51 protein-coding genes, 1 tRNA gene, 1 pseudogene and 1 riboswitch (2 of these 54 cut by a window edge) are annotated in these 57274 nt (G+C 59.5%); of the genes and pseudogenes, 26 read left to right on the top strand and 27 right to left on the bottom strand.

The genetic code is table 11. The features are described 5' to 3' along the window. The 6 genes in view from GOW60_RS04830 to GOW60_RS04805 are tightly spaced (at most 40 nt apart) and all read right to left on the bottom strand, a layout consistent with a single transcriptional unit that may run on beyond the window. On the bottom strand, positions 1-231 hold the start of the coding sequence (locus GOW60_RS04830; protein ID WP_152457501.1) for a BMC domain-containing protein. Its footprint begins 393 nt before the window's first position; only the first 231 of its 624 coding nucleotides appear in the window; it begins with the start codon at positions 229-231; its stop codon lies beyond the left edge, outside the window. Then, positions 228-1607: an aldehyde dehydrogenase family protein gene (locus GOW60_RS04825; protein WP_171228438.1), complete on the bottom strand. Its 1380-nt coding sequence runs from the start codon at positions 1605-1607 to the stop codon at positions 228-230. The genes GOW60_RS04830 and GOW60_RS04825 overlap by 4 nt, the downstream gene beginning before the upstream one ends. Next, positions 1607-2791, bottom strand: a complete 1185-nt coding sequence (locus tag GOW60_RS04820; protein WP_171228437.1) for a hypothetical protein — start codon at positions 2789-2791, stop codon at positions 1607-1609. Before GOW60_RS04820 ends, GOW60_RS04825 begins: the two co-directional genes overlap by 1 nt. Positions 2792-2813: 22 nt before the next feature. Then, positions 2814-3122 (bottom strand): BMC domain-containing protein, encoded by a 309-nt coding sequence (locus GOW60_RS04815; RefSeq protein WP_117869464.1) that lies wholly within the window; start codon positions 3120-3122, stop codon positions 2814-2816. Positions 3123-3162: 40 nt separating this feature from the next. Beyond that, positions 3163-3429 (bottom strand): EutN/CcmL family microcompartment protein, encoded by a 267-nt coding sequence (locus tag GOW60_RS04810; RefSeq protein WP_171228436.1) that lies wholly within the window; start codon positions 3427-3429, stop codon positions 3163-3165. Then, entirely contained in the window at positions 3429-4721 is a 1293-nt protein-coding gene (locus GOW60_RS04805; protein WP_171119485.1) for a glutamine synthetase family protein, read from the bottom strand. Before GOW60_RS04805 ends, GOW60_RS04810 begins: the two co-directional genes overlap by 1 nt. Positions 4722-4812: 91 nt before the next feature. Between GOW60_RS04805 and GOW60_RS04800 the strand changes: the two genes are divergently transcribed. Then, a complete protein-coding gene (locus GOW60_RS04800; RefSeq protein ID WP_171228435.1) occupies positions 4813-5952 on the top strand; it encodes an FAD-dependent oxidoreductase in 1140 nt (379 codons plus the stop codon). Here GOW60_RS04800 and GOW60_RS04795 read toward each other — a convergent pair. The 5 genes from GOW60_RS04795 to GOW60_RS04775 all read right to left on the bottom strand — a co-directional run bounded on the left by GOW60_RS04795 (position 5949) and on the right by GOW60_RS04775 (position 10142). Continuing rightward, a complete protein-coding gene (locus tag GOW60_RS04795; protein ID WP_171228434.1) occupies positions 5949-6299 on the bottom strand; it encodes a DUF1127 domain-containing protein in 351 nt (116 codons plus the stop codon). The two genes, GOW60_RS04800 and GOW60_RS04795, sit on opposite strands and share 4 nt — an antisense overlap. Positions 6300-6386: 87 nt before the next feature. Then, entirely contained in the window at positions 6387-7082 is a 696-nt protein-coding gene (locus GOW60_RS04790; RefSeq protein ID WP_171228433.1) for a type 1 glutamine amidotransferase, read from the bottom strand. Continuing rightward, positions 7079-8503, bottom strand: a complete 1425-nt coding sequence (locus GOW60_RS04785; protein ID WP_152457492.1) for an FMN-binding glutamate synthase family protein — start codon at positions 8501-8503, stop codon at positions 7079-7081. The genes GOW60_RS04790 and GOW60_RS04785 overlap by 4 nt, the downstream gene beginning before the upstream one ends. Further along, a complete protein-coding gene (locus tag GOW60_RS04780) occupies positions 8488-9201 on the bottom strand; it encodes a glutamate synthase (RefSeq protein WP_171170454.1) in 714 nt (237 codons plus the stop codon). The genes GOW60_RS04785 and GOW60_RS04780 overlap by 16 nt, the downstream gene beginning before the upstream one ends. Further along, positions 9198-10142: a glutamine amidotransferase gene (locus GOW60_RS04775; protein WP_171228432.1), complete on the bottom strand. Its 945-nt coding sequence runs from the start codon at positions 10140-10142 to the stop codon at positions 9198-9200. The genes GOW60_RS04780 and GOW60_RS04775 overlap by 4 nt, the downstream gene beginning before the upstream one ends. 128 nt (positions 10143-10270) lie before the next feature. On the opposite strand from GOW60_RS04775, the gene GOW60_RS04770 reads away from it, so the two are divergent. From GOW60_RS04770 to GOW60_RS04760, 3 genes are all read left to right on the top strand, one after another. Next, on the top strand, positions 10271-10942 hold the full coding sequence (locus tag GOW60_RS04770) for a GntR family transcriptional regulator (protein WP_171228431.1): 672 nt from the start codon (positions 10271-10273) through the stop codon (positions 10940-10942). 254 nt (positions 10943-11196) lie between these two features. Further along, on the top strand, positions 11197-11589 hold the full coding sequence (locus tag GOW60_RS04765) for a hypothetical protein (protein ID WP_171228430.1): 393 nt from the start codon (positions 11197-11199) through the stop codon (positions 11587-11589). 39 nt (positions 11590-11628) lie between these two features. Next, positions 11629-15918, top strand: a complete 4290-nt coding sequence (locus GOW60_RS04760) for a thiopeptide-type bacteriocin biosynthesis protein (RefSeq protein ID WP_171228429.1) — start codon at positions 11629-11631, stop codon at positions 15916-15918. 168 nt (positions 15919-16086) lie between these two features. Here GOW60_RS04760 and GOW60_RS04755 read toward each other — a convergent pair whose 3' ends face one another. The 4 genes from GOW60_RS04755 to GOW60_RS04740 are packed head-to-tail and all read right to left on the bottom strand — an operon-like array spanning position 16087 to position 20708. After that, positions 16087-18309: a geranylgeranyl reductase family protein gene (locus GOW60_RS04755; protein WP_171228428.1), complete on the bottom strand. Its 2223-nt coding sequence runs from the start codon at positions 18307-18309 to the stop codon at positions 16087-16089. 1 nt (position 18310) lies between these two features. Continuing rightward, complete coding sequence (locus tag GOW60_RS04750) at positions 18311-19285, bottom strand: polyprenyl synthetase family protein (protein ID WP_171228427.1); 975 nt, start codon at positions 19283-19285, stop codon at positions 18311-18313. Beyond that, on the bottom strand, positions 19278-19733 hold the full coding sequence (locus tag GOW60_RS04745) for a hypothetical protein (RefSeq protein ID WP_152457484.1): 456 nt from the start codon (positions 19731-19733) through the stop codon (positions 19278-19280). The genes GOW60_RS04750 and GOW60_RS04745 overlap by 8 nt, the downstream gene beginning before the upstream one ends. Before the next feature lie 30 nt (positions 19734-19763). Beyond that, the gene (locus GOW60_RS04740; RefSeq protein ID WP_171119474.1) at positions 19764-20708 is read right to left on the bottom strand and encodes a S8 family serine peptidase; all 945 of its coding nucleotides are present in this window, start codon (positions 20706-20708) and stop codon (positions 19764-19766) included. Between GOW60_RS04740 and GOW60_RS04735 the strand changes: the two genes are divergently transcribed. Beyond that, positions 20700-21152, top strand: a complete 453-nt coding sequence (locus tag GOW60_RS04735; protein WP_171228426.1) for a hypothetical protein — start codon at positions 20700-20702, stop codon at positions 21150-21152. The genes GOW60_RS04740 and GOW60_RS04735 overlap by 9 nt on opposite strands. A 25-nt stretch (positions 21153-21177) precedes the next feature. Here the strand turns inward: GOW60_RS04735 and GOW60_RS04730 are convergent, their stop codons facing one another. Both GOW60_RS04730 and GOW60_RS04725 read right to left on the bottom strand, forming a co-directional pair. Further along, the gene (locus tag GOW60_RS04730) at positions 21178-25407 is read right to left on the bottom strand and encodes a PKD domain-containing protein (RefSeq protein WP_171228425.1); all 4230 of its coding nucleotides are present in this window, start codon (positions 25405-25407) and stop codon (positions 21178-21180) included. A gap of 48 nt (positions 25408-25455) precedes the next feature. Continuing rightward, positions 25456-26118 carry a hypothetical protein gene (locus tag GOW60_RS04725; protein WP_171228424.1) on the bottom strand — a complete coding sequence of 221 codons (663 nt, stop codon included), beginning with the start codon at positions 26116-26118 and terminating at the stop codon, positions 25456-25458. Between the two features lie 434 nt (positions 26119-26552). On the opposite strand from GOW60_RS04725, the gene parE reads away from it, so the two are divergent. From parE to GOW60_RS04710, 3 genes are all read left to right on the top strand, one after another. Continuing rightward, entirely contained in the window at positions 26553-28511 is a 1959-nt protein-coding gene (gene parE / locus GOW60_RS04720) for a DNA topoisomerase IV subunit B (protein ID WP_171228423.1), read from the top strand. 15 nt (positions 28512-28526) lie between these two features. Then, a complete protein-coding gene (locus GOW60_RS04715) occupies positions 28527-29441 on the top strand; it encodes an abortive infection family protein (RefSeq protein ID WP_171228422.1) in 915 nt (304 codons plus the stop codon). A gap of 315 nt (positions 29442-29756) precedes the next feature. Next, positions 29757-30725 carry a UDP-glucuronic acid decarboxylase family protein gene (locus GOW60_RS04710; protein WP_171170429.1) on the top strand — a complete coding sequence of 323 codons (969 nt, stop codon included), beginning with the start codon at positions 29757-29759 and terminating at the stop codon, positions 30723-30725. A gap of 83 nt (positions 30726-30808) precedes the next feature. On the opposite strand, the gene GOW60_RS04705 is transcribed toward GOW60_RS04710, so the two are convergent. After that, a complete protein-coding gene (locus GOW60_RS04705; protein WP_171228421.1) occupies positions 30809-31420 on the bottom strand; it encodes a hypothetical protein in 612 nt (203 codons plus the stop codon). A gap of 210 nt (positions 31421-31630) precedes the next feature. On the opposite strand from GOW60_RS04705, the gene GOW60_RS04700 reads away from it, so the two are divergent. Further along, positions 31631-31912: a hypothetical protein gene (locus GOW60_RS04700; protein WP_152457476.1), complete on the top strand. Its 282-nt coding sequence runs from the start codon at positions 31631-31633 to the stop codon at positions 31910-31912. A gap of 39 nt (positions 31913-31951) precedes the next feature. On the opposite strand, the gene GOW60_RS04695 is transcribed toward GOW60_RS04700, so the two are convergent. Beyond that, entirely contained in the window at positions 31952-32791 is an 840-nt protein-coding gene (locus GOW60_RS04695; protein WP_171228420.1) for a DMT family transporter, read from the bottom strand. Positions 32792-32889: 98 nt separating this feature from the next. Beyond that, on the bottom strand, positions 32890-33660 hold the full coding sequence (locus GOW60_RS04690; protein ID WP_171228419.1) for an alpha/beta hydrolase: 771 nt from the start codon (positions 33658-33660) through the stop codon (positions 32890-32892). Between the two features lie 103 nt (positions 33661-33763). Here GOW60_RS04690 and GOW60_RS04685 point away from each other — a divergent pair. Next, positions 33764-34519: pseudogene (locus tag GOW60_RS04685) on the top strand (hypothetical protein); the annotation flags it as partial. A 7-nt stretch (positions 34520-34526) separates the two neighbouring features. On the opposite strand, the gene GOW60_RS04680 reads toward GOW60_RS04685, so the two are convergent. After that, entirely contained in the window at positions 34527-35201 is a 675-nt protein-coding gene (locus GOW60_RS04680) for a TIGR04283 family arsenosugar biosynthesis glycosyltransferase (RefSeq protein ID WP_171228418.1), read from the bottom strand. Between the two features lie 73 nt (positions 35202-35274). On the opposite strand from GOW60_RS04680, the gene GOW60_RS04675 reads away from it, so the two are divergent. Beyond that, entirely contained in the window at positions 35275-36012 is a 738-nt protein-coding gene (locus GOW60_RS04675) for a folate-binding protein YgfZ (RefSeq protein WP_171228417.1), read from the top strand. 113 nt (positions 36013-36125) lie between these two features. Further along, positions 36126-37067 carry an ABC transporter transmembrane domain-containing protein gene (locus GOW60_RS04670; RefSeq protein WP_171228416.1) on the top strand — a complete coding sequence of 314 codons (942 nt, stop codon included), beginning with the start codon at positions 36126-36128 and terminating at the stop codon, positions 37065-37067. A gap of 54 nt (positions 37068-37121) precedes the next feature. Here GOW60_RS04670 and efp read toward each other — a convergent pair whose 3' ends face one another. Then, positions 37122-37685 carry an elongation factor P gene (gene efp, locus GOW60_RS04665; protein ID WP_152457470.1) on the bottom strand — a complete coding sequence of 188 codons (564 nt, stop codon included), beginning with the start codon at positions 37683-37685 and terminating at the stop codon, positions 37122-37124. A 218-nt stretch (positions 37686-37903) separates the two neighbouring features. Here efp and GOW60_RS04660 point away from each other — a divergent pair, with 218 nt between their 5' ends. Continuing rightward, complete coding sequence (locus GOW60_RS04660; RefSeq protein ID WP_037310273.1) at positions 37904-38224, top strand: DUF6280 family protein; 321 nt, start codon at positions 37904-37906, stop codon at positions 38222-38224. Positions 38225-38311: 87 nt separating this feature from the next. Here the strand turns inward: GOW60_RS04660 and GOW60_RS04655 are convergent, their stop codons facing one another. Further along, a complete protein-coding gene (locus GOW60_RS04655) occupies positions 38312-38881 on the bottom strand; it encodes a cobalamin biosynthesis protein CobQ (RefSeq protein WP_171228415.1) in 570 nt (189 codons plus the stop codon). Between the two features lie 62 nt (positions 38882-38943). Between GOW60_RS04655 and GOW60_RS04650 the strand changes: the two genes are divergently transcribed. Continuing rightward, positions 38944-40401: a cobyric acid synthase gene (locus GOW60_RS04650; protein WP_171228414.1), complete on the top strand. Its 1458-nt coding sequence runs from the start codon at positions 38944-38946 to the stop codon at positions 40399-40401. Between the two features lie 3 nt (positions 40402-40404). On the opposite strand, the gene GOW60_RS04645 is transcribed toward GOW60_RS04650, so the two are convergent. The 3 genes from GOW60_RS04645 to GOW60_RS04635 form a co-directional block, all read right to left on the bottom strand. Further along, a complete protein-coding gene (locus GOW60_RS04645; protein ID WP_171119459.1) occupies positions 40405-41178 on the bottom strand; it encodes a hypothetical protein in 774 nt (257 codons plus the stop codon). A gap of 73 nt (positions 41179-41251) precedes the next feature. Beyond that, a complete protein-coding gene (locus tag GOW60_RS04640; protein ID WP_171228413.1) occupies positions 41252-42670 on the bottom strand; it encodes a TolC family outer membrane protein in 1419 nt (472 codons plus the stop codon). A gap of 94 nt (positions 42671-42764) precedes the next feature. After that, positions 42765-43418, bottom strand: a complete 654-nt coding sequence (locus tag GOW60_RS04635) for a protein-L-isoaspartate O-methyltransferase (protein ID WP_171228412.1) — start codon at positions 43416-43418, stop codon at positions 42765-42767. 225 nt (positions 43419-43643) lie between these two features. On the opposite strand from GOW60_RS04635, the gene GOW60_RS04630 reads away from it, so the two are divergent. The 9 genes from GOW60_RS04630 (at position 43644) to cobJ (ending at position 54690) form a co-directional block, all read left to right on the top strand. Beyond that, positions 43644-43717: transfer RNA gene (locus GOW60_RS04630), tRNA-Cys, on the top strand. Between the two features lie 629 nt (positions 43718-44346). Continuing rightward, on the top strand, positions 44347-46203 hold the full coding sequence (locus tag GOW60_RS04625; RefSeq protein WP_171228874.1) for an SLC13 family permease: 1857 nt from the start codon (positions 44347-44349) through the stop codon (positions 46201-46203). 227 nt (positions 46204-46430) lie between these two features. Next, positions 46431-46638: riboswitch (cobalamin riboswitch) on the top strand. A 91-nt stretch (positions 46639-46729) separates the two neighbouring features. After that, positions 46730-47101: a DUF1636 domain-containing protein gene (locus tag GOW60_RS04620; RefSeq protein WP_152457464.1), complete on the top strand. Its 372-nt coding sequence runs from the start codon at positions 46730-46732 to the stop codon at positions 47099-47101. Between the two features lies 1 nt (position 47102). After that, entirely contained in the window at positions 47103-48158 is a 1056-nt protein-coding gene (gene cobW / locus GOW60_RS04615) for a cobalamin biosynthesis protein CobW (protein WP_171228411.1), read from the top strand. A gap of 5 nt (positions 48159-48163) precedes the next feature. Beyond that, a complete protein-coding gene (gene cobN / locus GOW60_RS04610) occupies positions 48164-51457 on the top strand; it encodes a cobaltochelatase subunit CobN (RefSeq protein WP_171228410.1) in 3294 nt (1097 codons plus the stop codon). After that, complete coding sequence (locus GOW60_RS04605; protein ID WP_171228409.1) at positions 51454-52575, top strand: cobalamin biosynthesis protein CobG; 1122 nt, start codon at positions 51454-51456, stop codon at positions 52573-52575. Before cobN ends, GOW60_RS04605 begins: the two co-directional genes overlap by 4 nt. Then, on the top strand, positions 52575-53204 hold the full coding sequence (locus GOW60_RS04600; protein WP_152457460.1) for a precorrin-8X methylmutase: 630 nt from the start codon (positions 52575-52577) through the stop codon (positions 53202-53204). Before GOW60_RS04605 ends, GOW60_RS04600 begins: the two co-directional genes overlap by 1 nt. Then, positions 53201-53929 carry a precorrin-2 C(20)-methyltransferase gene (locus tag GOW60_RS04595; RefSeq protein WP_171228408.1) on the top strand — a complete coding sequence of 243 codons (729 nt, stop codon included), beginning with the start codon at positions 53201-53203 and terminating at the stop codon, positions 53927-53929. The genes GOW60_RS04600 and GOW60_RS04595 overlap by 4 nt, the downstream gene beginning before the upstream one ends. Beyond that, positions 53926-54690, top strand: a complete 765-nt coding sequence (gene cobJ / locus GOW60_RS04590) for a precorrin-3B C(17)-methyltransferase (RefSeq protein ID WP_171228407.1) — start codon at positions 53926-53928, stop codon at positions 54688-54690. Before GOW60_RS04595 ends, cobJ begins: the two co-directional genes overlap by 4 nt. On the opposite strand, the gene GOW60_RS04585 is transcribed toward cobJ, so the two are convergent. Beyond that, a complete protein-coding gene (locus tag GOW60_RS04585) occupies positions 54681-55412 on the bottom strand; it encodes a cobalt-precorrin-6A reductase (RefSeq protein ID WP_171228406.1) in 732 nt (243 codons plus the stop codon). The genes cobJ and GOW60_RS04585 overlap by 10 nt on opposite strands. Between GOW60_RS04585 and cbiE the strand changes: the two genes are divergently transcribed. The 3 genes in view from cbiE to cobM are tightly spaced (each overlapping or abutting the next) and all read left to right on the top strand, a layout consistent with a single transcriptional unit that may run on beyond the window. Then, entirely contained in the window at positions 55411-56610 is a 1200-nt protein-coding gene (gene cbiE / locus GOW60_RS04580) for a precorrin-6y C5,15-methyltransferase (decarboxylating) subunit CbiE (protein WP_171228405.1), read from the top strand. The genes GOW60_RS04585 and cbiE overlap by 2 nt on opposite strands. Then, positions 56607-56987 (top strand): cobalamin biosynthesis protein, encoded by a 381-nt coding sequence (locus GOW60_RS04575; protein ID WP_171228873.1) that lies wholly within the window; start codon positions 56607-56609, stop codon positions 56985-56987. The genes cbiE and GOW60_RS04575 overlap by 4 nt, the downstream gene beginning before the upstream one ends. Further along, positions 56984-57274, top strand: partial view of a precorrin-4 C(11)-methyltransferase gene (gene cobM / locus GOW60_RS04570; protein ID WP_171228404.1) — the beginning only. The gene runs 504 nt beyond the window's last position; 291 of the gene's 795 nt are visible here — the first part of the coding sequence; it begins with the start codon at positions 56984-56986; its stop codon lies off the right edge, out of view. The genes GOW60_RS04575 and cobM overlap by 4 nt, the downstream gene beginning before the upstream one ends.

Raw genomic sequence — 57274 nt, 5'->3', positions numbered from 1 at the left:
GATGAAGAAGCCGAATTCGCGCTCGACCATCTGCGTCGTCGCTTCGACCGAAGACGCCTTGAGCGCCCGGTCGATCAGCGAGAACACGCCATTGCCCGGCGCGAACTCTCCGATCAGCACGGTGTCACCGGACAAAGGCACTGACCCTTGCACCGTCGCGCCGTTGTAGGCGGCGAATTTCGGTTGCAGGTTGTCGATCTGCATCAGCGCCCGGATCGTGATCTCGCTCATGCGCCATACTCCTCGTAAATGTCGCGCCAGGGTCTGCTTTCATACGCAACCCGCTTGATGTTGATGAGATGCAGGGCCGTGACATTGTCCGAGGTGATCGACCCCGACCACGTACCGGTACCCAGCATGAAGGATGGTTCAAGGTCGGTGGAATACCCCATGCCGCCCATGATCCCCGGCGTATTCACCAGGACCCGCCCCGTAGGAACGGTGGAAAACCGAGCGACCACCTCGGGATCATCGGAATGGATGACCGAGGAATGCCCCCAACCTTCGAATTTGGCAATGGATTGCGCCAGTTCGATGCCGTGATCGGTGGACTTCGCCTCGTAAAAGGCCAGCACCGGGTTCAGCTTTTCGGCCGAAAGCGGGCGTTGCCACCCCACTTCGGTTTCTTCCGACACCAGACAGCGCGTGCGCGGCGGAATCGAGAACCCCGCAGCATCGGCCAGCGCCTGTGGGCTTTGGCCGACGCGTTCGGGATCCATTGCCTGAACGCCCTTGAAGATGACCCGCGCCAGCCGATCAGCCTCGGCCGGGGTGCAGAAATAGGCGCCTTTGAGTTTCAGTTCATGGCGCAGATCGCGTGCAATTTCAGGATCGGCGACCACGGCCTGCTCACTGACACAGGCCGTGCCATAATCGAAGCTTTTTGACGTCACGATCATCTCGGCCACTTCGGACAGATCGCGCGCCTTGGACTTGTGCACGTAACACGGCACGTTCCCCGCCCCGACTGCAAGCGTCGGTTTACCGCTGGAATAGGCGGCCTTGACCATGGCAGGGCCACCTGTCGCCATGACAACCGACGTGCGGCGATGCTTCATCAACTCGGCGGTGCCCTGAATGGTCACGGCGTCCAGGCATTGTATCAACCCTTTGGGCGCGCCCATCTGTTCGGCAACGCGCGCCATGATGCGGACGGTTTCCTTCCCGCATTCCACGCCGCGCGGATGCGGGGCACAGACGACGGCATTTCCCGCCTTCACCGCAGACAGAACCTTGTAGATGATCGTGGAGGTCGGATTTGTCACCGGGATAAGCGCCGCGACCACACCCATCGGCTCTCCGAAGGCCGCGATCTTTGTCGCATCGTCCCGCCACAACAGGCCCAGCGTCGTGACGTCCCGCAGGTAATCGGCGACCGACAAGGCGTTGAACAGATTCTTGACCCGCTTGTCTGCTGCGTTGCCGTACCCGGTTTCCTCGACCGCCAATTGCCCCAACCGTTCGGCTTCGGGTTCGATCGCCCGAGCCATGGCATCGACGATGGCATCCACCTGTGCCGGGTCGGTGCCGAGAAAGGCGCGATAGGCTTCGAAAGCCGTTTCAGCAGCGCGCCGTGCGGCGGCGATGGATTTCAGATCAGCGTCCATCACGAGGCTCCGGTGGCAATGGTGTCAAAGATACGGCGGGCCTGATCGACATCGCCTGCGGAAATTCCGATGGTTTCCAGCCTGCGCCCGGACGCGGCCACGTCAGCGCCCAGGATACGGTCTGTCATGCAGATCAGGCTTTCCGTCAGAGGCGCAGTCAAACCTGCGAGCTTTGCGGCGGAAACAAGGGGCACCAATGATCCCAAGACGCCATCGCGCATCAGCTGGCGCGCGGCCTGCCGATCCGGGACCGGACGCGCGCCCGCCCCCCGCTCGGCGCCGGCATAGGTCGCGATCCAGTCATCGGTCTCGGGCAGGTTTCGAACGCCAAAGGCCTTTGCGACCTGCCGCCTTTCGCCAGCCAACCCGTGAATCACCTCTTGCTGATCCGGCCCTATGAGCGCGGCAAATGTCCGGTTGTCTTCCAGCGGCACCCCGCCCATCGGCACCTCCGGTCCACCGGACCCCAGCCCCGCGCCCCCAAGTATCAACGCCGGAATCTCGACCGCTGCGGAAAGATCGGCAAAGCCTGAGGCCAGAACCGAATCCAGCGGCTGGATGTTCGAAAGAAAGGGTTGCAGCGCTTCAAGAACGTCCGCGCGGCCTCGGGGCAAGGTCGCAGCAGCCATCGGCGCCGCCTGCGTCAGGGTCAGGCCCGCACCTTCGGCCTGATACCAGTATGGCAGGCCCTGCGCCTCGACCAGAGTGACGTCGGCGGTGCAGCCGCCTATTCGCAGCATCCAGACCGCTTCGACTGCGCCCAAAGAGCGACCGGGCGCCAGAACAAGCACCTGCCCATCGTGCAGATGATCGGCCAGCACCATCGCATAGGTGCGCTGTTTGTGAATCGGCCCGGTCAGAAAGATCGCCTGCGCGTCCCGCACTGCTGCATCCAACTCTGCCGTGGTGCGGATTGAAGGCCCGTCGCGATCCACCTGATACGTGCCAACAGGCCCTTCGCCGCGAATGCCGATGCCCGAGGATTGCGCAAGCAGTGACAGTTCCGCCCCATAGGCCGAAAACAGTGTAACCTCAGCCCCTTCGGCCAGACACAGCGCTGCCAGAAGACGGGCATCCGGGCCGCCACCCAATACAGCAATGCGCTCAAACCTTTGGGCAACGGGTGCATCCCGTGTCGCGCCACGTGTCACCGCGCGCGTGAAATCCTCGAAACCGGCTGACATGGTACCTCCTCAAAGGGGTTGATCAGGCCGACGACCCGGCACCCAGCCCGTCGATGATTGCCTCAAGCTCGTCATGCGGCCGTGCGATCACGTGAACCGAGACCACCTCGCCCACCTTGTTGGCCGCTGTCGCGCCTGCATCGGTGGCGGCTTTGACCGCGCCGACCTCGCCGCGCACAAGGGTCGTCACCAGCCCACCGCCAGCTTTGGTCTGACCCACGATGGCAACGCTGGCTGCCTTGACCATCGCATCCGCGGCTTCAATCGCGCCGACCAGGCCGCGTGTTTCGATCATGCCCAGGGCCATCTGCCCCGCCACTGGTTTCGCCATTTTCTGTTCCTCCAAAATTAGATGTTTCGTGTCGTGTGATTCAGGTCGTCGAGACGCGGTCGATCACCGCGATGATGGCCATGTCCACGGGGGCCGTGGACAACCCGGCCGCCATGCGGGCCGCAGACCCGCTGACAACCAGCACCATATCCCCGACCCCAGCGCCGCAGGTATCGACCGCAACCCGCGCCGGGTCGATCAGGCTGCCCTTGCTGTCGACCAGATCCGTCACCAGCAGCTTTGCTCCGACCAGCCTGGCATCCTTGGCAGTTGCCGTGACAGTTCCAGCGACCTTGCCCAAGTGCATCAGAACGCCCTCAGGTAGCGGTCCAGCTCGACCTGTGTGACCTGTTGATTGAAGAATTCCAGCTCTCGCTCAGCCTGTTGCAGGACCAGTTCCCACTGCATTTCGCCCATGACATCGCGCAGCCATTCCGATCCGCGCGCCAGATCGATGGCGGTTGGCAAATCGGTTGGAATTGGGTCACCGATCCCTTCTTCATACCCGTTGCCTGTCGTCGGTTCCGAAGGGGACAGCCCCTGTTCGATCCCGTCAAGCCCGGCGGCAATCTCGGCCGCAAGCAACAGATACGGGTTGGCGTCTGCACCGGCATCGCGCTTTTCCACCCGCACGGCACTGTCCGAGCCTTCGATGACACGGATACCAACCGTCCGGTTGTCATAGCCCCAGCTCGCGTTGATCGGGCAGAACGTATAGGGCTGGCGACGGCGATATCCGTTGACCGTGCCGCTGCCGCAAATCGCCGTCTCGCACATGCGCTTTTGCAGGCCTGCGATAAAGGATTTTCCGGTGTCGTTGATCTTGCCGTTGTCGGCAAAGGCGTTTTTGCCGTCTTTCCACAGCGAGTAATGCGTATGAAACCCGTTGCCCGATTGATCAAAAAACGGCTTGGGCATGAAAGTCGCCAGATAGTCGTGCGCGATCCCCAATTGTCGGATCAGGGATTTGAACAGAACGACACGATCCGCAGCAGCCAGAGCTTCGCCATAACGAATGTTGACCTCGATCTGGCCGGCCGCATATTCCGGGTTCGACTGTTCGATCGGAATGCCACATTCGTTGATCTGCTGACGGATCGGGCCTACGATGTGTTCCATCCGGGCGGCGCGGCCCAGACCATAGACCTGGATGCCCGTGTCGCGCGGCTGGCCGGTTTCCGGATCCAGCAGATAGAATTCCAATTCCGTGCCGACATTCACCTCGAACCCCATGTCGCGGGCCCGGTCCACCTGCCGCACCAAAGCCTGACGCGGATCGATCGGCACCGGTTTGTGATCCATGCCCTCAGCGCGGCCAAAACAGACGGCCACGCCCGGTTCCCACGGGACGGCGACAGGCTTTGTCATCGGAAAGACATGCATGTCGGGGTAACCGTTGTCGAAATTGACGTATGGCGTATCCCAGACGTCGCAGGTCATATCGATCGCCAGCAGCGCAATCGACAGAGCATTGCCGCTTTTGCAGACATGATCCCAATGGCTGGCCGGAATGCGCTTGCCACGCATGATGCCGTTGAGATCCCCGACACCAAGAATGACGGTATGTGTGCCCTCGGGCAGATCAAACCCCGAACTCATTTGCGCTTGCTCCCTGTTTTTAGCTTTATAATTGCTGTATTCTGTATACAGTATTCACAAAGCCAGTCAGGAAACAAGGAAAATCTGCGCCATGTCCAAAAGCTCGGTCATCGTTGTCGGAGGCGGCATAGTCGGCGTCATGACAGCGCTTACACTGCAACGGCGCGGCGAGGCCGTGACATTGATCGACAGGTGGGAGCCGGGACATTCCCGTGCATCTTCAACAGATTACAACCGGGTGATTCGCGCCATATCCGGACGGGACGAGTTCTATACACGCTGGGCGCGTGAAAGCCGCCTGCGCTGGCTGGAGCTGCAAGCCGAAAGCGGCCAGAACCTGATGTATGAATGCGGCGCCTTGATTCTGGCGACGGCGGGACATTGCGACTGGGAAGACGCAACCGCACAAACTTTCGACCGGGTCGGGGTGCCCTATTACAAATTCGGTCGGTCGGATATCGAATCGCGGTTCCCTCAGTTCAAGGTCACCGACATCGAATATGCGCTGTTCGAACCCGAAGCCGGAATGCTGATGGCGCATCGATGCGTTCTGACCGGTTTGGATCTGTTCCGAAAGGCAGGAGGCAAAATACAACGTGGTCGCGTCACCACGGATGGATCGGAACGTCCGATGCTTGACGGCAAACCGCTCGAGGCTGATCTGATCATCATGGCGACCGGCCCATGGATGGCCGACATGTTTCCCAGAACGATCAAGCCGATCTCGACTGTGGTTGGCGTCAATGTCCTCTACACTTCGACACCCGACGGGTCGGAAGATTTCGACATGAGCCGGATGCCCTGTTGGATCGATCACGGGCAAGGGTCATTTGGTCTGCCGTCGTCCGAAGGCTCCGGCGTGAAGGCGGCGGTCGTCATCCCGGACAAGATCGATCTGGACAATGATGAACGGCTGATCCGCCAGGAAACGCTGGGCCGCACACGCAGCTATATCCGCCACCGGCTTCCGGGTTTAGAGGGGCAACGTGTCGTGGATTCCAAGTTCAACCAGATCATTCTGACCCCGGATACACATTTCATTGTCGACTGGCACCCCGAGCATGAAAACGTGCTGTTCGCCGGCGGATGCTCTGGCCATTTGTTCAAGCACGCCCCGGTGTTTGCAGAATTTGCAGCAGGCGTTGGGCTGAAGGATTTTGGAACCGCGGACCGGTTCAAGATCAGCGGCCGCAGAAAGCTGAGCCCGAAGGAAAGCCCCAGCGGACGCTAACCATCCAGGAGGGCGCGATAAATTCCAGCATTCGGGCATTTGCCCTGGGGAAGACGCGCGCCCGCCCGAATTGCGTCACGGCAGGTTTCGACCTGAAGGCAATGCCCGCATTTTTCCGCCAGTTCCAACCCCAGCTCCGGGTGCGCGTTCAGGTCTGCCTCGGTCAGTCCGAATTGTCCGGCCATGGCGAGTATACGCTCTCGTGCCTGCGGTGCGCCCGATCGCAACATGGCCAGATCCGCGCGGGACAAGCCAAGGTCCGAAAGCTCTCGGTCACTCAGGTTTTCATCCCGAGGCGAGCTGACAATGCGCGCTATTTTATGAAAGAAATCTGTGTATCCCGACATCTCGCGGCCTCCTCCACCACGTTATGGATACAGTATACACAGTGTTTCAAAGCCGGAATTGATCAGGATCAAGCGGGTTTTCAGGTCTTACGGCCGACCGCAGGCCTTGCGAAACAAGTCAACCGCCTGCGCGGCGGCCAGATCCTTCGACACATGTGCCGCTTTAATCGAGGCCAGCCCCTCATCCGCCTCTTGCGGTGCAAGAAACACGTCGCGCCCGCGCACGAACAATTCACGCAGATGGCTTGCCCGGTATTCGGGATGGAATTGCACGGAACGGGCCGGGAAATCATAATCCAAGGCCCCTACCGGGCAGTGATCCGCCGACCCTGTCACCCGCGCCGAAGGCGGAACATGCGTGACCTGATCCTGATGCCAGACAAAGGCATCAACGCTGGCTCCGCCATAGTCAAAGCCTCGTGCGCCGACGACATTGCCGATCTCGGCCTTCTCGGCTTTGCCGCCATAGACATCCGCCATGATCTGATGGCCAAAGCAGATGCCGAAGACCGGCTTGGCATGGTCCCGGCACAACTTCAGGAAATCGCGAAGGGGCCGCATCCACTCTGTGTCATCGTAGACGCCGAATTCGGACCCTCCGACGACAACCCCATCAAAATCCCCGAGCTGAGGCAATGCCTCGCCGTCGACCACATCCACCGTGGAAAATCGGGCTTCGGGCAGATGTGGTTCAAGCCATGCGCGGATCTGCTGGGCCGTACGCGGCAGCCCCTCAAGCAGCGGCAATGGATGAAGGGTCAACTCGAGAAGTGCGATCCTCACCAGTCGAAGGCCCGGTCGATGCCCGCCATCTTGACGCCGGTAAAGGCCGAGGCCTGAAAACTGAGCGCGCGCAGATCTTCGGTTTCCAGATTGTGCACCGAAGATTTGCCGCAGGCCTTGGCAAGCGCCGTGATCTCCATTGTCATCGCGGTCAGATACCGCGCGACGCGCTCTGCACCTGCATGCGGGTTCATACGCGCCTCAAGGTCAGGATCCTGCGTTGCGATCCCAACCGGGCAACGGCCCGTATGGCAGTGATGACACGCCCCCGGCGATGTTCCCAGCGCCTGGTAATCGTCCAGATATCTGGGGGTATTGCATCCCAGCGCGACCATCGCGGCATTCCCGATCATGACCGCATCCGCCCCAAGCGCCAGACACTTGGCCGCGTCCACACCTGATCGAATACCCCCCGCGGCGACAAGCGAGACCTTGCCGCTCATCCCGCACTCATCCAGCGCTTCGCGTGCCGCGCGTATGGCACTCATGGTCGGTATACCCGTGTGATTCAGCAGCAACTCGGGTGACGCACCGGTGCCGCCTTCGGCCCCGTCCACCACGACCACATCCGCGCCCGCCTTTGCAGCCACGGCCACGTCGAACCGCGGCCGCGTGGCCCCCATCTTGATGAAGATCGGCACCTGATAGTTCGTGGCGATCCGCAATTCCTCGATTTTGACGGCCAGATCGTCGGCCCCAAGGAAATCGGGATGCCGGATAGTGGATCGCTGATCGACCCCTTCGGGTAAAGTGCGCATTTCGCTGACCCGCGGGCTGACCTTCATTCCCAGCAGCAGACCGCCGGTGCCCGGTTTGGCCCCCTGCCCGACCACCAGTTCGAGCGCATCGGCGCGGCGCAGGTGATCCAGATCGACCCCATAGCGGGCAGGCGACATCTGGTAGAGCAGGCGTTGGGAGGCTTCGCGCTCCTCTTCCAGCATGCCGCCTTCGCCGGTGCAGGTCATGGTGCCCACCTTCGAGGCACCATAACCAAGCGACGCCTTGGCCGAAGCCGAGAGCGCGCCGAAAGACATCGATGCGATATAGATCGGGATTTTCAGTTCCAGTGGCCGTTCCACCAATCCGCGCCCGCCGCCCAGAACCGTCGTCGTATCGCAGCTCTCGCGGTATCCTTCCAACGGCAGGCGGGTCATCGTCGCCGGGACAAATGTCAGATCGTCGAATGTCGGCAACTGCTTGTTGAACGTGTTGTAGCCACGCACCTGATACCGCCCAAGCTGCGCCAATGCGTGAACTTCCGATATCGCTTCGGGCGTCCAGCGGGTTGATCCCCCTTCATCATAAGACGAAGGCACACCAGCTGGTCGTCCATCGACCGCGCCTGCGTCGCGGAACCGTATTTCTTCCTCTGACGCGACTTCGAACGGGTAGTCATAGGGTTTACTCAGATCATGAGCCATGCGCTTGCGTCCCTGCTTTCAAAATACCAAAGGCGCTGGCCAGAGACCATTTTGCGCCAGTTACGAGAGCTGTCGACAAGCCCCAGAGGGTCTAGGATCGCATCGACCTCGGCCACCTCTTCGGCAGTGGGTTCGATCACCGAGACGTCCACACCCAGACTTTCGACTTCGCCTGCGACCCAAACCTCGCCTTGCCACAACGCGTCCGCACAGGATTCGCCCGCACCGCCCAGCGCAATGATGCGGCCCGCATGCGCCATGAAACCGGATTGGTATCCGATCTTGCCCTCGACCACGATGTTGCCGCCCTTCATGGCAACACCGACACGCGGCCCGGCATCACCTTTGACATGAATGGTGCCGCCAATCATCGCCGCCCCGCAGGACATGCCCGCATAGCCGCCGACAGTGATGTGACCCTTGGCCATCCCTTCGCCCACGGCCCACCCGCAATTGCGTTCGATAGAGATGTTGGCGCCAGTGTTCAGTCCACCGCAATAGTATCCCACCGAACCTTCGAAAGTGATGTCCACATTGTCCGGCAGGCCCACGCCCAGATTGTGTCGCGACAGCGTATCGACAACCCGGATCGGCCGTCCTGATGCGCAGGCCGCCATGATATCCCGGTTCACCTCACGAATGTGCCGCTTGCCGACTTCGATGACGATTTCATCCATCTGTCTTGCTACCTCGCTCATGCTGCCAGGGTCCGGTTGCCGACACCCCAGATGCCGGTCAGCGACGGGCCATCATAGTTGATCACGTCGCATTCCTCGGTCATCACCCGACGCACCGCCTGTTCTTCGGTCGCGGCGGCCAGATCCCCATTGCGATTGACCACCACCAGCGGCTTCATCGCGAACCGATCCTTGGCAAATCCGATCCCGTCCGGCGTTGCGATCATGTAGGTGAATACCCCGTCGATAGAGGTAATCGACTTCTTCAACGCCTGCTCCATCGTCAGGCCCGCTTTCATCTGGTCACTGACCCAGACCGCAATCAACTCGCTGTCATTCTCGGTCAGAAAGCGATAGCCCTTTCGGCTCAACTTGTCGCGCCATGTGAAATAGTCGGTGATCTGGCCGTTATGCACGATCGCCACGTCCGAAAACGGCCGCGCCCAGAACGGGTGTGAAGCGTTGGGCAGAACCGAGCTTTCCGTCGCAAGTCGCGCGTGGCCAAGGCCATGGGTGCCGATCATGTCGCGCACGCCATGTTTTTCGGCAACCGCTTCGGCCCCGCCGATATCCTTGATGATCTCAAGACTGCGGCCACAGGACTGCACTTCGAACCGGTCCGTCAGCTCATCTGCATCCCGCACCCAGGCCTGCAAATCAGTCGGGTCCGAGATTTCCGCGCGAAAGCAATAGTGCCGGTTCTCATCGGTTACGATCTTCGGATCGGACAGAAAGCCAGAGCTGTGATCCTTCAACACCGCCTCAAACGCATTCAGGTCAGCATCCTGCCGGGATTTGTCAAATCCCATCCCTCGTAAAACATATCCGGTGTCTCGTGGCGGCCCATAAACTGCAAACCCGGTGCTGTCTGCGCCACGGTGTTCCTGCGCATCCATCAGGTCTACCAGGTCCGCCCCGACCTGCCCGGGTGCGGTAAGAATCCTTCCAGCGATTCCACACATGAAGAGCTCCCTGTTCAACTGCGTCTGTATACTGTATACAGTACACGAGCAATAGCAAGCCCATTCGCCTTGGCACCAGATGCTTTTTTGAATACAGAATTCACAAAACACGGAAAGAGAGGCTCTGAGTGGCTCTGAAACAGATAAAAACACAGCGCAGACGACTGGCGGACGAGGTTTATGATCAGTTGGTCGAAGCCATAATGAGCCGCGAAATCTCTGCAGAAGATCGATTGGTTCAGGAAAAGCTGGCAGCGGAACTGAACATCAGCCGAACCCCGGTTCGCGAAGCCCTAATGCGGCTGGAAACCGAAGGGGTTCTGGAAGTCGCCGCAAGCGGTGGTTTCCGGCTGGCACGCATGGATCAAGCCGAAGTCCGGCAACTGTATCAGGCCCGCGCCGCAATCGAAGGTCAGGCCGCCCGGATTCTTGCGGCCCACGCAGACCCCGCGGTTCTGGAGGGTTTGCGCGAGCTGATTCGTCGTGAGGAAAATCTGACCAACCCCACGACGCGCGATTATTTCATTGCCAATCGGCGCATTCACCGCGCCTTCATGGTTGAAGCGGGAAACAAATTCCTACTGGACATGTTCGACATGATCTGGGGCAAGGCCATGGCCTTTCACCTGTTTTCCGCCATCGAAAATGTCGACATTTCACAGTCTCTGGGTGATCATCAGGCGCTTGTCGACGCGATTGAAACCGGAGACGTGACAGAAGCACTGGAAATCTTTACCGCCCATATTCAGGCCGGGTTCGATTTGCAGATCGAGGGTCTGAAAGAAGCGGACAACGGCTGACGCACAGAACCGTCGGCAAGGCGGACCGCGCCGGTTCGCCTGCCTGAAACCGGCTCATGCATCGCGGGCAATGCCATCAAGGTATCCGCGCGCTGTTCTGACGGCTTCATGACAAAACGGTCATTTTCGTCTATTATAGAAGTCTCTCATTACAAAGACGCTCCGATTCCATCGGAGTTGATATTTGAACGACACGTTTTTCCACAGGCGGTCCCAAGTCGACTATTCGACCACCTCAGATTCCGGAGAGAGAAATGAGTGCTGACGAAAACGACAATCGCAAAGAACACGATTATACTGAAAGCGAAAAGACAGATCCGGAATGCCGGTCTGTCGATGACAGGCTGACCGCGATCGAGCAGCGCCTCGACCAGTTGATGCGCGTCATGGAACCAGGCCCGGAAGACAGGCTGGAAACCGTCGAAAATCGCGTGGACGCGCTTTTGACATCCATCGAATCCCTGGGCGAGCTGGGTAATCATTCTTCTGATTTCAATCCCACGTCCACCGGTCCTGCCTTCGGCTTCGTTGACGCCGGCAGCATTGGCGCTCCGACGCGCCGCACGTTCAGCTGGGCCAAGAATTGCTGCAAGAACTGGTGCAGCATCCGTGCCAGCAGCAAAGGGTGCCATCCAAACGCCTGCTGAATGACAAATCCCGTTTGGCGGGGAAAATTGTTTTGTTCCATGTCTATTTCGACAACGCGGATTGAAGCGGCAATACAGTCCATTGCAGGGTCGATTGTTGCGGCCCCGATCAGAACTGATGCAATCGGACTAGGAAGCGCCGTCGCCGGAGAGGCGCTGGCATTGCTGGCGGCGGACAAGTTTCTGAAAGATGATCGCGTGCGATCCGCCGCGTCACGTCGCCTTGCGACCATCTGGGCTTGCGACCGAGACCTGCGCGGAGCCCCTGTTTCACTGTTCGATGGCCGCGCCGGTCTTGGGTTGCTGGCCTGTCATGCTCTGGACGCCAATCCACACGATCCCGAAGCGCGACTGGCGCTTGACCGTGCCCTGCGTTCGGTTGCGCAACGCCTTCTCGAAGCCCCTTGGATGGGGCACTTCGATCACGTGTCCGGTCTTGCGGGTATATCCGTATTTCTGTGCGAACCGAAATCCCGGACGGCCCGTCTCGGGGGAAAGTCGCTGTGCCTGCGTTTGGCGGCGGAGCTTTGGAGGCACTCGGAACGCACAGAACGGGGGCTTGCGTGGACAGAACCTTTTTCCTCTCCGGAAGACGAGACCGGCCCCCTGAAAACAACGCGGTACCTCGTCAACATGGGGCTGGCGCATGGTTCTCCCGGCGCCGTTCTGGCTCTGGCCCGCCTGGGTCGGCGGCACGCGTTCACGCCACGACACATCGAAGACCTCAAAGACGCGGTCCTGTTTCTGCTTTCGCACCAGGGCGCGTTTTCAGACAGCGGCCTGTCATCCTGCTTTCCCTGCATGTCAGCGCTCAGTCATGCCTGGGAGGTACCGTCACGTCTTGCATGGTGTTATGGCGACCTTGGCATCATATACACCGCGCTCGCGGCGGCGAGGCTGGTGGGGATGGAGGACGAAATACGCGATGTCGCATCGCGGGTTCTGATATCCTGCGTCGACAGACCTTTTCGTGAGACGGGTATCAATGACGGCGGGCTGTGCCATGGCGATGCCGGAATTGTGGTGATGGCCCTTGCCATTCGATCGCTTTTTCCCAAAGCAAACGTCGATCCTCTGATCAAAAAGCACACCGAACGGCTTTTGTCTCTCGTTGAACGGGAATTGAGCCCGGACGGGCTTCCCGCGATCGGCGCAGGCTGGAAGACGTTTCAATCGACGGACCTTCTGACCGGGTCGAGCGGCGTTTTGTTGGCACTGCTTGCCCTAAGGGGCACGGGTTACCTCGGATATCTGAAGTTCATGGGGCTGGATATTGAACAGAATGTCCACTGCCCGTCCCATCCGGAACCGCACAACTCTCGTCCGTTCCTCGGAATTCGTGTTTGTACGCGTTCACCGCAGCACGATCTTGGCGGAGTCACAAAAAGCACCCGAAAAAAGGATCTGGAAAAGCGTGCTTCAGATTTAATTCGCGATCCGTCCTTTGCCTTGTCGTTGTTCATAGCACGACCCGGTTTTTTCTCGAAGGTCATGCGGGAAATCGAGAAAGGCGAAGGCCTCTCCCCCGCAGTCCTCGGCACATTGTATCGGTTTGTTTACAGAATGTGTTTTCGCCCGACGCCGTTCGGCGCATTCGCGGCAGTGGGCACGGCAATACCTGTTGCAGGCAAGGATATCGTCACCGTGGCAGACCACCATCTGGATATGGATCTGGACTGTGGATTCCTGGCACATATTGCCGCCGGACTCGCCGAAACGCAAAGCACGAGGGTGCGATGCAATCCATCGGCCTGGTGGGAACAGGACGTTCTGCACTGGATAACCAACGGCGATCTCGACGGGCCCTGGAACCACGAACAGATCATTGCAGCGGCGGATTCCGATCTGGCAGAGTTCATCTTTGATGTCGATTCCGTCCCGATTTCCGATCTGGAAACGGCCCTTGAAGATCGCCCTTTCAAATATGCCGTGACGATCTCGGATCTCTGTCGGTCCGAGGCTCTGATACCACGGAAAGACCCAATACTTCTGGGACATGACGCAACCGCCAGAACCCTCAAGCGGCTGGAAAGAGATATGACCGCCCGCCAAAAGAGAGGCTTGGCGGCGCTCGGGCGTGCTCTTGATGCCGCGCGAGAAACCCCTTCGATGATCGCGTTAAAGCAACTGGGGCGAACAGCTGACTCTTTCGCCCCGGGTTGGAGAGGTGATTTTCTGCATGTCGATGCGCATTGCGTCGGCACGTTGGAAACTCCACTACGCGCGGTGCAGGCACTGACCGACGCATGGAACATTTTGGAAAAGGTCGGCTATCGGGTGCCAAAGCCAAACCGGTTTCTGGAATTTGAACGACGTTTCCTTGACCGTTACGGTGACCGCGCCGTGTTGCTGAGTCAGGCCGTGGATGCCGAAAGCGGGCTTGCATATCTCGGCATGCCGCTGCGAATGGATTTCGTTAATGGTTCGGGCTCGGCAAGTGACGCCCCCAGGCAAAACCTTCAGGAATTTCCTCTGGAACCCGATTGGGACGCGCGCAAGTGGGTGCTTTGCGCGCAGGATATCGAGATCCTGCATGCCCGCAACACGGATCAGGCCCCTTTCGCCATCCAGGACGGCGTTCTTCTGAGCAAGGTAGGACGCAGCTCCGGGCACAACCCCGTCTGGACGGCCTATCCCGAAGGAATTTTTCCGGGCGGGCCCAAGGCGATTTTCGGCCGTTTCTCAAGGCGAAATCAGTTGATCGCAGACGCGCTGATACAACACAGCCCCAAGCGTGAAGAGGATTCGACAATTGTCGAAGCAGACATCCTGTGCGCCACGGACCCCCGGTCATCAAACATCCTCAGACGCGCCAGCCTTTCCCGGTATGTCATCGAGATCCTCGGCGACAGCGGGTTACCGTCCGAACAGAGGATTCCGCTGCACGATCTGTGGATTCGTCACGATGGCAGTCGGTTCCGGCTGTTCTGGGGCAGCCAAGGCGTCGAGGTCATTCCACAGCTGCATGCTGCCCACCAAAGCCCTCCCGGGGCGCCGGCTGTCTATCTTCTGCTCATCGACATCGCCACGCACATGCGGCAACCGTCTGTGATCTGGTCGTGGCAATCGCAAAGCAATCGGAACCGGCTGCCCAGGGTCTGTGCTGGAAATGTGGTCCTTGCGCCGCAACGGTGGCGGCTTTGTATCCCGACAGAGATGGTCAGGTCAGGCAAAGCGGAATTCTGGATGGAAGCCAACCGACAAAAACTGGAGTTGCCGCGATATGTGGCCCCCACGGATGAGGCCAGCGACATGGCCACGCCATGGGATCTGGACAACTCCTTTTCCACTGCCAACCTGATCAAGACGTTGAAAAAAGGGCCGCTTTCGATCTGCGAGTACCTTCCGGCGCCCGAGGATTGGTGGATCGACTCACCGCATGGTCGATTGGCCTCTGAACTGGTTTATGCCCCAGCAAAGCCCGTTGATACGTCCTTTGTCGAATACGATGCCAACCCGACCGCATGGCAACCGCTGGGGCACGGCACTGAAGAGGCCGGGTCATGGTTGTATCTGCGGCTTTTCGGGGATGCCATAAAGCTGGAACAGTTCCTGAAACTGCAATCGAACAGGTTGACGCTTTGGCAGAAACGCAACCTGATCGAGAACTGGTTCTTCGTAAGATATGCAGACCCGGAACTTGAACTGCGCCTCCGCATCAAATTTTCAAACGATCATGACAGAGTTCTGAGGAACCGGGTGCTTGTTCACTTGCAGAAAACGGCCGGTGGATTGGTGGACAGGTTTCTTGTTGACGAATACCTGCCTGAAACGGCGCGCTACGGCGGAGAACTGGGGCTTCGCGCATGCGAGAGGATATTCGGCGCCGACTCGATCACTGCGCTTGACTTGCTCAACGATCCGAAGATCGGTCGATCCAGACGATGGATGGCATCAGCCGCCAGTATCGATGCCCTGTTCGAAGATTTGGAACTGCCCACAGGTGTTCGGCTGGCGATCTCCGAGCGCTGTTCGCAAAACTACGGCGGCGGCCCGGCGTCGCGCCGGATTGCGCGTCGCGCTACTGGAAAGGAATGGAAAAGTGCATGCGTTGTTCTGAGTGAACTCGGTGTGGGCAAGGGTATTCAATCGCGGCCATCGCGCTGGAACGCACGTGCCGCCAGGCTTCATCCGGATCTTGGACGCCTTCAGCGAGAAGAACAGGATGGCCGGTTGGGAAACAGCTTGGCCGACGTTCTGGGAAGCCTCGCTCATATGTCCATCAACCGGATCCTTCACTGGGGAACTGCCGCGGAAGAGGCGGTCATCCACGAGGCGCTGTGTCGACATTATCGAACCAAATTGAACCACGGGTGGAAATCGCCCTAGGCGGCATGCTCATGGCAGCCGGTTGGAACCTGAACCCTCCGTCCGAAACATGGGCTGTCCACACATACCCCCTGCCCCTGAATGAAGCACCCGGCGCATGGGGAAAGGCAACGTGGATCACTGCGCTTTTGACCGACAGCGGGACACCTCGGAACCTGGATCGCACTTTTACAGCACGCGGCGTTTTGGGACCTGTCGACTTACCGCGTAACCTGCAAGCGCCGCAAGCGATTTTGCCACGCCGCCCCGTGGCACGGGGCTTAGCGCCGCTATTGCCTGATCGCGGTATTCTTCGGGCAATTGCTGCCTCTTGATATGGCGCGTGGCCGGAGAAAGCTCTGCCAAAAACCGCGCTGGGTCGCGGTGACTGAGGAAAGCACGGGCCGCTGCGCCCCCCGTTTGCCGCTGGGCTGCCTCGAGAACAGGCACGCTGAACAGGCCGCTCGAGAGGTCTGACGCAAATGGGGTGCTGCCCGGGGGGCGGTCCAGGGCAAGTTCATCCTCGGTCAGCAGGTAAGCCAGGCCAAGATTCTCGCCATAGTCGCGAAGGGCACCTGACAGATCGTTTTGTTCGGCAAGCATCGCACCGAGTTCGCAAGGCAGTCGGAAGAATGCAGCCATGCATTGCCGCATCTGCGCGATGCGCTTTTCGACAGCCATATCCGGTTGCCATGCAGTCCGAAGCTCGGACACTCGGCCTTCACAGGCCGAGGCCATGGCACTCAGGATTGATGGCACCAGGTCTGGGCAGTCCCGAGCACCTACTTCATGCGCCTTCGCCAGAAGATAATCACCTGTGAGTATCCCAAGCTTGTCGCCCCAGTTCGCCGTGGCGTCGGCTGTTGCGGCCGCCCCCTCGATCCCTCGAATGCCGCTTTGGGCAAGAAACCCCAGATACGCAAGCTCCAGCGCCGTGGCCGCGGCACGACGCCGTTTTGCCTCAACATCACCCAAATAGGACGTCAGCAAAAGCAACAGCGAAGGTCGAAACGCAACCATGACAGCCCGCTTGCCCGCGAAGGACATGCGCGTCAGAAACGGCCAATCGGTGCGTACGATGTGATTGAGGCGCGCACCCACATCGCGCAGGTCGTCCCCAAGCGGCATCTCGGGCACTCGCACAAGGGGCGAGACGTCATCCAACATGGCGCTTTCCACATCACCGCCAGTGCCTTCAGGCACCAAAACGGCGCGGCGCAGCATGTTGTGGACCGGCTTTTCGCTTTCGAACGTATCGTCCAACACGCGCCAGATGAACTCGTATCGGCGGCTTGCGCGGTTCCCGAGCGTGAAGTACCCGGCAAAACGATCCCCCAGCAAAAGCGCATAGTCTTCCGCCGCCACCCAGGGGCCTGCCCCTGTGCGGAGACATCGATCAGTGGTTTGCGCCGCAAGCGCACCGGATTCCAGCGCAAAGCTAATTCCTTCGCCTGTAAACGGGCTGATAAGACCGGCGGCGTCCCCAACCAGTAACAGGCCCGAATGGGCGGCGCGTTCCGGTGCGAAATCGAATCTCAGCGGTGCACCCAAGGTCGTGCCGGACAACTGAATGCCCGAATATTCCGGATAATCCTTGCGGAGCACGTCCAGAAATTGATCGAACAATGTCCTGACATTGGTATCAAACGCCCTGCAAAACAGCCCGACACCCACATTTGCAGTTCCCTTCCCCGTTGGGAACGCCCAGCCATAGGATGGCAACAAATACCGGTCCGTAACATCAGTCAATGGCAGCATTATTTCCAGCAGTGGCGGAGTATCTCCGCAGCCATCGACATAACCGCGAAGCGCGGTGCCATAACCTCGTTCCGGTGTTTCCCGCAATCCCGCTGCTTTCGCCAATCGGGACGCGGCCCCGTCTGCGGCGATGACCATGTACCCGGTCAGAACCGCCGTCGTGCCATCCTGCATCCGAGCGGTGACACCTGTGACAATCCCATTTTCATCCGTTACCAGATCGTCGGCGCGGCATTTTGGCAAGAAAGCAGCACCTTCCGCGCGGGCCTGACGCAAAAGACAGTCATCCAGTATCAAACGGGGTACGACCAGCCCATAGTCGTCTTCGCCCTCGTATCGAAAATCCCGGTGGCCCCTGTTGCGCATATGGACCCGCACACCTTCGACCTCCTGTCGATCTGTAAGCGCTGGCAGAATGCCAAGGCGTTTCAGCTGAGAGATCCCGGACCGGGTGATTCCGTCTCCACAGCTTTTGTCCCGAGGGAAATCCTCACGGTCGATCAGAATGACCTTTCGACCTCTCCGCGTCAGCTCGATGGCGGCAGCGCTGCCGCCGGGCCCCGCACCGACAATGATGGCGTCCCATGTCTCGGCCGCGGCCTCGGCAGGCGTCGCAAGTGGCAGATCCTCGGCAAAAGGGCCGTAACCGTCCATGTCAGGCCCTCCTTTCGACAGAAAGCCGGGCGAGGTTTGCCAGCGAGGCGCGCAGCACATGATCGTCAAGCCCCGAGATGACCGTGACGGCCGCTTCGGATTTGTCCCGCGCCAACTGCTCCGTGGCTTCGACCGCGCCCGAATTGCGAATGATCTCTACAGCGCGCGAAATATCCGCATCCTGCATTTCAGCCAGCCTCAACCTGGCCCGCAATTCATCGGCGGCCTGACCGTTCTGACCCAGGCACAGGAGTACCGGCATCGTATAGGCCCCTTCGCGCAGATCAGAGGCGGACCCCTTTCCAAGTTCCGCGCTGCTTGCAATGTAGTCCAGAACATCGTCGCGCAGTTGAAACGCAAGGCCGAGGCACTTTGAATAGGTGATCAGTGCGTCTCGATCCTGATCACTTACGTCTGCCAACATCGCCCCCAGCGATGCGGCGAGAACAAACAGCTCGGCCGTCTTGCCCTCGAGCATTTCAAGATGCTCTTCAATGGTCCAATCGGCGTTGTAGGCGTTTTCTGCTTCGCGCAACTGCCCCAGACACAGCGCAGCGCAGTGTTTGCCGGCCAGCTCCGAGGCCTTGGGGCTGATGGACTCCAACAGGTTTATTGCACGGGCCAGAATGAATGTTCCGGCGAAGCTGGCGATGGGCGAAGACCAGCGACGGTTCACGCTTTCCGCTCCACGCCGAAGTTCGGCCCGGTCCATGACGTCGTCATGATAGAGCGACGCCACATGGATCATTTCGACAGCCGCCGCCGCCTGAATTGCGCGCTTGCGGCCTTCTGTGTCGGTGAGGCTTCGCGCGGTAAGCAGCAGAAGAATTGGCCGCAACCGTTTCCCGCCAGCCCCGATAAGCCAGTGGGCTATCTCTTCGAATCCCGGCTGGTCCGAGGCGACGGCATCCAACATGGATGCTTCAACCTGGGGTATCGTGGCCCGGACCTGTTCGTCTTGCAACCAGTCAGACATCCGCAATCTTGCGGAACTGCGCCAGCGTCTTCTGCAAACGCTTCGACCTGAGCGCCGCTTCGGAGTTCCTGATGAAACTGTCGTAGCCCTCGTGCAATGCTGCGGACTCGGCGCGAACGACAATCTCACCACGGTGGAAAGCGTCCATTACGGTCATCCTGCCTTCGGATATGGCCACAAGTGCTTCCGGTGAAATCGCGCCGACGCCCCGGCCTTTCCCTTTGCGCTTTTGGCTCGGGTTGATGAGAACTTCACCGCTCATCACCGAAACTTCGACCGACCCCATACCAAAAACACCAACCGTTGCACTGGCGCCCTCGTACTGCTTGACCAGTTCAGCATATTCCTTCTTGGCGTCCGCCTTGAAACCCGCCAAGGCATCTTCGGCCAGTTTTTCGACTGCCTTTGCACCCTCTTCCGGCTGCATCCGCTGTTCATAGTCTGCCACGTTCGTATCCTCCGTTCCAAAATATCCAAATCAGACCGAGCCGACCGCCGCCCGAGCATCCACACGCCCGGCGCCCTGCTGCGTGGTCGGTGCGCCGATATCGACGGCGGTGGCCATGAGAACTGCCTTGATGTCAGCCGGCAGCAGTGTCGGGTTTCGCTGCAACATCAGCGCCGCGACCCCTGCGACATGGGGGCAGGCCATCGAGGTGCCGCTGGCCTCGAGATGAAGCGGATCTATCACCGTCGCGCCGCCATTCATGTCATTGCCGGTCGCCGATCGCGATGCCACGATATCCACGCCGGGGGCGGTGACATCCGGTTTGTCGCGTCCATCCGGCGTTGGTCCGGGACTGGAGAAACCGGCCATGTTGTCGCTGTCATCGCTTGCGCCGACGGTGATCACGCTCTGCGCAATACCCGGACAGCGAATGCGCGTGTCATAGGTGCCGCAACTGTCATTGCCCTCGTTGCCCGCGGCCACCACAAAGGTCACCCCGGCTGTCGAAGCCGCATCAGCGGCGACACATAAAACGCATGTTCCGTCCGGATCGACCCAATTGCCGTTTCTGTGCGAAAAGCCCCAGGAATTGGAAAGAACATCCATCCCGTCCGCCACGGCCTGTTGGATTGCCGCAACGCAGTTTGGAGCGTTCCCGCTGCCAAACTGATCCAACAGCTTGTAGTCGTGGATGACCGCCCCCGTGGCGACACCACGGAACGTCGCGCCGTTGCTGGCGACAACGCCCGCGCAATGCGTACCGTGCCCGTTCAGGTCGCCCAACCCCTCGCCGGTAAAATCCTGTTGGGTTCCGAAATTCCCGGCAAGTTCGGGATGTGTCTGGTCCACGCCCGTATCCAGAACGGCAACATCCACTTCTGCACCGTTGATCCCGCTAGCTTCCACGACATCGGCATTGATCAGCGGACGACTGTTGTCCAGGTCGACCAGGATCTGGTTTTTGCAATGAGCCATCTTCAGGACATCGGCGCGCCCCGCGATATCCGTAAGGCGCTGATCATCGGCAAGGACAACCAGACTGTGAGTCAGCCAAAACGACCGCTCGACTTCAATCCCCCGCTCTTCAAAGCTTTTGGCGATTTTGCCCACCACGTCTTCACCATGGCGTCGGTGTTGCAAGATCGAACGGCGGCGCTGGCGCCGGTCGAACGCACGGGGCGGGCGATCCGGCGATGCCCTGCCGCTGCGCAGCAAGACCAGCACGCGATGCCGGGGAAGCTGGGCGGTTTCCGTTTGGCCAAGCAGGGCGTTCAGGCGCGCCTCTTTTCGGTTGGCCAAGAGGTCGCGCAGAACAATGCTGTCCATTTTGGAGATGGACTCGCTGCCAAACTCGCTACGAAGCTTCTCGATTTCACGACGTTCCGCTCTTTCGAAGCGATCAACGTGTTCCCGGCTTAACTCGGTCATTTCGTGCTCCTTTGGATCATGGTCTTATGGGGTTTTCAGGAATGGCCTGACGTTTGGTGGAATGGGTGATCATCACCACGGAAGGATCGTTGGCCATTGTCGCGATGGCCCCGGGCGAAAGTTCAACGGCAACACTGTCGATCAGCCACAGTTCGGTAATCCCGACACCGCCCAGGTTTTCCAGGGTGCCAACCAGGGGCCGTGTGCGTCGGCGGAAATAGTCTTCGCGTGCCTTCGTTTCGGCGCGCCGGAAAGAGGGCGCATTGCCTTCTGTGTCTGGCGCCAAGCGCAATATGACCTGCACCGAGTTCCCATCATCACCGTCTGTTACGGCCTTCGCCAATTCCGATTGCAGCTGCGTGTCCAGCTTGCCCCAAGCCGCCTCGGACAGGCCGAACGGATGGGGGCTGTTGGTTTCGGTCAAGGTTCGGTCCTCCGTGGTCGTCCCTGCACTGAACATGGCCGGTGCGACCGCACGGTCGAAGCGCGGGTTCACGACAATGCTGGGCCCCGGTTCAGGCTCTGCCGAAGGCGTACTGCGCGGGTGTTCCGGCCGGAAACACAGTTCGATCAACGCTGCTTCCTGCGCACGCATGGCGAGGGTCACCATACCGCTTGCCTGAACCTCGATGACCTGTACCCCCTGCTGCTGCGTTCCTGTCCGGGTCGTCAGGACAGTGCCCGCCGCATCAAGCGCGATGATCGTTATGGGCTTTCCGCCCGCAAAGCTCAGCTTGAGGCGGGCCCAGTCAGCAACGACCGGCAGATGGGCAAAAACACCGGCGATGGAAAGCAACAGTTTGGGTGTGCCTTGCGGTTGGAACCCGCCAATGATCTGAAGAAGGCTGCCTTTGGTCGGCAGGAACCGCACTCCGCCAACGTTCAATACCGGATGGCGGGAAGGCAGTTTCTGGCCGCGAAAATCAATGCAACGTTCACGCGGGGGAATTTCCGGATCGGGCTTCGGCTGTTCCGGACAATGCGGCTGAATCGCGACGAAGGCGCAATCATCAATATAGCCAAGCGCATCGTTGCGCGGATCATCTCCGCTGAACTCCAGAAATACCGTCACGGCTTCGGCTTCCGCCGTCACGCGGCCCCGCAATTGCCGCCATGCACCGTCCAGATTGCCGGTCCACCATTCCACCCAGGGCGCCCGCGGATCATCACCACCGCGCGGGTCCAACCCCAAAGCATAGCCGCCTGCGTTGCCAGCCTCCTTCGCGAACCAACACGAGAACTCATAATCCCATCCCGGGTTTGAGCCCAGCGATTGCCACAGCCCGACACGAAGGCCGCGCTGCGCGATGACCCGCTGGGACCTGTCCCCGGTCCGGACGATGCAACCTTCGCAGTCAAAGGCATCGGCGGGGATCGGGGCCAATTGCGGAACGGGATTTCCCTTTCCGGCGTGAAAGGCTGCCAAGTCGGTCAGCCATGCATAGGGTGTCCAGAACCGACCGACATTGCCCGCTGGAAGCGAACGGAAACCATCTTCGAAACCGGGGTTCAGCAAATGCACGACCCGGACGGTCAGGTCGTCCTGACCAAAGGCGCCATCGTCATCCATGACGGTACAGACGGCCCGGAAGTCACCACAGTTTTCATAGATATGTGAGGCGGTCGCCGTGCCTTCGGCTGCCGGTGGTTCGTTCGTTTCCTCGATCAGGGCCGTGCGGGGTTCGCTGCAATCGCCGAAATCCCACTTGGCCGTATGCGTGTCGCACCATCCGGGATCCCGGAAATCGGCGACAAGCGTGATCGGTGTGCAGACATAGGCATAAAGGTCCGGGCCAGCTTCGACCTCGGGCGGAACATTGGTGACGGTGACACACAAGGTGTCGATGGCCTCGCCGCCGTTGACGTCGCGAATACGCACCGTGACGGTGTATTCGCCATTGTCGCACCAGGCATGGGTCACGGTCGACGTGCCTGTCGCCGCAGGAGGAGCATTGGTTTCAGAAATCACGCCGGGTTTGGGCGCGTGGTGATCACCGAAATACCACATGGACTCGTGGGTGTCGGGGTATTCGACATCTCGGAACCGTGCGACCAGAGTGACCTCTTCACCCTCCTGCACCGTCAGATCAGGGCCGGCATCCACTGTCGGCGGCACATTTTCGACGGTAACAAGCGAGAAACTGCGACTGCGCGCGCCACCCGGCTGGTTGATCGTCAGCGCATGTTTTGCGGTGTAGACACCACTTGCAGCATAGACATGCTGAATCGAGGGCAAGACCGCGGCCGGTGTTCCGTCACCCGGCAACCACTCGTACCCCGCGTCAGGATGTTCATTCGCAGCCGCAAGCGACATGGCCGATGCGGCCGCACCCGACCGTGCACCACCCGAATCCGCCGGGACGACATCCGTGGCTTCGCAACTGCTTATGACCGTGAAATCTCCGGCAATTTCAAGACCGTCGGTATCAATCACGATCGGGTCCGAGAATACCGCTTCGACCCGCCCGATCCTGGCAAGGTTCTCCGGCCAGCCGGTGATACCCGTGACTGTATTCGTAACTTCATCTGACAGGATTTCACTGCCCATGCTTTCGGCAATTCCCCGGACGACAAGGGCCACGATCACAACGACCAATGCGCCCAGAATTCCGAAAGCGCCGAATGACAATATCGCGGCGATTGCCGTCAGCACCCAAAGCAACACGGATTCTTCGGGATCGACATCGCTGTCGATTTCAAAGTGATCCATTTGCTGTCCACCGGTTGGGCCCAACGAACCGTTCGGCTGCCAGCGCAATCCGACATCATTGAAAAAGTCGGCATCCACATCAATACTGCCCAGGATCGCGTCTACGACCGTCACCTTGCCCGATATTCTGATCGCCCCCGCCCTGAGGCTCACGTCCAGATCGGTCAGCCGGACTTCGCGCCCGTCAGGTGTAAAGGTCTTCGGAAGGTCATCATCCGACAATTCGGCTTCGATGCGCGCCGTTTCAATCGATGCTTCGACCTGGGCCGCGCTGATGGCAATTGCAAAATCCCTGTCAGCAGGAATGAAATTGGCAAGCCCGCCTACGTCACCGCCGCCATCATCGTTCAAGGCGATCGCCAGAAACTCGTTTGTCACACCAACGGTGATGCTGTCGACTTCAAACTCTTCGTCCGTTGCCTCTGGTCCCCAGATGTAAACGAAATCGCGGGCCTCAAGATCCTGATGAAAAAAGTCGCCGATGAATTCTTCGATCTCGGCTACTGTCGGGGCCGCAATTGTAATCTCGCCCAGCCCACTGGCCAATTCCTGCCCCCGCGACACCAGTTCGCTGGAAATCTGGGCGTCGAGGTCAATCGCGACCAACGGGATCGCCGCCAGTTGATCACGGTTGTCGATGTAATTGTCACCCTCTGGCCCATATTCCGGACCGGCAGGCGTGATCGCGTCCACGGTAACGGTGGCCGCGTTCAAATCCGTGCGGAATTCCGAACCGACCCGACTGAAGGGTGCCGTGATGTTGATCCGCGTTTCGATCCCCATGGGATCCTGAGGATTGAAAAAAAGCTGTACCGTCGGCCCAACGACAATGTTGAACATCCGCAGATAGACCGGCAGCGAAATTGTAATGTCACCGCCTGACACGGTGGTTTCAATATCGTGCGCCGCGTCCGATGCGTCGTTGAAGATTTCCGCATGGACGTCCGTCGTCAACGCTCCCAAGGCAAATTGCAGCTCGGTTTCATCGATGACATGGGGGATGGAGGGAAAGGCCGGATCGATCGGTCCGCCGGGGCCGCCGTTCTCATAGGCTTTGTCCACGAATTCGCCTGCGAACAACTCGATATTGGACGCAATCGGATCGCCGCTGGTCAGCGTGGCGGACACCTGGTTGCGAGGCAGGCCATCCAACAGCCACCCCACATCCTGACGCCCGGAAATGAGACCGATCGGCGCAGCCGCAGCAAGATCGGCCGTCATCGTCAGCATTTGCGCCGATGGAACCGGGGGGGTTTCGATTTCGATCTGGATCAGGACACCAAGTTGAATTTCGGCACCGGTGATGTCAGGGCGCAAGCTGGCGTTCAACTGGTCTTCGGGAATCTGAACCGACCCGTCAGCGACGACAAAACCGCCAAAGGTTTCACCTGCTGGAACATCCATGAATTCGGGAATGCGGCCTTCATCGCCGGGATCGTCGTCGCATTCCGCAGACTTCCACGCCCCCCGAATGACCTTTCGCAAGACCTCTTCCGAGGCTTCGACGACAACTTCATATCCTCTTGTATTTGCCATCCTGACGTCCTCGGTGTGACGGCGCAAGGGAATCGCGCCCGGGTGTCTTCAAGCAGTGCCGGTGACAACGGCGCGGGGCGTGATATTGACCAGCCTACGTTTCCCGGTTCGCACGGCACGATAAAGCGCCTCGGTCGCAAAACGCGGTGTCGATGCATCAAGTTGCCGGTAGGCAAGTAACGGAGAGATGATTTTGTGCGCCTTGCCCAGCGCTTCCAGCGGGTCGGGAATCTTCACGGGCTCAATCAAACTTGGATCAATCCCGGCGACGGATTTGCCCTTGGCTTTCCCGGGAAACCGGCGCGCGATTTCCGATGCCTTGACCCTGGCCACCTTCACTTTGGAGGTGGAAGAACGCACTTTTCGCATCGGCAAGGACAACGGAGACAGGTCAGGGCGTTTCGAAGTATCATCGACTAGCTTCAACTCGTCGAAAAGCACCACAGCAAGATCGTTTTCCTGCCCTGGGTCAAATTCATGCCCGGACGCGGCGAAGATCTTTTTCCGCAAACTTTTGCGTTCAACGATCTGTTTCTTGGAAAACCGCGCTCTGTCCTCCAGCTCAAGTCGGCCAGACAGGTCCAATTCGAGCCCAAGCTCCTCAAGCGCCAACACGGGGTTAATCAGCGCAGCACGAGCAAGCTCTGGGGTGACATTCAAACGGGCAGCAATATCATGCACTGCTGCTTGAACGTCCTGAAACGTAGCCATAGCAGCCTTCCAATTACGAAATAAACGTAACTCTTGAACGCTTGGAACTGATAGATAGATACTTTGGGAGTCTTACTTCACGATATATTTTTAAAGCGATTCCGTCAATGAGCCGGAGACGCAGCAAGGCTGACTTCAACCCGATCGCGAAACGTTATTTGTCGCGTCGCTGGTTGTATCGGACGGGTTTGTCGCGAGAAATGCAGCCCGGAATACAGGCCCTGACCAACTGTCGACAACGGCAGTACGGGACCTTCCCGCGCCACGGCCAGGGGTGGTGGTTTCAAGCAAAACCGCCAATCGTGACGCCGCCACATTGGGCAAGCGTCCCGCGGCCCCGCGCGTTCAATCCGTCCACAACACCTCGCGCCCCTCTTCCCCCGGACCACATCACCTGCCATAATGGGGGAAACTCAAAAACAAGAGCAGCACCCATGCCCGACGATCTGTTGACGCCAGAAGCGACCACAACTTATGACGCCTCCTCGATCGAGGTGCTCGAAGGTTTGGAACCGGTCCGCAAGCGACCCGGCATGTATATCGGCGGCACGGATGAACGCGCTTTACACCACATGGTGGCCGAGATCCTCGACAACTCGATGGACGAGGCCGTGGCGGGCCATGCCAACCGGATCGAGGTGGAACTGCACGCCGATTACGCCCTGACCGTGCGCGACAACGGGCGCGGCATCCCGATCGACCCGCACCCCAAGTTCCCCGACAAATCAGCGCTCGAGGTGATCCTGTGCACATTGCACGCGGGCGGCAAATTCTCGGGCAAAGCGTATCAGACCTCGGGTGGTCTGCACGGCGTGGGCGCCTCGGTGGTGAACGCGCTGTCGGATTCGATGGTCGTTCAGGTGGCCCGCGACAAGCAACTTTATGAACAACGATTCTCGCGCGGTGTCCCCTTGGGCCCAGTGGAAAAGGTCGGCGCCGCCCCCAACCGGCGCGGCACCACAGTCACCTTCCACGCTGACGACCAGATCTTTGGCCACCACCGGTTCAAACCCGCCCGCCTGTTCAAATCCATCCGGTCCAAGGCCTACCTGTTTTCGGGCGTTGAAATCCGCTGGAAATCCGCCATCGATGACGGCGAGACGCCCACCGAGGCCACCTTCCACTTCCCGGGCGGGCTGTCGGATTACCTGAAAGAGACGATGAATGGCTCGTCGACCTATGCCGAGCAGCCCTTTGCCGGAACCGTGGATTTTCAGGAAAAATTCGGAACCCCAGGCAAGGTCGAATGGGCGATCAACTGGACGCCCTCGCGCGACGGGTTCATCCAATCCTACTGCAACACCGTCCCCACGCCCGAAGGGGGCACCCATGTCGCGGGCTTCTGGGCCGCGATCCTCAAGGGCATCAAGGCGTATGGCGAGTTGATCAACAACAAGAAAGCCGCCCAGATCACGCGCGACGACCTGATCACCGGGGGCTGCGCGCTGGTGTCCTGCTTCATCCGCGAGCCGGAATTCGTCGGCCAGACCAAAGACCGCCTTGCCACGGTCGAGGCGCAGCGGCTGGTCGAAAACGCGGTGCGTGACCATTTCGACAACTGGCTGGCCGCCGATACGAAATCCGCCGGCGCGATCCTCGACTTCCTGATCCTGCGGGCCGAAGAACGCCTGCGCCGACGGGCCGAGAAGGAAACACAACGCAAGTCCGCCACTAAAAAACTTCGTCTTCCCGGCAAGCTGGTGGACTGTTCCAGTTCAACACGCGAAGGCACCGAACTATTCATCGTCGAGGGCGACTCGGCCGGCGGCTCGGCCAAAATGGGGCGCGACCGCAAAACGCAGGCCCTACTGCCCTTGCGCGGCAAGATCCTCAACGTGCTGGGCGCAGCCAGTTCGAAACTGGGCACCAATGCCGAGATCAACGACCTGACACAGGCGCTGGGCGTGGGGCTGGGCAGCAAGTTCAACCTCGACGATCTGCGCTATGACAAGGTCATCATCATGACCGACGCCGACGTGGACGGGGCGCATATCGCGTCCTTGCTGATGACATTCTTCTTCACCCAGATGCGCCCGATGATCGACGCGGGCCACCTGTACCTGGCCTGCCCGCCCCTGTATCGCCTGACGCAGGGTGCCAAACGCGTCTATTGTCTGGACGAGGCCGAGCGCGACGAGTGGCTTGAGAAAGGTCTGGGCGGCAAGGGCAAGATCGACGTGTCGCGTTTCAAAGGTCTGGGCGAGATGGACGCCAAGGACCTGAAAGAGACCACGATGGACCCCAAATCCCGGAAATTGATCCGGGTCACCATCGACGAGGACGAACCCGGCGAGACCGGCGATCTGGTCGAGCGTCTGATGGGCAAAAAACCCGAACTGCGATTCCAGTACATTCAGGAGAACGCGCGGTTTGTTGAGGAGTTGGATGTTTGAATTGGAAGATTTCGATTGGAAAAGATCACAAGACAAATTCGAAATAATATCTTTGATGGTCTCAGATTAGAGCGGATATTTTACGCTGGCGAACTTGGCGACGTAGATTTTTTGGGCCGCCTTTACGACTTGCGTGAGCTCCCAAGTTACGATCAACGGTTCAAAACTGCTGACCAAGATATTTGGCAGCATTGTGAGAACAACAACGATTGGCCAATAGACTGGGTGTTTGCGGACGCTAGGTTTAATCTACTTGGCTGTTCTGATGACGCCTTCTTACGCTTTCTGTGCGAGACAGTTCACCCTGTCGTTCGACCTGACGCCTTCGAGGCGGCAAAGATCGTTGGCCACTATAATGATCAATTGGGCCGAGCAAGCTGGAAGCTAGTTGAATCTCAAAAGATTGCGGGAAGAGCCGTCTTCATCGCCCAGCGAACCAACGAGTTTCACAGCCAGATCCAGCGAGCAAGCACCGTGGCAGAAAAATTGTCTTCCAATTGGATGCAAGCCGAAATCAGACGGATTCAAGACTCTATCGAAACTGACCCAGCCTTGGCAATCGGAACTGCGAAGGACTTAGTCGAATCTTGCTGTAAGACAATCCTTGCACAACTGCCAAACGCAGATGCTCCGCAAAAATCTGATGATTTACCGACACTCTCAAAAAAACTCTGCAAAGCCTTGGCGCTAGTTCCTGAGGGCGTCCCTAAAGAAGCAAAGGGAGCGGGCAGTATCAAAAGGACGCTAAGCAATCTAGCATCTATTACAAAAGGAATATCAGAACTGCGCGGTTTGTACGGCTCGGGGCATGGGCGCGACGGAAAGCACATTGGCCTCGAACCAAGGCACGCGAGGCTTGCAGCTTCCTGTGCAATAGCATTTGTGGATTTCGCTACAGAAACCTATTTGCAACGCCATAAGGATAGCTGAGGATAAGCCTTCTTGTGACCTTGGGAATAGCAAGCGTTTGATGGGGGCTCGCACCCATCCAATTCCCCGCATAAAGATGGGAACAAACACCCATCCTACTTGATCACAACCATCGCGCCTGCCCATGCGAGCGAAAAGGGTGCGTGTATGATGCTTTGCATCATGCATCGGGTGGATTGGACAACACACCAACACCACACGCGCCCTCAAAAAACCAAAATCTGCTGCAATTCAAACCCCTTCGGTTTACTAATCAAACCAAGACCCGGCTTCCCCGTGACAAGCTGGCTTGGATTTAACGATTAAGGATTTGCAATGGCCCGCCTTTATGACAGTCGAAAACGTGTTCTCGTAACCGGTGGGGCCGGGTTTTTGGGCTCGCATCTGTGTGACAGGCTTCTGGATCAGGGGCATGAGGTTTTGTGCGTCGATAACCTGTTCACCGGCACCAAGCGCAATATCGACCATCTGCACAACAACCCGCGTTTCGAGTTCATGCGCCACGATGTGACCTTCCCTCTGTTTGTGGAGGTCGACGAGATCTATAACCTCGCCTGCCCGGCCTCACCCGTGCACTATCAGCACGATCCAGTGCAGACGACCAAGACCAGCGTTCACGGCGCGATCAACATGCTGGGTCTGGCGAAGCGGCTGAAATGCAAGATCTTTCAGGCCTCGACCTCCGAGGTCTATGGCGACCCGACCATCCATCCGCAGACCGAAGATTATTGGGGCAACGTCAACCCGGTTGGCCCGCGATCCTGCTATGACGAAGGCAAGCGCTGCGCCGAGACCTTGTTCTTCGACTATCACCGTCAGATGGGGTTGGAGATCAAGGTGGCCCGCATCTTCAACACCTACGGGCCCAGAATGCACCCCGCCGATGGGCGCGTCGTGTCGAACTTTATCATGCAGGCCCTGACGGGTGATCCGATCACGATCTTTGGCGACGGTACGCAGACCCGGTCTTTCTGTTACGTGGATGATTTGATCGAAGGGTTCATCCGGCTGATGGAGACCGGCGCGGACGTGACCGGCCCGGTCAATCTGGGCAATCCCAACGAATTCTCGATGAACGAGCTGGCCCGCGAAGTGCAGGCCCTTGTGGGGGCCGAGACCCCTGTCAGTTTCAAGGAATTGCCAGAGGATGACCCGAAGCAGCGTCAGCCAGATATCACACTGGCGCGGACCCTGCTGGGCTGGGAACCCAAAGTGCAACTGAAAGAAGGGCTGCACGCAACCATCCGGTATTTCCGAGACCTTCAGGCCGAAGTCGAGACCTAGGGCCAAGGCCCGGTTTAAGATCCGGGCACGCCCCCAGCCCCTGTCCTGCCCCGGCGCTTGCAGAACCTTCGCAAGGCATCGCCTTATTCGAAATCTGCCTGATCCAGCAGCGTATAGGTGAACTTGTTGCCAAACGCGTCGCGCCCGGCTTCGCATTTCAGCAGAAACTCGGCAAAGTGGCGCTGATCGGCGAATACCTGACACCCGGCGGAATAGATCGTATTCGCAGTGTCATCGTCACCGTTGTTTGGCCCCTTGTGCAGATTTATGCCGAACATCCCACTTTGAGGATTAACAAGGTTCAGGTTTCCATCCCTGTTGTTGTCCCGAAACACGGTAACGTTTCCCAGCCTTTGACACAGCGCCTTGTGGCCTCCGGGCCGGCCTCGTTTATGAATATCGATCTTGTAGCAGGACCGATATTGCCCCGGCGCCAGAATGGCCGTCCCATCCGGGTTTATCGGGTTCTTCAGGTAGTGATCGCTGGGATCGGCCGTCATCGGGTAATAGGCAATATCCCAAACGCCAAGAAACCGGTGGAACACCGTCATGACATCATCGAATTTCTTGGGTGAAACCGGGCGGGCGCGAATGCCCACTATGTTCAGGTTCCAATCGACAGTTGGGGTGTCGAAAACCACAAAACCCTTTTGGGACATGACGTCCATAATCGCTTGTACAGAGGGTCTGAACATCTCTCAATTCTCCTTAAACAATGCGGCCATGTTACCACAGAAGTGACCGACCGTAAAAATCGCCCCCTTGGCTTGTCGCTGCGCGTGTAGGATTTTCGTTGCCTAACCCGTTGATCTCGTTCAAACTTGCTGAAACAAGAAACCATGATTGAGGTCCGGGCGTCCAAACCCTTTTTGATCGACAACAGATTTGCAGGACGAGAGGACGAAATGAAAACACTGACCTATGGGCTGGCCTTTGCCATGCTGGCGACCCAGGCCCCGGCGCAACAGACGCTCAGCCTGGCATCTCCGATCCCGGACGGGGCGGAAACACGGTTTTGCTATTACAAGGGGCTGGCTTATTCACCGGATTCCTTCATCGTGATCTTTGGCGACAACACCGTGACTGACACGATCAACACGCGCGAGGAACGCCTGCTGCGATGCGTAAGCAGCGACAAGGGCACCATGCACTGGAAGCCACAAAGCACGTTTCAGGTCGGCCGCTAGGCCAGAAATATCACTGTCGCCCAGGGCTTTGCAGCCGGATCAGACCGCCATTCCGATCAGGGCGACACCCACGGCCATGAGCACCGCGGCCCCCAACCGTCGCGCCCAGTTGCCTTCCTTGAGGAATACGAACCCGATCAGTGCGGCAAAGATGACCGAAGTTTCCCGCAGCGCCGAAACCGCTCCCAGCGGTGCAAAATTCTTGGCGTACAGTACCAGACCATAAGCTGTCATCGATACCAGCCCGCCAAGAATGCCGATCATCCACACTTTGGCTGGCAGGTCTTTCAGGGTCGCACGTTTCCGCACCCCGACAAATCCGGCAATAAACAGGTGCAGAAACGCCCCCCACGCCCAATAGCTGAGCGTATTGCCCGACAGCCGAACGCCGATCCCGTCAACGACCGAATAGATCGAAATGCAGAATCCGGTGCCCAGCGCAAACATCAGTGCGCTGCGCCCAACGCCCGAGCGCAGAGCTTTCCAACTGCTCAGCTGGATACCCACGGCAATTAGGGCGATACCGGTCCAGGCCTGAAAAGGCAGCACTTCTCCGACCAGGACCATTGCCCAAAGCGAAACCAGCGCCGGGACAATTCCACGGGCGATGGGGTAGACCACACTCAGATCACCATGCTGATAGGCTTTTCCCAGCATGAAGTAATAACCGAAATGCACAACGGTCGAGAGTAGGATGTAAACAAAGCTCTCTGGGTTTGGCAGCGGCAGAGCCATCACCATGACCGCCGCAGGCAGCACTTGACCCAAAGCGACCAAACCCAGCATGGAAGTTCGATCCGCCGCTGTCTTCACGATAGCATTCCACACCGCGTGCAGCAAAGCAGCCGAAAGAATAATAAGGACAACGAACAGGGTCATGTCCGGACCTTTCCCGCAGAAGTTTCGCGCCAAAAGGGTCAACTGCCCCATTCAATTGGCGCCATGTCTGCAAAGGGTGGATCGTTGTCAAGCCCGTTTCAGGTCACCTGGGTTGTCAGCCATGTCTCGATCTTCGAGGCCGGCCCTTCCCAACCCGGTTCCATGAACAGGAAATGCGCGTGATCTTCGACCAGCAAAAAGGTTCCGCGATCCCCGTAGCGCGTTGCCAGTGCGCGGCAGGTATCGGGGTTAACAGCCCTGTCGTCAGCACCCGAGACCACCAGAACCGGGCAGTCAACCTTGTCGAAATCAACCTTTATAGCGTGATGGTCATCGAACATCCAAAAGAACATTTCAAACATCACGCGACCGCTTTCCGCGCCCAATTGATCGACTACAGCGTGCTGCTGCGCCTCATCCATCTTGTTCAAGGCGAATGGGGCCATCAAATCGAACCCGACCCGCATCGGCTGCTTCCAGAATGGGCCGCCTTCCATCAAGGTGCGCGGTACAGCCCGTTCATCATCGGTTTCGGGCAAAGTGCCCCAAGGCGCATTTGGATTGATCAGAACGATGGCGCTGGCCAAACCACGAGACGCCACTTGTTGCGCCACCACCCCAGCAATGGCATGCCCCAAAATGACAGGTTTGTGGTCCAGTCCCTGTACAAAATCGGCGATGTCATTGGTGTAGTCCATGACACTGGCATCAGTCAGACCCGGGTCGGGGTCCGCTTTCGGATCACCGTCATGGTAACGCAGGGCAGGAACGTGAACCGTCCAACCTCGGTCCCGAAAGAAGGCCGCGTAATCCTGCATGCACCAAGGTCCGGCAAATGCTCCGTGGATAAGAACGATTTCTTTGGTCATCGAAGTCCCCCCTGCGCTGCCTACAGTATGGGGATATGGTAAGACGTTACAACTGCCCGTGATCCCTGTTGCAGGTCGAAGCACAGGTCCTAAGATTGGACGCATGAGTTTTGTGACCGACAATCAATTGCCCCTGCTGATTCTTTTCTTTGTCATCGGCTCAATCGGCACTGCCTTTCTGTTTCGCAAACCGGCAGGGCACCGGGCGTGGAAACTGGCTGATCTGGTATGGGTTGTGCTGGGTGGCATCGGGGCGTTGGTCGCTGTCTTGGCCGGGCTTTATACCTCGGACAGCTCGCGACTGGACCGACAGATCGACGTGGCCTATGCCGCGACGCTGGCATTTGACAGGGATGCGGCCCGGTTCCGCCTGCGGTTCTGTGATCCGGCCTATGATCCGGATACCGCCGTTTTATGCGAAAAGGTTGAATTCCTTTCAGCTTCGACCGCCAGCAACTCGGAACTGCCCTTGTTCATCGCGGTCACGAACGAAGTGGCCCCCCTACAGGGGCTTCACTTCCTGGTTGGGGGTCAGTCCAAGGACGAAAAGGACGAAATACGTGACATGGCCGCCAAGGCCGATGCCTTTGACATCGACCAGTTCCTAGTCTTCACATCACTGGACGAAAACATACAGACCGCCATTGACAACATGCGTCGCAAGGTTCCCGCGATTGCGGGCGACTATCTGATACTTGCGCAGAGCTACGATGACCTGATCGCGCAGGTCGGGAAGCTGAAAGAAGAATGGGAATACCTACAGGACAATGCTCATATTCTTGTCCTGCAAATCGTGGCCCTATGCCTTGTCAGTTTTGCGGCACCGTTTCGGCTGGGGAAATCCGTGGTCGAGCTGCGCACCACGCTCAGCGACGATACGTCTGCGCCAAAGCTTGCGGGTCAGCCCCAAGAAAGTAACGCAGAAGAGTCCACAGGTTCCGAGCACCGCGCCGAATCCACCCCGCCCGCTCATACCGCTCCGCACTCGTAAAGGCGCGTGTGTTCAGAACAGTTACCTTTGGCAACACGCGCACCAAAGCCACATCTTCCATCAGCGGCTGGTCGGGAAACCCGCCTGCCGCTTGATAGGTGTGACGCGGAACCAGCAACCCCTGATCTCCGTAGGGCAATCCCAGCATCCTGCTGCGCAGATTGGCCCAGCCAGCCACCCAGGCCGGCGCGATCCCGCGCGCGCGAAACGCCAGCTGAAACGCGGCAGGTTTGGCTGAAGGCAGGTGGGCGCTGACGGTCTCGCTCCACCCCTGTTGCAGCACTGTATCCGCATGAAGAATCAGCAGCCAATCCCCTTTGGCCTGCGCGCACCCTCGGCGCAACTGGCCGCCTCGGGATGGCGGGCCGGTCACGACCGTCGCACCGGCCTCTTCCGCAATATCCGGCGTGTGATCGGTTGAGCGTGCATCGCTGATGATCAATTCCCGTATCAGCCCGGCATGCACCCCTTCCATCAAAGCCCCAAGACATTCGGGCAAAGCGTCGGCGGCGTTGAGGGTCGGGATTACGACGGTAATAGGCGCGGGCACGTCTGATAACCTCTGGTCTTGGCATCGGAACTTCCTATATCACGAGGCCTGAGGAAATGACGAGGACCAAGCCATGCCAACCCGCCGCATACTGCGCCTGTCCGGCTCGGATACCGAAAGCTTTTTGCAGGATCTGATCACCAACGACATTAAGGGGTTGGACAACGGGCTGGTCTACGCCGCTTTGCTGACTCCGCAGGGAAAGTACCTGGCGGATTTCTTCCTGAAACGAGATGCCGACGGAGTTCTTCTGGATGTGGCCGAACACCTTGCGGATGATCTGGTCAAACGTCTGACGATGTACAAGCTGCGTGCGGATGTGACGATCGAGGGAACCGATCTGAACCTGCAACGCGGCACCCAGGCTGCGCCGGAAACCGCCCTGCCCGATCCCCGCCACCCGGACATGGGCTGGCGCAACTACTCGCCCGAACCCGAGGGCGATGATGGAACCGACTGGGATGCACTGCGCGTCCGGCACTGCATTCCCGAGTCAGGCATTGAACTGACCCCGGACAGTTACATCCTGGAATCTGGCTTCGAAGCGCTGAATGGCGTGGATTTCAAAAAAGGATGTTATGTCGGGCAGGAAGTGACCGCGCGCATGAAGCACAAAACCGAATTGCGCAAAGGTCTGCGACGCGTCGTTGTCCAGGGCTCGGCCCCGGTGGGGACCGAGGTCAGTGCAAATGGCAAACCTGTCGGAACATTGTACACACAGGCCGGCGGAAACGGGATCGCGTATCTGCGATTTGATCGTGCAGGCCCTGAGATGCAGGCCGGAGACGCCACAGTGCGCCTGGAGGACTGAGCCCACCTTGTTGCCAAATCGGCACGACCCGCGCATCAGCTTGTATCGAAAAGTTTGAACCCGTTGTCCTGCACTGCCAAAGTGCAGGCAAACAGGACGAACCGGATACCCGCATGTTTCGACTTTATTCCGCGATCTGGCGCGCCAGTGCGGGGCGGCAGATCATCCTCATCATGCTGTCCGTCGCAATTGCGGGCCTTGCCGCCGTGCCGCTTGAGTTTCAGCGCGACATCGTCAACCACCTGACATCCGACGATGTCGGGACTGAAAAACTGATCCAACTGGGCATCGGCATGATGGCCGTCATCCTGCTGAGCCTCGCTCTGAAATGGGTACTGGGCTATCGCGCCGGAACCTTGGGCGAAGACATGATCCGGCTGATCCGCCAACGCCTGCTTTGGCGTTCGACCGACCTGAAGGATTCAGACGAAGGCCTGCGCAAAGGCACCATGACCACCGCCATTTCGGCCGAAGCCGAAGAGTTGGGCAAGTTTGCCGGTGGAGCTTTTTCGGATCCGGTCGTTCAGATTGGAACGCTGATCAGCGTCATCGGCTATATCTCGTCCACGCAACCAGGTCTGGGGCTGATTGCGTTGTCGATGATCGTGCCGCAAATCATCATCGTTCTGGTCTCGCAGCGCAAAGTGAACACTTTCGTGGCGGAACGGGTTCGCATTCTGCGCGGTGCCACCGACCGACTGACGACCGAGGATATCGAAGCCGTCGAGCGGGATATCAACATCATGTTCGATGACATTTTCGACACGCGGCGGCGGATGTTCCTGTGGAAACTTTCGGCAAAGTTCCTGCTGAGCGTGATCAACGGGGCCGGCACCGTCGGCATCCTGATGCTGGGGGGATATCTGGTCTTGCAGGGCAAAACGGATGTGGGCACCGTTGTGGCCGCCACCAGTGGGCTCAGCCGCATTCAGGGACCCACTGCCTTTCTGATCGCATTCTATCGTCAGGTCAGCGCCAATCGTATCAAGTACGAACTGATGCTGGAATTGTTCGGCCCGGATCCAACCCGCTATCGCTATCGACCCAACGCATAAGAAAAGACCGCGCGGCGGGTGCCTGCGCGGTCTGATACGTAACGTGACGAAACGTCACGCGCGTTCGGAATATTCCATCGTTTCCGTGTTCACGACGATCATTTCGTCCTGGCCGATGAAGGGGGGAACCATGACTTTCACGCCATTGTCCAGCACCGCCGGCTTGAACGAGTTCGCCGCCGTTTGACCTTTTACCACCGGTTCGGTCTCGACGATCTTGCAGGTCACTTTCTGCGGCAGCGTCGCGTTCAGCGCCTCGCTTTCGTAGAATTCGACAACAATGGTCATGCCATCTTGCAGAAACGGACGACGGTCACCCAGCAATTCTGCTGGTAATTCAATCTGTTCGTAGGTTTCTGAATCCATGAACACCAGCATTCCGTCGGATTCGTACAGGAATTGCTGATCCTTCTGCTCCAGACGCACGCGTTCGACCTTGTCCGCCGAGCGGAAGCGTTCGTTCAATTTCGAACCATTGCGCAGGTTGCGCAGCTCCACCTGTGCAAAAGCTCCGCCTTTGCCCGGCTTTACATGGTCAACCTTGACCGCTGCCCACAGGCCACCGTTATGCTCAAGCACATTGCCGGGGCGAATTTCGTTCCCATTTATCTTGGGCATTACATAAATCCTTCACAAACGGTTGATGCATCAGTTGCGGTCCCTATATCTGGCGGGATCACACCTGACAAGACAACGACACCTAGTGCTGCAGGTGCAGCGAGCCATGCAAGTGACGCAACGCAACTATGCATTTTAGCTGTATCCGAATCGCACCTAATCGGTCATAAGGACCCTCACGCCGAAAATGCAAGAGCAAGAACAACAAGGAAGACGAGATGAGAGATTTCGTTGACGGCACTGCCTTTAACAATGAGCAAGGCAATCGTGCGCGCAAACTTTTCGCGGCCGTTGTCCTGGCTGCGCTTGATGATGCTATCGCCGATGACAAGAAATACGGCAATGGCCCCGAACAAATCGCCCGCTGGGCGCGTTCGCGCGATGGGCGCGAAGTTCTGTCCTGCGCAGGCATTGACCCGAACGAACGGGTCGTCAGCGGATTGATGGAATTCGTTGGACGCGGCGTCCGTACCTCGGTCGCCCTGTCGCGGGAAGAAAGCGAACGCCGCAACGCTGCACAGCAGGCCGAAGCTGCCTGAACCAAGGTAGATTTGGATTGAACAAACGCGCTCTGCCTATCAGAGCGCGTTTTTCTATGCCTGATCGACAGGCATGAAGCCAATGGCTCAAAAGAACAACAGCCATTGCCGAACCACCCAGAATTCAGCCGCCAGCATGGTTGCGAACAGGGCTTTGCCCCAAACCGGCAATCCACGCTGCCAAAGCAGAACATATGCGGCCAGACAGACAAAGGCTGACACCGGAGCCACCCACAAAGCATGATGGTCGCTGTCCCAATAGCTGACAGGGCTGTGGAACACCCAGTCGCTGATGGGCCAGAACTGTGGCCGTCCGTCGCCCGCATGAAGCAGGAAATCTGTCGCAAGATGCAACAGACCCGCCGCTGCACCGACAGCCAGAACATGCCAACCTCTCCAGACTGCCAGCAGGAATGCCAGCCCCCAGAGGATAAAGGAATTGTCTATGGCGAATACGGTCTGCCACGCCGGGGAAAAGTAAAGCTGCCCGAAGACCACCTGCTCGGGGATGCCCAGAACAAACAGGGACACCCCCGCCATCACGTACAGGGACAGATCCGGCAATAACGCTCCCACGAGCGCGGCCCAGAGGATACGTCCTTGCGGCGGCCGGGCGAACACGGCAGCCCCGATCAAAAGATGCGCAGGCGTATTCATCCGGGGCTTTCCCTTTCGGCTCAAATCAGATCATCTGCGCCCAGACTTATAGGAGACAAGGCATGGTTCGCGCCATCATGATTCAAGGGACCGGCAGCAATGTCGGAAAATCGGTTCTGGTGGCGGGGCTGGCGCGCGCCTACACGCGCCGGGGCCTTCGTGTCGCGCCGTTCAAACCACAAAACATGTCGAACAATGCAGCCGTCACCGAAAACGGTGGCGAAATTGGCCGCGCACAAGCCCTTCAGGCCCGTGCGGCAAAGCGGGAAACGCACACGGACATGAACCCTATTCTGCTCAAACCCGAGACGGATACCGGCGCGCAGATTATCGTTCAGGGGCAGCGCGCCGGCACGATGAAGGCCGGTGACTATCGCAAGGACAAATCCAAGCTACTGGGCGCAGCGCTGGAAAGCTTTGACAGGCTCTGCGCCGACGCTGATCTAGTTCTGATCGAGGGCGCTGGCAGCCCGGCTGAGACCAACCTGCGCAAAGGTGACATCGCCAATATGGGATTTGCCCGTGCAGCGGACATCCCTGTTGTTCTGGTCGGGGACATTCATCGTGGCGGGGTGATTGCGCAGATCGTTGGGACTCAGGCCGTTCTGGACGAAGGCGACGTCGCGCAGATCAGGGGTTTTGCCATCAACCGCTTCAAGGGCGACGTGTCCCTGTTTGACGAAGGCCGTGATGACATTTCGGCCCGAACAGGCTGGCCCTGCCTTGGGGTCGTGCCCTGGTTTCACGACGCCTGGAAACTGCCGGCCGAAGACATGATGGACATCCGTTCCCATACCGGCGGCGCGTGCAAGGTCGTTGTGCCCCAACTGGAACGTATGGCCAATTTCGACGATCTCGATCCGTTGTCTGCCGAGCCCGGCGTGAGCGTCGAGGTCATCCCCGGCGGGCGTCCCCTGCCCGGCGATGCGGATCTGGTTCTGCTTCCCGGCAGCAAGTCCACGATCGGAGACCTGAGCTATTTCCGCGCACAGGGCTGGGATATCGACCTGTATGCCCATGTTCGACGGGGTGGACATGTCCTGGGCTTGTGCGGCGGCTATCAGATGCTGGGCAAGACCATTTCCGATCCTGATGGCGTGGACGGCCGGCCGGGCAAAGTTGATGGTTTGGGGTTGCTGAACGTCCATACCGTAATGGGCGGGCAGAAACAGGTCATCCTGCGTTCCGCCCATGCCCTGCCAGACCGAGAGCCGGTCAGCGGATACGAAATCCACATGGGCCATACCGACGGCCCGGACCGCGCCCGCGCATGGCTTGAGGTCGAAGGCAGACCAGAAGGCGCCGCCAGCAGCAACGGCCGGGTCAAGGGCAGCTATCTGCACGGAATTTTCTCGTCAGACGCATTTCGTGCCCGCTATTTGTCAACGCTGGGCGTGACGTCGGACATTGCCTACGAAGACGGGGTAGAGCAGGCGCTGGATGATCTGGCCGATCATCTAGAGCGCCACATGAATCTTGACCTGATGCTGAGCTTGGCACAGCCACCACAGCGCGGCTGAGTCTTATCCCAGATCTTTCGCGGCGAGCGCACGCGCGATTTCCCGCCGAACCATTTTGCGCACGTTTCGCGTGATCCGCTCGCCCATCGCGCCTTGCAACTCCTGGCGGACAACTTCCGCGATCAGCTCACGCAATGTTTCTTCATCCAAATCCGTTGTCGAAACGTCTTCAACGACTTCAGTGGCACGATCGGATTCAGCCGGTCGTCCCGCCCGGATGAACTCTGCGTTTTGTATCGAAGCGGACTCGGGTTGAGGATCGTCCGTATCTTCCTGATCAGTCAGAACGACGGTCCTTGCGGCCGCAAACTCCTCTTCGACGTTCCACGGCAGGGAATGCGTCGGTGTGCCGGAATAGGCGTCTGCGCTGTCGCCATCCGGCTCCCATTGATCCTCGGTTTGCGCAATCGCCGCTTCCAGCGCTTCGATCTTGGCACTCAGACTGATCGCGGGATCATCGGTTGAGCCAGTTTCCGCGGAATGTCCCTCGGTCGCGTCATCCGCAGTGTTGGCAGGATCACCTGCCCTGACGATGTCGCAGGCACGCAGCAGCATCGGCTTGGCCGAGTCGGCAACATCAGGAGACGGCTTGGCGGGCATGATCTCGGGCTGAGCGGGTTTGCTGATGCGCAGCGCGTCCGTCAGCACCAAACGCCCCGGCTTGCGCGTTGCACCCTGTTGATCCGAGGAGGATTTACCGCGACTGTCTTCACTGACCAGACGTTTGACCGAAGACAGAACGTCTTCGATCCCTGCTTTCACGACATTATCAGACATTGTTCTCTACCGCTCTATCGTTGGATCGAGTGTAGCCAAACAATCCGAGCCCTACAACAAATAGTATTGTCGGTTAGTCCCGACGCAACGCTTTGAGGACTCGATCCAGATCCTTGCTCTGTTTGCTGACACGCGCGGGGGCTTTCTTGACCAGATTATAGTACAAAGTCGGGTCATAAATCTGAACCGCCAAGCCAAGACGTTCTGCCGTCAAAAGGCCCTGCGCCTGCAACAGCTGATACGCTGCGCGGGATCGTTCCGTTCGCGACGCCACTTCGGCCAGCTGCGCGTCCAGCAAATCCTGCTGAGCATTCAGAACGTCCAAAGTGGTCCGGGCACCCAAGGTCGCTTCTTCCCTGATGCCATCAAATGCTACCTGCGATGCGCGAACCCGTTCGGTCGACGCCCTGAGGCTGGCACTGGCTGCCTGGAACGCTGCATACCGGTCCGTAACGCCCTGTGTGATATTCTTTTGTACGTTCAGAAGATTCGCACGAGACGCATCCCGGTTTGCCATAGCGCGCCGCACATTCGCGGCCAACCGGCCACCGGCGTAGATCGGCTGTGTAAAGTCCAGCGACACGGTCGCGTCATTCACATAGTCGTTGTTGTCATAGCTTTCACGCACACCCGCATCAGCATTCAAACTGACATTCGGCCCAAGGTTGGCCCGCTGCTGCTGTACAATCAGATCAAAAGCGCGGACCTGATGCTGCGCCGACAAAATCGCCGGGTGGTTGCGTTGCGCGAGGCTGATCGCTTCTGCTTCGCTCCCTGGAAGATTGGGCAGGCTGGGTTGACCGGCCGTCCGCCCCGGCGCCTTGCCGACCGCATTGACATATTCAGCCTGCGCAATGCTCAGTTCACCACGAGCGACCGCCAGATCAGCTTGAGAACTTGCCAACTGCGCCTCTGAAAGCGCCACGTCCGTACGCGTCACTTCGCCAACTTCGAAGCGATCATTTGATGCGCGAAGCTCTTCCGCCGAAACATCCACGTTGTTCTGGCGAATTGCGACTGTTTCTTCCTGTAGCAGCACGCCCAGGTAAGCATTTGCAGCGCGGATAAGCACCTGTTGCTCAATGTCGATCAAGGTTTGCCGGGTCGACAGAACCGTCTCCTGCGCCGATTGCTTGCCCAGAACCGAAGCGCCACCATCATACAGAAGCTGCGTTAGCCCCAGCCCGGTGAAAAACCGGGACGGCTCGGTCGTCGTGACCACATTGTTGGTCCGAGACCGGGTATAATCCTGGCTGACCTGAACGGTCCAATTGATGATCGGCCGCAATGCGGCAAGCGCGATCGCCACATCTTCATCTGCCGCGCGCAGCAGCGCCCGGTTCTGCTCCAGCAAGCCGCTTGTATTATACGCGCCGATGAAGGCGTCTGTTATGTTGTCAGCCCACGCCGGACGCCCTGGCATAACGCTGATGGCAAGTCCTGCGGTCACTGCGAATGCCCTGACCAGCTTGCCTGTCGCTGAACCACGCATACCGAAATCCTCTCAAACGAAATTACACTGCCCTGAAGGCAGTTTGCGGTCTTCTTTTCAACTAATCAAGGCGCCAGCAGAATCTATCGGCGAACTATAGCGAAAATGCACACTCCGCCGAAAAGCTCTCTAGTATCGGTGCACTGGCGTTGAACGCATCCCGCCAGCTGACCCGGCCTCCGGTCTTTCGACCGATCCGCACAGTTCCAAGATTGCCTTCAACAAACAGGCATGCAATCCGGCCATGTTCCTTGAGCTGATCCAACAGCGCGTCGGGAATCCGTTCAACACCGCCCTGCACCATGATCGCATCGTAAGGACCGTGCTCAGCCGCACCCTGATCCAAAGGACCGACGTGGATAATGGCATTGTCCACATCGGCCTCAGCCAACAGGCTTTGCGCCTCGGACGCCAGCGAGTCGTCGCTTTCCACACCAACAACCAACTGGGCCATACGCGCGGCAACCGCAGTGGAATACCCCGTCGCCGGAGCGATATCGAGAATCATCTCGTCGTTCGAAATGTTGAGCGCATCCAGCATTTTAGCAAGCGTTCTCGGCTCGAGCATACAGCGCCCGTTGCCCAGATCGATCACACTGTCGGCATAGGCGGCCTCACGCTGTGCGTCAGGCACGAAGTTTTCGCGCGGGACGTTCAACATCGCCTCAATTATCGGGAACTTTGTAACATCCGAAGGCCGGATTTGCGTATCAACCATAGTGCGGCGCCGGGCAGCGAAATCTGTCATAGGATCTCTCGAGTCATTCCCAAAGTTACCCGGCTTTTGCCACATCCTGAACTGCCCAGCAACGGCCCTGTTGACGCAACCCCCCTGCGCCTGCGCGTTTACGGTTGCGGGCTTCGGCAAATTTCAATCTCGTCGACAAAATTGCGCGCAATCCTCTGGACGCCCCTTTGGAAAGCTGCTAAAACCCCACGCACACCACGGCAAGTATTTGATTTTGCTTGAAAAGGCGAGTTGGCGGAGTGGTGACGCAGCGGATTGCAAATCCGTGTACACCGGTTCGATTCCGGTACTCGCCTCCAAAACCTCCAATGACTTGCGGTACTTTGTCTTTCTTCGAGGTCCAGTATCCAACCAAAATTTGGATTTTTCGTGTTTCGATCTGGTTCTGTTCCATCCGACTGCGAGCATTCTGGGCATATGCCGGCAGCTTGCGTTCAGGCAACATCCCGCCGTACTTCCTTGGCATCTTCATCTCGAAATGATCAGAGTTGGCGGCCTGAACCATTGGTCCGGCCCTTTTAGATGCATACCATTCTTGTGGGCAGTTTGCGATCTGGGACGGCCAAGCCGGCCCTTTGCGCGGTTCAGGCAGCGGCAGAATGGTTCTGCAAACAAAGCTGTCGGACTGTCTGTCGTCCATGGCTGGAATTGACCTGCCATTACCTATGCTGCTTCGACCTGGTTGGAACGGCATCGCACCCGCACGAAACGTGCAGGCTACTTCATGCAATTTGGCCTATCCTTCTTTCTGACGTGTTCGTCAAAACGGGCCTCCGAAGGCATTGCTCAAACAGCAGCCCTTGAGCAATATTATGTCTCAACATCGTCGAAAAACGAAACTTCATGACAATCCGGGAAGGATGAACTAGGACTCTAACAAAGAAAAAGTTCTGGACGTATTGTGGAACACATTGCCTTTACCTTCGAGATGGGGGTCGTTTGCACCCTGCTGGCTTTCACCGTTTTTCTGTTCGTTTCCGAGATCATAAGGATCGACCTTTCCGCCATATTGGTCCTGGTTCTCATAGGCTTGCTCAGCTACGCGCCCGGGCTGGGAAATCTGGCGGATGTCACCCTTCTGTTCGACGGCTTCGCATCCAATGCCGTCATCTCGATCATTGCGGTCATGATCGTCGGGGCCGGTCTGGACAAGACGGGGATCATGAACAAGGTGGCTGCCGTCATCCTCAAATACGGCGGCAAATCCGAAGGCAGGGTTGTACCAATCATTTCCGGCACCGTTGGCGTCATATCCTCGTTCATGCAGAATGTCGGCGCCGCTGCTCTGTTTCTGCCGGTTGTCAGCCGAATTTCCACACGGTCGGGCATACCGCTGTCGCGCCTGCTCATGCCGATGGGATTCTGCGCCATTTTGGGCGGCACCATGACGATGGTGGGGTCGTCTCCTCTTATCCTGCTGAACGATCTGATCCTGACGGCAAATGACAGTCTGCCGGCCTCTCAGAAAATGGAGCCCTTCGGCCTGTTCTCGGTCACGCCGATCGGTGCGGTTCTGATCCTGACGGGAATTGGTTACTTTCTGCTGTTGGGACGTTGGGTTTTGCCCGAGGCTGAAGGGCCTGACAATACGGGTACCGGACAAGGGACACAGGAATACCTGCAAAGGGTCTATGGCCTCAAAGCCGATGTGTTCGAAGTCGTGGTGCCCGAGGACAGCCCTTTGGTCGGCGAGATTCTGGCCGACATCAACCACGAAAACCACCTGTACATCATTTCCACCTTCTATCGCGGCAAAACCTCGATGGTTCAGGTTTTGACAGCGGAAATTGCAGCGCCGTGTCGGCTGGCCATCGTCGGCCGCCGTTGGGAGGTCGAGAAGTTCGCCGAGAAATACGGGCTGACCGTTCTTCCGGATTTGGACATTTTCGTCGAAGAGTTCGCCCCAACCAATGCAGGCGTGGCCGAGGTGGTCATCACGCCCGACAGCAAGCTGATCGGCAAATGCCCCCGCGAGCTTTTGTTTCGCAAGACCTACGGGATGTCGCTGCTGGCCATTCACCGCGGCGAAGAGACGCTGAGCCATGTCGAGACCGAGGATCACGAATCCACTCAGATCGGGCTCGAAAAGTTTCAGGCGGGCGACATGCTTGTGGCACATACCAGATGGGACAACCTGATGCGGATCAAACGAGATCCGGATTTCGTCGTCGTGACGACGGACTTTCCTCAGGACGAGCTGCGGCCGCAAAAAGTCGGCTGGGCCCTGGCATTCTTCGCCATTTCGCTGTCGTTGATCCTGTTCACGGATGTCCGGCTTTCACTCTGTCTTCTTACCGGCGCGGTGGGCATGATGCTGACCCGTGTGCTCAGCGTGGACGAGGCATACCGCGCGGTCGGATGGAACACCGTATTCCTGCTCGCCTGCCTCATACCTTTGGGACAAGCCGTGCAGAACACTGGCACGGCCGCGTGGATCGCGCAGCAGATCATGATAATTCTGGACGGCTGGCCGCTCTGGTCGCTGCAAACCGGCATCGCCGTTCTGGCGACGGCCTTTTCTTTGGTCATGTCCAACGTGGGGGCCACGGTTCTGCTGGTGCCTCTGGCGGTATCAATTGCGGTGGCGGCGGGTGGAAACCCAGCCGTCTTTGCCCTGACGGTCGCCATATCGACCTCGAACAGCTTCATCATCCCAACCCATCAGGTAAACGCGTTGATCATGGGTCCGGCCGGATACAAGGTGATGGATTTCGTCCGCTCCGGCGGAATAATGACGGCGCTGTTTCTGGTCGTCTCGCTGCTCATGATAAACGTCATCTATTAGCGCAAGAGGATCCGGGGTGTTCGGTGGTCTTTACCCATCATCTGGACAGGTTCAGTCGAGGCACCGGTTGGCCATAGTCTACGCCCCTTGCTGAGATACCGTTCGTCGTCCGGCCCATCTCGGGCTGGGTCCCGGCACACCATGCCGCCCATCGACGCCCACAGGTCGCTTTCCATGCCTCTGCATAATTGTTGCGCGCGACTCGCTTGACAAGCAGGCCAGCGGTGCCGCATGTCCCTTTCGTTGGTGTCGGTGAGAGCCGATGAAAAGGGAATGCGTCAACGGTCTTGCCGCCAAACGCAGCCGCCCCCGCGACCGTGAACGGAGAGGATGCCCAATGCCACTGGCCCGAAAGCCGGGAAGGCGGGACATCCGACAGAGGCCCGCCTCTGGCATCCGCAAGCCGGGAGACCTGCCAACAACCGAAGTTGAAACCGGGCGGGGTGTTCCGGTGTCGGGTCCATGACCACTCGTGGCCCGCATGAAACCCCGTCCCCCGCGAAGAGGATTTGGGGGGATGAGAGACATGACCGAGACCGCACCAGTCGAGTTGCTGGTCTGTACTACCTGCCGTCGCGGCCTGCCTGTCGAAGATGATGCGCAACGCCCGGGCGCTTTGTTGCACAAGGCCCTGGAACAGGCAGACCTGCCCGACGGTGTCACCCTGAAAGCCGTTGAATGCCTGTCAAACTGCGATCAAGGCTGTTCGATCGTGTTGCGCGGGCCGGGCCGCTGGACCTTCGTGTATGAAAACCTGAACGAAACAGATCATGTCGACGTCATCGTCGACGGCGCGACCAAGTATCTGGCCACTGAAGATGGTTTGGTGAAATGGCGCGAACGCCCCGAACATTTTCGCAAGAACTGTGCCTCGCGCATTCCCCCGATTGGAGCCTGACATGTCGAACCTCGAAAAACTCCCCGTCACAGTGATCACCGGCTTTCTGGGCTCGGGCAAGACCACTTTGGTGCGTCACCTGATGCAGAACCCGCAGGGCAAGCGCCTTGCTGTCGTGGTCAACGAGTTCGGCGATGTGGGCGTCGATGGCGACATCCTGAAATCCTGTGCCATTCCTGATTGCCCGGCGGAAAACATCATGGAACTGGCCAATGGCTGCATCTGCTGCACCGTGGCAGATGATTTCATTCCTACCATCGAGGCCCTGATGGCGTTAGAGCCGCGCCCGGATCACATCCTGATCGAAACCAGCGGTCTGGCCCTGCCGAAACCGCTTCTCAAGGCATTCGACTGGCCTGACATCCGCTCGAAGGTCACCGTGGACGGCGTGATCGCCCTGGCCGATGCCGAGGCCGTGGCCGCAGGCCGTTTCGCGCCCAATGTCGAAGCGGTGGACGCCCAGCGCATGGCCGATGACTCGATCGACCACGAAACGCCCCTATCCGAGGTGTTCGAAGATCAGATCTCGTGCGCCGACATCATCCTGCTGACCAAGCCCGACCTCGCCGGCCCCGAAGGCGTGGCCAAGGCGCGCGAGATCATCGCCGCCGAGGCGCCGCGCCCCCTGCCCGTCGTCGAAGTGGCCGAAGGTGCCGTAGACGTGCGCGTTGTGCTGGGTCTGGAAGCCGCCGCCGAGGATGACATGGACGCCCGACCCTCGCATCACGACGGCCATCACGATCACGAGCATGACGATTTCGATAGCATCATCGTCGAGCTACCCGAGCAGACCGATCCGGCCCAACTGGTCGCCAATATCGAACGCCTCGCCAATGAACTGAACATCCTGCGCGTCAAAGGGTATGCCGCCGTTCAGGGCAAGCCGATGCGCCTGCTGGTTCAGGCGGTCGGCGCGCGGGTACGGCACCAGTATGACCGCCCGTGGGAACCCGGTGAAGACCGTCGTTCGCGTCTGGTCGTCATCGCCGAGCATGACGATATCAAAGAGGCGGAAATCCGCGAAATCCTCGTGGGTGTGCGTGAGGCTGCCGAGTAAGACACATGCACGTCGTCTTCCGTGAAAGCCACGGGCTCGAGGAAACCGAGACCCCAACCGATCTGGGCCAGAGCCCGGCGGAACTGGTGGTGCTGTCGTTTTCGGACAGCGATCTGGGGGCTTTCGCGGCGGGCTGGCATCGTGGTGGCGGACCGGAAGGGCGAATGCCGACCCTGCGGCTGGCGAATTTGACGGCGCTGAAACACCCGTTGTCGGTCGATACCTATGTCGAACAGACGCTTCAAGGCGCCAAGGGTATTCTGATCCGGCTGATCGGCGGCGTCCCCTACTGGCCTTATGGGTTGCAGCAGGTTCTGGCGCTGGCGCAGGCCAAGGGCATCGCGCTGGCGGTGCTGCCCGCTGACGGGCGCGAGGACACGCGGCTGGATGACTATTCCACCCTGCCGGTCTCGACCCTGCGGCGTCTGGCGCATCTGTGCGATACCGGCGGCGAGGTCGCGGCACAGGCGGCGCTGGCGCAGATGGCTTTGGCGGCGGGGCTTTATGCCGCTCCGGTGATGGGCGCCAAGACCTTGCCCGAATGTGGCGCGTGGTGTCCGGATCGCGGCGTAGTCCCGGTGGAAACCGCGTTCGAAAGCAAGGCCAAACGAATCCTCGTCACCTTTTACCGCGCTTACCTGACCTCGGCAGACACCGCCCCGATCGCCTCCCTGATCCACAGCCTGCGCGCCCGTGGATACGCGGCGGTGGGCCTGTTTGCCCCGTCTCTCAAGGCGCCCGTGGCCGCCGACTGGTTGCGGGAACAGGTTGTTGCGCTGAACCCATCGGCCATTGTCAACGCCACGTCGTTTTCGGGAAAAGGCGCGTCGGGAACGTCGCCTCTGGACGCGGCAGGCGTGCCGGTGTTTCAGGTCGCTCTCGCCACCTCGCGCCGCAAAGCCTGGGCCGAGGCGGAACGCGGTTTGTCCCCCGCTGATCTTGCCATGCATGTGGTACTGCCCGAGGTGGATGGACGGATCTCGGCGGGAGTCGCGTCTTTCAAGGAACCTGGAAAACGCGATCCGCATCTGGAATACGCGCGCTTTGCACATCGGCCCGAACCGGACCGGATCGAAGCGATCATCGACCGTGTATCGGGCTGGCTTGCACTGAACGACAAACCCAAGGCAGATCAGATTCCTGCGTTGGTCCTGTCCACCTATCCCGGCAAAGACTGGCAGATGGCCCATGCGGTTGGCCTCGACGCGCTGGCCTCGGCCGAGGCGATGCTGTCCGATCTTGACGAAGAAGGCTATGACATCGCGACTGGCGAGCCGATTGCCGACACTCTTCTGGGCGCACGGATTTCGTGGTCGCTCGGGGATTATCAGGATGCGCTTGCGGAATTGCCCGAGACCCTGCGCGCCGATCTGCACACCATTTGGGGCGCGCCCGAAGATGATCCGGCCTGTGCCGATGGGGCCTTCCATTTCACCGCGCTTCGGCGCGGCAAGGCGCTGGTCGCGCTGCAACCCGAACGCGGCACGCCCGAGTTGCGGGATGACGACTATCATGACCTCTCGCGCACCCCGCGCCACGGTTATGTCGCCTTCTATCTGTGGCTGCGCAAAGGGTTGGGTGCGGATGCGCTGATCCATATCGGCGCGCATGGAACGCTGGAATGGTTGCCCGGAAAATCGGTCGCCTTGTCTGCCGATTGTTGGCCCGACGCGCTGATCGGCGATCTGCCGGTGATCTACCCGTTTATCGTGAACGACCCGGGCGAGGCCGCGCAGGCCAAGCGCCGGATCGGAGCCGTCACGCTGGGCCACATCCCGCCCCCGATGAAGGAAAGCGGCACGCCGGATCGGATGGTGCGGCTTGAATCGCTGCTGGATGAGTTTTCCAACGCCGACGGGCTTGACCCCAAACGCCGCGACCGCTTGCAGGAAGATATCCGAGATGAGGCGCAGGCGATAGGGCTGGAAAGCGATCTCGGCCTCGATCAGGCAAACTGCACCGCCGAGGCCATCACCCGCATCGACCGCTTTGTCTGTGACATCAAGGAAAGCCAGTTTGGCGACGGGCTGCACATCTTCGGGCGTGTGCCCGAAGTGACAGGCAGTTTCAATCCGGCCCCTTCGGCCCACGCCGAACGCGACGCGCTGATCAAAGCGCTCGAAGGCAAGCGGATTGATGCCGGGCCTTCGGGGTCCCCCTATCGTGGCCGGTCAGATGTTCTGCCCACCGGGCGGAACCTTTACACCACCGATCCGCGGTCGGTTCCGACCCGTGCGGCCTATGCTCAGGGTGTGAAACTGGCCGAGGAACTGGTGCGGCGCCATCTTCAGGAAGAAGGCGATTACCCGAAGGGGCTGATTGTCGATCTGTGGGGGTCAGCCACCATGCGCACGGCGGGCGAGGAATTCGCCATGGCCCTGCACCTGCTGGGCGTCAAACCCGTGTGGGACAAAGGGTCCGAGAGGGTTTCCGGCATCGAGGTTCTGCCGATCACCGACCTGAGCCGCCCGCGCCTGGACGTGACCTTGCGAGTTTCGGGCCTGTTCCGGGATGTTTTCCCGACGCTGTCCGCCTTGTTTGGCCAAGCGGTTCGCGCATTGGCCGCGCGTGATGAGGCAACGGACTGGAACCCCTATGCCGGGCAGGCGCCGGCAGCGCGGGTCTATGGACCTGCGCCGGGAAGCTATGGCGTCAATATGACCGAACTCTCCGAAGTGTATACCGACGAGGCCCGTGCGCAGGCCGGTGAAGCGTGGCTTGAGGCCAGTTCTTTTGCATTGGAAGGCGAACACATCTCGCAGGACAAGGACGGCATCACCCAACGCGTTGCAAATGCGGACAGCTTTGTCCACTTGCAGGACCTGACCGAAACCGATCTTCTTCTGGCCAACGATTATGCCACGCACGAGGCGGGCTTTGCCGCCGCCAAGAAGATCGCCGGCGGAACCGCGCAGCTGTACCATCTGGACAACACCAACCCCGAAAACCCGCGTGCCCGCACTTTGCGTGAAGAAATCAGCCGAGTCGTCCACGCCCGTGCCGCCAACCCCGGCTGGATCGCCGGAATGCAGCGCCATGGTTTCCGGGGGGCGGCTGAAATCGCGGCAACGCTGGATCATATGGCCTCTTTCGCGCATCTGTCCGGCACGGTCGCACCGCATCTTTTTGACCTTTACCACGATGCCACGCTGGGCAACGAAGAGGTCGACGCGTTCCTGCAAGAGGCCAATCCCAAGGCGCGCCAGGCCATGCAGGACCGGTTCCGCGCGCTGCTTGAGGCCGGGCTTTGGAACACGCGCCGGAACTCTATCCGGGCTGATCTGGAGGGATTGAGATGAGTGCACCGATCGTTCAGGGCTGGTGCCCGGGCGCCCATCGTCCGATGATGTCTGGTGACGGTCTGGTCGTCAGGGTCAGGCCCCGGCTGGCGCGTCTGGACGCCGATCAGGCACTGGGACTGTGCGATCTGGCGGACCGCTTTGGCAACGGCTCGATCGATTTGACCAATCGCGCCAATCTGCAATTGCGGGGCGTGGAAGAGGAAGACCATCGGCCTCTGCTCAAAGAGCTTGCCGCGCTGAACCTGCTGGATGCGGAACCCGGTATCGAAATACGCCGCAATATTCTGGTTACACCGCTCTATCAGGCGGGCGATTTGACCGCTCGGCTGACCCATGAATTGATTGACCGGCTTGCGGAGCTGCCGGCCCTGCCGGCAAAGTTCGGCTTTGCAATCGACACCGGCCGCGAACGTCTGCTGGCGTCGGATTCGGCTGATATTCGTCTGGAAACCGGAGCAGGCGGCCTGATCCTGCGCGCCGATGGCTGCGAAACCGGGCGGAGCGTGACCGAGACCGACGCCATTGACCACGTGATCGCGCTGGCGATGTGGTTTGCCGAAACCTACACGCCCGAAACACGCCGCATGGCGCGTGTCATCGACGCCCTGCCGCAGGAATGGCAAGGAAGTGCGCCCGGTTCTGTTGGCGCAAAGCTTCAACCGGGCCGCTGCGAACTGGGTGCCCTGTACGGCGCGGCTTTTGGGTCGCTGCCTGCGCGCAAGCTGTATGACCTGATCGAGGACAGCGGTGCTTGCGCCCTGCGCGTCACCCCGTGGCGGCTGATCCTGCTGGAAGGCGGGGCGGCGATACCTGCCCCGGCCTTTGTCGAAAATGGAACCGATCCGTTGATGACCACCGACGCCTGCCCCGGCGCACCGTTCTGCCCGCAGGCGCAGGCCGAGACGCGCGACATCGCCCGGGCGTTGGCTTCGCGGGTTACCGGACGCCTCCATGTTTCGGGCTGTAGCAAGGGATGCGCTCGCATGGGTCCTGCCGACATCACATTGGTGGGCGCAAACGGACGATTTGATCTTGTCAAACAGGGCCGCGCAGGGGATGAGCCCAGCCAACGCGGGCTCGACCCGGAAACACTCATGACTATGGACTTCACCTGATGCCCTATACATACGAAACCGATGGCGCGGCGATCTACAAGGAAAGCTTTGCCACCATCCGGTCCGAGGCTGATCTGGCCCGTTTTGATGCCGATGAAGAGCAGGTTGCCGTTCGCATGATCCACGCCGCGGGCATGGTCGGGCTGGAAGAGTTCGTGCATTTCTCGCCCGGCTTCGTGCAGACGGCCCGCACTGCATTGGAAAATGGCGCACCGATCCTGTGTGATGCGCGCATGGTCAGCGAAGGTGTCACCCGTTTCCGCCTGCCCGCCGACAACCAGGTGATCTGTACCCTGCACGATGAACGCGTACGCCCGCTGGCCGCCGAGATGAGCAACACCCGTTCCGCCGCTGCGCTGGAGCTGTGGCGTCCGCATCTGGAGGGCGCGCTGGTCGCCATCGGTAACGCCCCCACCGCACTGTTCCATTTGCTGAACATGCTGGAAGACCCTGATTGCCCGCGCCCTGCCGCGATCATCGGCTGCCCGGTTGGCTTCGTCGGCGCGGTGGAATCCAAGGATGCGCTGTGGCAGGCGCAACCGGTGCCGTCCTGCATCGTCAAAGGTCGTCTGGGCGGCAGCGCCATCACGGTGGCGGCCATCAACGCCATCGCAAGCCGGGCAGAATGAAGATGGGCACCATATACGGTGTGGGCCTTGGCCCCGGCGATCCGGATTTGATGAGCGTCCGGGCTGATCGCCTGCTGCGCAATGCAAAACATGTGGCGTATTTCCGCAAACCCGGTCGCAGTGGTCAGGCGCGCAAGATCGTCAACGGGATGATCCCCGAAGGCGCGGTCGAGTTTCCGATGGAATATCCCGTAACCACCGAAATCCCGGTGACAGATCCGCGCTACAACGAATTGCTGGCAGCATTCTACGAAGACTGCACCGCCCATCTCAAGGCCCTGTCCGAACAGGGTGAGGACGTGGTTGTTCTGTGCGAGGGCGACCCTTTCTTCTATGGCTCGTTCATGCATCTTTACAGCCGTCTGCGCCAAGACGCGCCGGTTGAAGTTGTACCCGCCATTACCGGCATGTCCGGAGCCTGGACAGCGACAGGGGACCCGATCACCTGGGGTGATGATGTGCTGACCGTGCTGGTTGGCACCCTGCCCGAGGACACGCTGGCGGAACGCATGGCTCTGACCGATGCGTTGGTCGTGATGAAAATCGGACGCAACATCGACAAGGTAAAGCGCGCTCTGAAGACCGCTGGCCTGTATGACCGGGCGTGGATCGTGGAATATGCGCAGATGCCGAACCAGACGGTGACAAAGCTGTCCGAAGCCTGCGAGAAGATCACCCCGTATTTCTCGATCATCGTCGTGCACGGTCAGGGGCGGCGACCATGAGCGGCTGGGTCAAGATTGCCGGTCTGGGGCCGGGTGACGAGGCGCTTGTTACACCAGAAGTAACAGCCGCGCTGGCCGAAGCCACCGATGTTGTGGGCTATATCCCATATGTGGCGCGTATTTCCGAGCGCCCCGGCCTTACACTGCATGCCAGTGACAACCGGGTCGAAATCGACCGCTCGCAACATGCACTGCAAATGGCTGCCGATGGCAAACGGGTGGTCGTTGTATCCTCGGGCGATCCCGGCGTGTTTGCCATGGCGGCGGCCGTTTTCGAAGCGCTGGAAAACGGCCCTGCGGAATGGCGTGGCCTTCAGATCGATGTGCTGCCGGGGATCACGGCGATGTTGGCTGCATCCGCTCGCGCGGGCGCCCCGATGGGGCATGATTTCTGCGCCATCAACCTCAGCGACAATCTCAAACCATGGTCATTGATCGAAAAACGCCTGCGCCTTGCTGCACAGGCGGATTTCTCGATGGCCTTTTACAATCCGCGCTCGAAGTCCCGCCCGGAAGGCTTTGTAAAGACGCTGGAAATCCTGCGCGAAGAATGTGAGCCCGAACGTCTGATCCTGTTCGCCCGCGCCGTATCGCGGGCCGATGAAGAGATGCGCATTTCGACACTGGCCGAAGCCACGCCCGACATGGCGGATATGCAGACCGTGGTGATCGTGGGGTCATCCCGAACGCGCGTCATCGAGCGCGATGGCGCACCCATCGTTTACACCCCTCGCTTCACCCCTGATGAGGTTCAGGGATGAGACAGCCAGTCCAGAACCTGTGCGACCTGCGAAAACTCGGTCCGCTTCGGCAGAACCGGGCGGTCGATCATCAGCACGGGAAGGCCCAGCGCCCGCGCCGCGTCCAGCTTGGCGCGCGCGCCCGTGCCGCCGGCGTTCTTGGACACGACCAGCTGCGTCCCATGGCGCTGCATCAACGCCCGGTCGTCGGCTTCGGTAAACGGCCCTCGGGCGACGACCACCTCTGCATTCGGCAAGGGCAAAGTGTCGGGCTCATCCACCAGACGCAGCAGGTAGCGGTGCTGGGGCTGGGCGGCAAAGTCTTCAAGGTGCATACGGCCAACGGCGAGGAAAACGCGCCGGGCTTCGCCGGACAACGCGTCGACAGCCGCTGCAATGTCCGGGACGCGATACCAGTTGTCGCCGGGCTGCGGTGTCCACGCCGCGCGTGTCAACGCGGCCAATGGCGTCCGCGTCGCGGTGCATGCTTCAATCGCGTTCCGGCTCATCCGGGCCGCAAATGGATGGGTCGCGTCCACGACATGGGTGATGGCATTCTCATGGATATAGGCGGCCAGACCTTCCGGACCGCCGAAACCGCCAACCCTTACCGGCAAGGGCTGCGGACGCGGGTTTTCGACCCGTCCAGCGTAGGAATACACAGCCGCAATCCCTTGTTGCGAAACAGCTTTGGCCAGCGCATTGGCCTCGGTCGTGCCGCCAAGGATCAGGAGGGTTGTCATGTCTGAATCTCCGTGGCTGACCGTTCTTGGATTGGGCGAAGGTGGGTTTGATGGCCTGTCGCCATCCGGCCGTCAAGTGCTGGACCGGGCCGAAGTGATCATGGGGCCGCCCCGTCACCTGTCGTTGCTGCCTGAAACAGGGGCGGAACGTGTCGAATGGCCTGCGCCGTTCTCGGATGGGCTGCCGATCCTGAAAGGATTGCGTGGCCGGCAGACCGTTGTTCTGGCCTCGGGCGATCCGTTCTGGTTTGGCGCAGGCTCTGTCATTGCGCGCAATTTCGATGCCGGTGAATGGGCTGCCCTGCCCGGCCAATCCACCTTCTCGCTGGCCGCTGCCCGGCTCGGCTGGCCTTTGGAAAGCACCCTGACCTTCGGCCTGCACGCCGCGCCGCTGACCCGTTTGCGTCCTCATCTGGCGCCGGGAGCGCACGCGATCTTGTTGCTGCGTGACGGAAAGTCCGTGGCGGAACTGGCACGGTATCTGACCGAGACAGGCTTTGCCGACTCGGCCCTGCATGTGATGCAGGCGCTTGGCGGTCCGCGCGAAAACACCAGAACAGTCACGCTGACCGAGGCACTGTTGGGCACGTTCGACCATCCGGTTTGCGTCGGTCTGGAGGTTTCCGGTGCAGGACCTGCCCTGTCCAAGGCGTCTGGCAAACCGGACCACATCTTCGAGACGGACGGTCAGATCACCAAACGCCCGATCCGCGCGCTGACACTCTCGGCGCTTGCTCCGCAACGGGGCGAACACTTGTGGGATATCGGAGGGGGCACCGGTTCGATCAGCATCGAATGGCTGATGTGCGATGCGACCCTGACCGCGACCAGCATTGAACCCCGTGCTGACAGGGCTGAGCGCATTCGTCGGAATGCCGATGCATTGGGTCAGGATCGGCTGAATGTCATCCATGGCACCGCGCCCGCTGCACTGGATGGGTTGGAACTGCCCGACGTGGTGTTCATCGGAGGGGGGCTTGATCCAGACCTGCTGCACTGGCTGCACCAGAACCTGCCGTCCGGAACCCGCCTGGTTGCCAATGCCGTGACTTTGGAAAGCGAGGCCACATTGGCCCAGTGGCATGAGAAACTGGGCGGAGAGCTTCTGCGGATCGAACTCGCTCAGTCGGCGCCGCTTGGACCGCGCCGCGGCTGGAAATCCGCCTATCCGGTCGTGCAGTGGAGCGTGACGCTATGATCGTTGCCGGTTTGGGATTCTCGTCCGCTGCCACGGTTGCCAGCTTGCGCGCCGCATTTGACACGGCGGCCGCAAACCACGATGTCGCCGCCCTGGCAACCGTTGCCGACAAGGAAGGTCATTCGGTCCTGACGACCTTTGCCGAAGAACTGTCGCTTCCCCTGCATTTCGTTGCCGCCGCCGATCTGGCCGGTCAACGTACACTCACCTGCTCGAACCGCAGCCGCGCAACCTATGGCACCGGAAGCGTGGCCGAAGCATCCGCATTGGCCGCCGCCGGAAAGCTTTTTGGCCCGGGCGCGCGGCTGCTTTCACCCAGACAGATTTCAGACGACCGGCTGGCGACCTGCGCCATAGCCATCGGAGGACAGACATGACCGTTCATTTCATCGGCGCCGGACCGGGCGCCGCCGACCTGTTGACGCTGCGCGGGCGCGACATCATCGCCGCTTGCCCGGTGTGCCTGTATGCCGGGTCGCTGGTGCCCGAGGAGATCCTGGCGCACTGCCCCGAAGGCGCAAGGATCGTGAACACCGCGCCAATGGATCTGGATCAGATCATGGCCGAGATCGAGGCCGCACATCAGGCCGGCCAGGATGTGGCCCGTCTGCATTCGGGCGACCTGTCGGTCTGGTCGGCGATGGGGGAACAGATCCGCCGCCTC

Source organism: Ruegeria sp. HKCCA4008 (genome assembly GCF_013033125.1).
Lineage (GTDB): Bacteria > Pseudomonadota > Alphaproteobacteria > Rhodobacterales > Rhodobacteraceae > Ruegeria.
The sequence above is the reverse complement of the archived record's forward strand: the minus strand, read 5'-3'. Positions and strand labels throughout refer to the sequence as shown.

Excerpts from the sequence above, each read along its gene's own strand:
- GOW60_RS04825 (WP_171228438.1), bottom strand. The coding sequence starts at position 1,607 with ATGGACGCTGATCTGAAATCCATCGCCGCCGCACGGCGCGCTGCTGAA.
- GOW60_RS04820 (WP_171228437.1), bottom strand. The coding sequence starts at position 2,791 with ATGTCAGCCGGTTTCGAGGATTTCACGCGCGCGGTGACACGTGGCGCG.
- GOW60_RS04815 (WP_117869464.1), bottom strand. The coding sequence starts at position 3,122 with ATGGCGAAACCAGTGGCGGGGCAGATGGCCCTGGGCATGATCGAAACA.
- GOW60_RS04810 (WP_171228436.1), bottom strand. The coding sequence starts at position 3,429 with ATGCACTTGGGCAAGGTCGCTGGAACTGTCACGGCAACTGCCAAGGAT.
- GOW60_RS04805 (WP_171119485.1), bottom strand. The coding sequence starts at position 4,721 with ATGAGTTCGGGGTTTGATCTGCCCGAGGGCACACATACCGTCATTCTT.
- GOW60_RS04800 (WP_171228435.1), top strand. The coding sequence starts at position 4,813 with ATGTCCAAAAGCTCGGTCATCGTTGTCGGAGGCGGCATAGTCGGCGTC.
- GOW60_RS04795 (WP_171228434.1), bottom strand. The coding sequence starts at position 6,299 with ATGTCGGGATACACAGATTTCTTTCATAAAATAGCGCGCATTGTCAGC.
- GOW60_RS04785 (WP_152457492.1), bottom strand. The coding sequence starts at position 8,503 with ATGGCTCATGATCTGAGTAAACCCTATGACTACCCGTTCGAAGTCGCG.
- GOW60_RS04780 (WP_171170454.1), bottom strand. The coding sequence starts at position 9,201 with ATGAGCGAGGTAGCAAGACAGATGGATGAAATCGTCATCGAAGTCGGC.
- GOW60_RS04775 (WP_171228432.1), bottom strand. The coding sequence starts at position 10,142 with ATGTGTGGAATCGCTGGAAGGATTCTTACCGCACCCGGGCAGGTCGGG.
- GOW60_RS04765 (WP_171228430.1), top strand. The coding sequence starts at position 11,197 with ATGAGTGCTGACGAAAACGACAATCGCAAAGAACACGATTATACTGAA.
- GOW60_RS04760 (WP_171228429.1), top strand. The coding sequence starts at position 11,629 with ATGTCTATTTCGACAACGCGGATTGAAGCGGCAATACAGTCCATTGCA.
- GOW60_RS04755 (WP_171228428.1), bottom strand. The coding sequence starts at position 18,309 with ATGGACGGTTACGGCCCTTTTGCCGAGGATCTGCCACTTGCGACGCCT.
- GOW60_RS04750 (WP_171228427.1), bottom strand. The coding sequence starts at position 19,285 with ATGTCTGACTGGTTGCAAGACGAACAGGTCCGGGCCACGATACCCCAG.
- GOW60_RS04735 (WP_171228426.1), top strand. The coding sequence starts at position 20,700 with ATGAGCCATCTTCAGGACATCGGCGCGCCCCGCGATATCCGTAAGGCG.
- GOW60_RS04740 (WP_171119474.1), bottom strand. The coding sequence starts at position 20,708 with ATGGCTCATTGCAAAAACCAGATCCTGGTCGACCTGGACAACAGTCGT.
- GOW60_RS04730 (WP_171228425.1), bottom strand. The coding sequence starts at position 25,407 with ATGGCAAATACAAGAGGATATGAAGTTGTCGTCGAAGCCTCGGAAGAG.
- GOW60_RS04725 (WP_171228424.1), bottom strand. The coding sequence starts at position 26,118 with ATGGCTACGTTTCAGGACGTTCAAGCAGCAGTGCATGATATTGCTGCC.
- parE (WP_171228423.1), top strand. The coding sequence starts at position 26,553 with ATGCCCGACGATCTGTTGACGCCAGAAGCGACCACAACTTATGACGCC.
- GOW60_RS04710 (WP_171170429.1), top strand. The coding sequence starts at position 29,757 with ATGGCCCGCCTTTATGACAGTCGAAAACGTGTTCTCGTAACCGGTGGG.
- GOW60_RS04705 (WP_171228421.1), bottom strand. The coding sequence starts at position 31,420 with ATGTTCAGACCCTCTGTACAAGCGATTATGGACGTCATGTCCCAAAAG.
- GOW60_RS04700 (WP_152457476.1), top strand. The coding sequence starts at position 31,631 with ATGAAAACACTGACCTATGGGCTGGCCTTTGCCATGCTGGCGACCCAG.
- GOW60_RS04695 (WP_171228420.1), bottom strand. The coding sequence starts at position 32,791 with ATGACCCTGTTCGTTGTCCTTATTATTCTTTCGGCTGCTTTGCTGCAC.
- GOW60_RS04690 (WP_171228419.1), bottom strand. The coding sequence starts at position 33,660 with ATGACCAAAGAAATCGTTCTTATCCACGGAGCATTTGCCGGACCTTGG.
- GOW60_RS04675 (WP_171228417.1), top strand. The coding sequence starts at position 35,275 with ATGCCAACCCGCCGCATACTGCGCCTGTCCGGCTCGGATACCGAAAGC.
- GOW60_RS04670 (WP_171228416.1), top strand. The coding sequence starts at position 36,126 with ATGTTTCGACTTTATTCCGCGATCTGGCGCGCCAGTGCGGGGCGGCAG.
- efp (WP_152457470.1), bottom strand. The coding sequence starts at position 37,685 with ATGCCCAAGATAAATGGGAACGAAATTCGCCCCGGCAATGTGCTTGAG.
- GOW60_RS04660 (WP_037310273.1), top strand. The coding sequence starts at position 37,904 with ATGAGAGATTTCGTTGACGGCACTGCCTTTAACAATGAGCAAGGCAAT.
- GOW60_RS04655 (WP_171228415.1), bottom strand. The coding sequence starts at position 38,881 with ATGAATACGCCTGCGCATCTTTTGATCGGGGCTGCCGTGTTCGCCCGG.
- GOW60_RS04650 (WP_171228414.1), top strand. The coding sequence starts at position 38,944 with ATGGTTCGCGCCATCATGATTCAAGGGACCGGCAGCAATGTCGGAAAA.
- GOW60_RS04645 (WP_171119459.1), bottom strand. The coding sequence starts at position 41,178 with ATGTCTGATAATGTCGTGAAAGCAGGGATCGAAGACGTTCTGTCTTCG.
- GOW60_RS04640 (WP_171228413.1), bottom strand. The coding sequence starts at position 42,670 with ATGCGTGGTTCAGCGACAGGCAAGCTGGTCAGGGCATTCGCAGTGACC.
- GOW60_RS04635 (WP_171228412.1), bottom strand. The coding sequence starts at position 43,418 with ATGACAGATTTCGCTGCCCGGCGCCGCACTATGGTTGATACGCAAATC.
- GOW60_RS04625 (WP_171228874.1), top strand. The coding sequence starts at position 44,347 with ATGGGGGTCGTTTGCACCCTGCTGGCTTTCACCGTTTTTCTGTTCGTT.
- GOW60_RS04620 (WP_152457464.1), top strand. The coding sequence starts at position 46,730 with ATGACCGAGACCGCACCAGTCGAGTTGCTGGTCTGTACTACCTGCCGT.
- cobW (WP_171228411.1), top strand. The coding sequence starts at position 47,103 with ATGTCGAACCTCGAAAAACTCCCCGTCACAGTGATCACCGGCTTTCTG.
- cobN (WP_171228410.1), top strand. The coding sequence starts at position 48,164 with ATGCACGTCGTCTTCCGTGAAAGCCACGGGCTCGAGGAAACCGAGACC.
- GOW60_RS04605 (WP_171228409.1), top strand. The coding sequence starts at position 51,454 with ATGAGTGCACCGATCGTTCAGGGCTGGTGCCCGGGCGCCCATCGTCCG.
- GOW60_RS04600 (WP_152457460.1), top strand. The coding sequence starts at position 52,575 with ATGCCCTATACATACGAAACCGATGGCGCGGCGATCTACAAGGAAAGC.
- GOW60_RS04595 (WP_171228408.1), top strand. The coding sequence starts at position 53,201 with ATGAAGATGGGCACCATATACGGTGTGGGCCTTGGCCCCGGCGATCCG.
- cobJ (WP_171228407.1), top strand. The coding sequence starts at position 53,926 with ATGAGCGGCTGGGTCAAGATTGCCGGTCTGGGGCCGGGTGACGAGGCG.
- cbiE (WP_171228405.1), top strand. The coding sequence starts at position 55,411 with ATGTCTGAATCTCCGTGGCTGACCGTTCTTGGATTGGGCGAAGGTGGG.
- GOW60_RS04585 (WP_171228406.1), bottom strand. The coding sequence starts at position 55,412 with ATGACAACCCTCCTGATCCTTGGCGGCACGACCGAGGCCAATGCGCTG.
- GOW60_RS04575 (WP_171228873.1), top strand. The coding sequence starts at position 56,607 with ATGATCGTTGCCGGTTTGGGATTCTCGTCCGCTGCCACGGTTGCCAGC.